The sequence below is a fragment of the Deinococcus roseus genome (assembly GCF_014646895.1).
In the GTDB taxonomy this organism is placed as follows: domain Bacteria; phylum Deinococcota; class Deinococci; order Deinococcales; family Deinococcaceae; genus Deinococcus_C; species Deinococcus_C roseus.
This window is the reverse complement of record NZ_BMOD01000007.1, coordinates 1-56,076: the sequence shown is the minus strand read 5'-3', so window position 1 is coordinate 56,076 and position 56,076 is coordinate 1. Positions and strand designations below refer to the sequence as shown.

The window sequence follows — 56,076 nt, the reverse complement described above, 5'->3', positions numbered from 1 at the left end:
CTCCAATGGTCATGTACACCACGTCGTTGACGTAAAACCCGGTGGGGTCACTGATGGGGATGCGGGCTGTGGTGGAGGTCACATTGGTGGCGGCCCCCCGGGCAGCGAATTGAATCAGGTCCACTGCGCCGCCTGAGGCCACATTGGCATTGCCGCTTCCCTGGGCGGTGAGCTGCGAGACCGTCAGGGTGCTGCCGCTCTTGCTGGTGACTTTGAAGTATTTGCCGCCAACACGAATGTAGCTGTTGGCGGCAAAGTAAGAAGCATCTGCGCTGTTGACGGTCAGGACGTTGCTGCTGCCACTGTTGAAAGCTGCGGTCAGGGTGCTGAAGTTGGTCAACACCCCGTTGTTGGCAGCATTCAGGGTGGTGCTGTAGGTGGTCTGGCTTCCAGATCCAGAGGATGCATAGGGTGCACCCAGCAGTGCGCCACCCCCGGTCAGTTGAATGCTGGGATAACTGGTGAGGGCTGCTGGGATGGCGAGGTTGGTGGTGGGAGGCTTGGTCACCTGAAAGTCCTGCAACACCGTCTTGCTGTTTGAGGCCGTGGCGGTGCTGGTCCCCACGGACCTCACGGTGATGGAAGATGCTGATGCGTTGTAGTCCACCACACTGACGGCCACCGAGTTGGTTCCCAGGGTGTAGGAAGACAGTTTGGCAGTGTAAGGACATGTTCCAGCGGAACTGTTGCCTGGAGCACGGCTGCCCTGCACCCAGCAGTCAATGTCCGAGATCTGCCCGGTGTATTTGGACAGTTGAATGCGGGCCGCGAAACTGTTGATCCCCGCTTCTGCGCCCAGCAGGCTGTTGTAAGCCAGTCTTTCTGTGGCGCTCCCGGTGCGGGCCGTGACCACAGTGCTGGAAACGGTCGCCATGAGGGTACCCATGATGATCAGCGAGATCAGCAACACGATGATGAGGGTACTTCCCGAGGTTTTTTGCAGCATGGTTCACCTTCCAGAACGGTTTGCGTTGTGGTTCTTTCAGCGTATGGGCGCTGGTTTGATTGACCTGCTGAGTGTACAGCGCAAAGCTGACTTCAAAATTACATTGCGGGGATTTGATGGTTACATTTCTGGGTTCAATAAAAAGAAATTCCCCCATCTGGCAAAGTGGTTTTTTTATCTTGTAATAAAGATGTAAATATTACCAGAAGTCATGTTGCTGATCAGGTTTTGTTTTGCTCTGTGTTCAGCAAGCAAAGCAATTTCCACCACAAGAAAAACCTGTGAAGTTCATCTGCCAGACCCCAGCTGCAGTCCGCAAAGATGCAACCTGAAATTTCCCGTTCTGCAAAGGGTCGTTCTGTTTGTGCTGGCAAGGCCGGGGTTTGGACTCAGCAAAACCTTTCGTCACAATCAAGTCAGGAAACTTTTTACACTGTGTTTCAGAAACCCCCTCAGGTCTGATCATGTTGAGAGAACTTTCCCACCCCCGCGCCCCTTCAGGAGGCATCAGGTGAACCGAGAACCCCAGTTGTACCGCCAGGTCCATACGGATACGCTGCATGCCCCAATGGAAACACGCCATCCAGAAAACAAAAATGGTTTGCACCCCTGGAAGATCCTGCTGGTGGAACCAGATGCACAATTGCAGGATGTGCTGACAAACCACCTGCAAGCCCAGCAATACCAGGTTCAGGTGGTGTCCACCCTGGCTGCTGCCCGTCAGGTTCTGCGTTCCAGTCCACCAGATGTGGTCTTGCTGGACCTGGACTTTCCAGATGGGGAAGGCTTGAACCTGATCCAGGAGCTGCAGCAGAACCTGCCTGTTCTGGTGCTTTCGGCCCGCAACGCCGTGGAAAATCGGGTGAAGGTGCTGTCACAGGGTGCAGATGACTGTCTGACCAAACCGTTCTCGCTGGAAGAACTGGAAGTGCGCCTCAGGGTGCTGTTGCGCAGGCTCAAAGTTTCAGGGAAAGCCCTTTACACCTCTGGCACATCTCTGGACGTGGATTTGTTGCGCCTCAGCACCGCCAGAGGCTATGTGCAGGTGACCGATCAGGAAGCCCGTTTGCTGGAAATGCTGATGAAAAACATCTCACGGGTGGTGTCGCTGGAACGTCTGGAACACCATGTGTATGGAACACAGGTGCCCTCCTCCAACAGCCTGACCGTGCGGCTCTCTGCCATCAGGCGCAAACTCAAGCAGATTCACAGCAGCCTGCACCTGGGTGCCCTGCGTGGAGAAGGATATGTGCTGTTCTACCAGCAGTAAGCCTGGATGCACCTTCAGCTTTTTTTGCGGTTGCGGTGCTGCAGCTTCATATGGAAATGTTTCCTGCAAAGCAAATTGCAGGGCAATTTTTCAAAGCTTATTTTTCCAAAGCATGTTCTGCAAAGCAAAGGAAAGAACAGCTTTCCCAGAACAAATGCAGCTGAATCATCTGAAGCCTTACGGAAGTGTCCTTTGGGAACCCGTAACATCAGGCCATGTTCTTGCTTCTCACGGGCCTGGCCCTTTTTCTGTATGGTGTTTCCCTGGCGGGGAGCAGCCTGCAGGCTTTGCTGGGAAAAGGCATGCGCCGCATGCTGGCCCAGGTCACCCGTTCCACCTTTGGGGCGGCCCTGGTGGGCACGGCGGTCACTGCTGTGGCCCAGTCGGGCACCATGATCACCCTCATCACCGTTGATTTTGTCAATGCCGGGATCCTGCGCCTCAGGCAGGCCCTGATTGTGGCTCTGGCCGCAGGCATCGGGGGCACCCTCACGGTGCAACTGCTGTCCCTGAACCTGGAGAACATCCAGTACCCCCTGATCGGAGCCAGTTTGCTGCTGACCAGCAAACGCATCCTGGGGGGCAAACTCGGTCAGGCCCTGCTGGGTTTTGGTTTGTTGTTTCTGGGTCTGGACCTGCTGATGGATTCGCTGTCTCCCCTGAAAAACGACCCTCTGGCCCGTCAAATCATTTCCCTGCTGGCCGACCATCCCCTCACCCTCACGCTGTTTGGGGTGTTTCTGGCGGCGGTGCTCTTGCAGAGCAGCAATGCCACTGCCACCCTCGGTCTGGCTTTTCTGGGCGGCGGCCTGATCACAGAGGTGCAGAGCATCGCCCTGATTGTGGGGGCCAACATCGGCACCACTGTGTCGGCAGTGACGGCCAGCCTGAACAGCAATGTGGACGCCCGCCGGGCCGCCATCGGGCACCTGGCTTTGAAGATCCTGTTTGGGGTTGTGGTGGTGGTTTTTGCAGGTCAGGTGGCAGGCTGGATTTCTGCTTTCAGTGCCGGAGGAGAGCGCTTTGTGGCCAACGTGCACACCCTGTTCAATGTGCTGGTGCTGCTGGTGGTGGTGCCCTTCCTGACCCCCATTGTGCGGTTGCTGGAGCGTGTCATTCCCACCCCACCGGACCCCCATGCCCCCAGATACCTGGATCTGGAACAGCCCGTGCAGGATCCAGAACTGCTGTACGGACTGGCCCTGCGGGAAACCGTTCATGTGGCTGAACGGACAGAGGGGCTGTACGAGATGGCCATCCAGCGGCTGCATGGCAAAGACGTGCAGGAACAGGTGGAAGCGGGCGAGCAGCACGTGGACCGTCTGGTCAACACCGTGGTGATCACGCTGGGTCGCCTGAGTGGCAAAGTGGAGGAGTCCCGCCTGTCTGCACTCTTGCTGGCGGTCAATGAACTGGAAGCCATTGCAGACCTCTGCAAGCGTCTGGTGCGGCAACCCCGCAAACTGGAGCGGCGCGGTCACCGTTTTTCCAGCGAAGGCGAGCGGGAACTGCTGGACAGTGCAGCGCAATTGCGGGAGCACATGGTGCGCTGTGTGACCTCGCTCAGCGAACGGCGCAACCTGGTGCAGGACGGGGAGGCCTTCGAGAAAAAACTGATTGCCCAGCGGATCAGTCACCTGCACCGCCTCTCCGAAAAAAGCGACTCCCGCGAATCCAGCAGCATCCACCTGGACATCATGACCGTGCTTGAGCAGATCCACAGCGGATTTAACCGGGTGGCGAGGCTGTCAGAGGAAATCTGAGGGACTGCAGCATGATTGGGTTTTCAGGGGTTTTGCACCTCCAGCCTGCAAACCCCTGAAAACCTCCAGAAACCGACCATGCTGCAACCATGCCGCTTTTCCTAATCTGGGATTACACAAGGAGATCCCATGAAAAACCCTCTGAAAAATTCTGTTGCAATCACCCTTTCTGCCCTTCTGATGGGCATTTCAGGCCCCGCTTTTGCACAGCAATCTGTCATGGTCAGCGGCGTGGTGCTGGGCACCAACGGCAAGCCCATCCCGAAGGCAAAAGTGATCATCCGCCCGGCCCTCACCAGTGGACAGGTGGATGTGCGCACCAATGCAAACGGCAAATACGAGGCTTTTGTGCTGCCCAGACTGCCTTACCATGCCTACGCCACCGCAGAATTCAAGTACCTGAACAGAACCTACTGCCTGAGGGTCGCCCCCGAGAAAAGCCAGGGTTATGAGACCTTCACGCCCAGCAAAAACCAGGTGTTGAACTTCAAACTGAAACTCTCTGGCGAGATCGAAGACCTGGAAAATGGCTTCTGGGGAGGGGAGATCCGGCTGTTCAGGCGCGATGTGGAGCAGGGTGACACCGCCGAACTGACCTTCACCCCCCAGGGTCCCCTGGTTGATGGCAGCACCGGAAAAGTGGTGAAAAGAACGGAAAACGAGTACCTGATGGTCTACGACATCCCCATTGGGCAGTACAAAGTCAGCGGGGTCCTGCACAAAGCCAATGGCAGCACGGTTCCCCTGCTGCTCAGCCCCAACGACGACCAGTACAAAAACGAAGCCCTTTTTGAATTCAAACCCTCGGGGTGCAGTGTGGTCACCCACGGCATCGAACGCGGCTTTTTGTACTACAAACCCGTCACTGCTCCCTGATCAGGTGTTCTCAGCGTAATTCAGCAGCTTCTCGACACTCTCGATGGTGCCCACCACCACCAGGGTGTCGTGCTCCGCGACCCGGTCATCGGCCTTGGGGGTGATGCGCACCTGACTGCCTTTCTTGAGGGCAATCACCTGCACCCCGAAACGGTTGGTCAAATTCAAATCCCGCAAGCTTCCCTCGATGCGCTGGGTGGCATGCACCTCCACAATGGCGTAATCGTTGCCCAGGTCGATGTCATCGAAGCTGTGGGGCCGCACCAGCTTGCGGGCCAGCCGCACCCCCATGTCGTGCTCGGGGCGCACCACCATGTCTGCCCCCACTTTTTCCAGCACCCTTCGGGTCATGTCATCGATGGCCTTGCAGACCACGTATCTGGCCCCTGCGCTTTTGGCGGCCACCGTGGTCAGGATGTTGGCTTTGACATCTGCCCCGATGGCCACAACCACCACATCAAAATCCTGAATGCCAATGGCGGCCAGTGCCCGTTCATCGGTGGCATCCACCATGGCCACGTGGGTGACCTGGTTCATGATGCGCTGCACGTTCTCTTCCTGCTCGTCGATGGCGACCACTTCATGGCCAAGCTGGTACAGGGTGGTGGCCACTGCTGTTCCGAAGCGGCCCAGACCGATCACCAGATATTGCTGTCTTTTCATGTTGCTCCTTTCAGCCAATCTGCCCTTCAACCGATCTGGATGTTGCGGTCTGCCGGGTAATGCACCAGTGCCCCTTTGACAGAGCGGGTGCTCAGGGCAATGGCGAAGGTCAGCGGCCCAATTCTGCCGATGTACATCAGGACAATCAGGATGATTTTTCCGGCATCTGAGAATTGCCCGGTGGCGTTCATGCTGAGGCCCACGGTGCAAAAGGCACTGAAGGTCTCGAAAATGATTTGCAGCAGGCTGAGTTTTCCGCTCGCCAGGTTTTGCTGTTCGGTGAGGGTCAGCAGAAACAGCGCAAACACGATGATGCTCAGCGACATCACCGCCACCACGCCCGCCCGCATCACGGTGTCCATCTCGATGCGCCGTTTGAATGCCACCATCTCGCCCCGTCCACGCAGCATGCTCCACATGCTGGTGATCAGCACAAAGAAGGTGGTGGTTTTGATGCCGCCTCCGGTGGAGCCTGGATTGCCCCCCACGAACATCAGCATGATGGTGATCAGCAGGGTTCCGTGGTGCATCAGGCCGTAATCGACGGTGTTGAAGCCCACCGACCTCGGGGACACCGAATGAAAAAATCCAGCCACCAGTCGGTCGGTCCAGGGCAGTTTGCCCAGGGTGCCCGGATTGTTCCATTCCAGGGCCGTGATGGTCACAAACCCCAGCAGCAGCAGGAAAGCGGGGGTCCACAGGGAAATCCAGGCGTTCAGGTCCAGGCGGTGCTGCCTGGGTTTCTGCAGGTGCAGCAGCCAAGAAGCCATCACCAGAAACCCCATGCTGCCCAGAATCACCAGCACCGAGACCACCAGGTTCAGGTAGGCGTCTCCTGCAAAACGCATCAGGCTGTCCGGGTAAAGGGAAAAACCAGCATTGTTGAAGGCACTCACTGCATGAAACGCAGCGAAGTACAGCCCCCGCAGAGGGCCTTCGATGGGCAGGAAATGCAGGTACAGCAGCAGGGTTCCGGCCAGTTCAATCACCACCACGAAGCGGAAAATCTGCAACAGGATTTGCTTGACCTCTCCAGAATTCACCCCACCCAGCTGGGTCGCCAGGGTCAGGCGTTCCTGCACCCCGATGCGCCGCCCGGCAAAAACCGCGAAGGCCGTCCCGAAGGTCAGGATGCCCAGTCCGCCCATCTGGATCAGCACCATGATCACCAGTTCGCCCCACACACTGAAGGTGCTGGCGGTGTCCAGCACGTTCAGCCCGGTGATGCACAGGGCACTGGTGGCCGTGAAGAGTGCGTGCAGCACCCCAACCTCTTTGTCGGGTGCTGCACTGAAAGGCAAAGACAGCAGCACCGTGCCCACCACCAGACCGATCAGGAAGGTCAGGGCAATCATCTGGAAAGGGTTGAGGGAACGGCTGAATTTGACCATGGGGGTGTGCTGTTGAGGATCAAAGCTGAAGTGAAAAGCTGTCCCATCTTACCCCGAGCTGCCCCCCTGAGGACTGTGGGGGTTGCCGGAATGTCTGGTTCTCTTCTGTGCTGCCCCTGAGGCGGGTGCGAAAACGTCAAAAACACTGAAAAGCTTTGCAGGGACATCACAGAAATTCCCTTGCTGGCCGTGAGAAATCTGACAGACCCTCTGGATTACCCTGAAGACAAAGGTTTGCAAAGGAGATCCCCATGCCCAGTGCCCCCCTTCCCATCGGAATCTTGCTGGACGCCTGTGATGCTTACCAGCAGCCCATCATCACGGGACTGCAGCGCACACTGGAGCAACATGGCCTCTCCAGTGTGGTGTTTGTGGGACGCGAATTGCGCTCTCCCCACCGGGGCCACCAGCAGGCCAACCGGGTGTACCAGCTGGCCCACCAGCAGATGCTGCGTGGTCTGGTGGTGTTCACGGCTTCGCTGGGAAATGCCCTCTCAGACCAGGAATTTCTGGATTTTCTGCAGCCTTATGCCGGGCTTCCTGCGGTCACCATTGGCCGCAAACTTCCCGGTTGGCCTGCCGTGATGCCAGACAACCTGTCGGGCATGCGGGCTTTGATGCAGCACCTGCTGCAGGTCCGGGGGTGCCAGCGTTTTCTGCTGGTGCGGGGCATCGAGCACAATGCAGACTCCCAGGAAAGGGAAGGGGAGTTTCGTCAGGCTTTGCAGCAAGCCGGGATTGCTTTTGATGAAGACCATGTGCTGACCGGAGGTTTTTACGGACCCAGAGCCAGAGAACTCGCCCTGCAGTTCTTTCAGCACCCCCAGAACCGGGACATTGACGCAGTGGTGTGTCTGAACGATGAAATGGCGCTGGGCGTGATGGCCGCCCTGAAAACCCTGCACCTGCGGGTGCCAGAAGATGTGCTGGTCACCGGCTTCGATGACATTCAGGAGGGCCGACTGCACCTCCCTCCCCTCACCACGGTCAGCCAGGGTCTGGAAGCCCAGGGAGAGGCCGCCGCCCACCTGATGGCTGAACTGCTGGGAGGTGCCCCTGCCCCTGAAATGCGCAAGGTGCCTTCACAGCTGCTGTTGCGGCAATCCACAGGCCTGTTGAACACCTCCAGCAATCCCCATGTCCTGCAGTTGCTCCCAGAGGCTGCAGGGTTGCACCAGCTGTTTCTGGACACCCTTGAAAAACAGGGAGATTTGCAGCAGGTGCTGGTCCGCTGGAATGCCCTGATGTTCCAGCGCATGTCGCAGGGACTTTCGCTGGAGGTGCTGGACGATGTGCTGTGCCACTGGAGCACCCAGCCCCTGGATGGCTGGGACGTTGCCCAGCTGCAGCAGCACCGTGCGCTGCTCTCAGAAATGCACAGCCAGCTGTTTCAGGCCCAGAGAATTGCCATGATGCACCAGCATGCCAGCGAAACCGCCCACCACCGCTTTGCCACCCAGAACAGCCTGGTGTTTCACAGCCGCATTGATTTGCCTGACCTGATGCAGGCTTTCCTGTGGTATGTGCGGCAACTGGAAGTGCAGCATTTTTACCTCACGGTTTTTCAGGACGATCCCCCCGGCACAGCAATGCTGATGCTGGACCTGGACCACCCGGATGCTGCTCCAATGGCTTTTTCGGGCCAGCACCTGTTGCCAATGCAGGTGGTGCACGGGCTGCGCAGCGGACAGTGGTGGGTGTATCCGCTGTCCACGGCAGGAGAATGGTATGGCTGCATGGTGTTTCAGGCCCCCAGAGGGTGGCAGGTGCACCATGAAACCTTCCGCAGTGTGCTCACCGAGAGCTACCACCAGTTCTGGCAGCGCGAACAGCTGCAGGCCCACGCCAGCCAGCTGGAATGGCAGGTACAACTGCGCACCCATGAACTGCAAGCAGAAATCCTGGTGCGTCAGGCCACCGAGCAGCAACTGCAGGAAGCCAACAGGGAACTGGAACGGCTGGCTTTGCTGGACGGCCTCACCGGGCTGTACAACCGCATGGCCCTGGAGCGCAAACTCCACGAGGAATTTCTGGACCACCGCAGGCGCGAACGCCCCCTGGGGGTGATTCTGTGCGATGTGGATTTCTTCAAGAAGTACAACGACCTGTACGGCCATCCCCAGGGTGACGAATGCCTCAGGCGGGTGGCCCGCATTTTGCAGGGTGCAGCCAGAAGGCCCCGTGACATGGCTGCCCGTTACGGAGGCGAGGAATTCCTGCTGCTCCTGCCAGAAACCGATCTGGCCGGGTGCCTGAGGGTGGCAGAAGACATCCGTTTGCGGTTGCAGGCTTTGCACTTGCCCCATGCGGCCTCTGAAGTGGCCGAGCAGGTCACCCTCAGCCTGGGGGTGGTGAGTGTGCTTCCGGAAACAGGCATGCGGGTCCAGGATCTGGTCCAGCAGGCCGATCAGGCCCTCTACCATTCCAAACAGCAGGGCCGCAACCGTGCCACTGCCTTTCACCTGTCCATTTAGAGCCTTTGACAGAAGAACAAGAGGGTTTGATCTCTGAAGGGTGTTTTTTGAAATGTTAAGGCAAGGATTCAACCGAATCCTTCCATTTCACGGATCAACGCAGCAGGAGGTCAGGAAGGTTCCCAGCGGTTTTCCAGGGGATTTTCAGCAGCCAGGAAAGCCATCAACACAGGGATGGCCTGTCTCAGACGTCCCTGGTAAGGCAAGTGGAACCATGAAAAGCCTTTCTTAAAGATGTGATGCCTCAATCCTCTTCGCCTCTATGCGTGATCCAGATCAGTCAATCCAGACAGGAATTTTTCAAAAAGACAAAGCTTATTGCAAAAATCCCTGGATTCCAGAGCCTCCTCTTGTAGAAAAGGTTTTCATGATGTAACGTAATTGCACAGCCAAAACCCATCTCTTCCCGACGCTTTCCCACCCTGGTCTGTTTGATCCTGCACATGTCCGAAATTCTTTCCTGCTGTTGTTGATGCGCAGGAAAAGCCCTTTCATGCCCAAAACCAAGGAGTTTCCATGAAAAAGTCCCTGATCCTGTCTTCACTCGTGTTCCTCGTGGCTTGCAGCAACACCCCAAACCCCCACAACATCCACAAACAGGAGGACAGTGGCACCCCACTGGACGGTCAAACCTGGACGGGAAGCAGTTTCTACGACAATTTTTCCTTCTGGGGATACAACAGCAACCTCTGGCAGGCCGTGGACAACTTTAATGGCAGTCCCTTCGGATGCACCTTCAGCACTGCCAATGCTGCTCCAGACAATGGTGCCCAGGCCAGTGGCAAGCTCAACCTGATGCTCAACACCTCGGGAACCCGCTGTGCAGAGCTGCACACCAGAGAAAGACTGGCAGCGCCCGGATCCACCATCGGGGGCACTTTCAACCTGGACAATGTTTCCGGGACGCTGGCCAGCATCTTCACCTTCAAGCGCTGGGACACCGGAGGCGGAGCCTGGCAGGAAATCGACATCGAGTACATCCCCAACTGGCCCGGAGCCACCACCACCAGCAAAGCCCGGTATCACGTGGCGGTGATTTATCAGGCCACCTCGACCTCTGACAAATACATGTACGAGGGCTTCATTGACGTGGGCACCGGGTTCACCAACCCCAACGACTACACCACCGCGCTGTTCAACTGGGATGTGGGGTCGGTGCAGTGGAAATATGGAGATGCAGTGATCTTCACCATGAACAAAGGCACCCCACCCGCCGAATCCTTCAATTACGCTGAAAACGGTTACACCGTGCACGTCTACCAGAACAACACCTATGGCAGCGCGCTCAATGTGGATCCCGCGCATTTCCCCAGTGACCCCACCTACATCTTCATGAATTACTGGCGCGGAGACAACGCCTCTGGCATCCAGTCTTTCATGGGCCCTTACACCAACACCCTGGATTCCACAGCAAGGTACGGCGGTCTGTTCTACACCCGCTGGTGAAGGGCTGATCAAGCGAAGTGCTTTCCCTCCCTGTCGAACCAGACAGGGTTTTTTGCTGGAGTCTCCAGTGCTGCATCCCACCTGCAAAGCCCACAACAAAGCACAGATCCCTCAACTTTCAGGGCAACCCTGCACCGAAAGCTGAGTTGCAGCACACTGATGGGCAAGGAGAAGCAAAGCCCATGAAAACCCTGAAACGCATGACATCCATCCAATCCATCCAATCCCTGCTGTCTGGTCTGCTGCTGCTGGGCGCAGTCAGTTGCAGCACCACCCCCACCATTCAGCAAGGCCCTGAGGCCTTCCAGGACACGGCAGCCACCCCTTCCACCGAAGTGCAGGCGCAGGCCATCAGCGACCGCAACACCATCGTGAGCCGTGCCCAGAACTGGGTGAACCTCGCCATTCCCTACAACCAGGGGGCGTATTACCAGGGGTACCGGCAGGACTGCTCGGGACTGGTGAGCATGGCCTGGGACATCGGCACCTCTGCCGTCACCAGCACCCTCAAGAATTACGCCGTCACCATCCTGCGCGACCAGTTGCAACCTGGAGACGCCATCAACAACCAGGGCATCGGCAACGCTGGACATGTGGTGCTGTTCAAAAGCTGGCTGAATGCCCAGCGCACCCGCTTTGTGGCCCTGGAAGAAAACGGCGGCTGGGGCAAAGCCGTGCAGACCAACCTCACCCTGGTGCGCAAAGGGGCAGGCTGGACCATTCAGGAATATGAAAATGTGGCTCCCGGTCCCTACGTGTTTCAGCGCTCGAAAGCCACCAGCAGCCCAACCTGCGTCAACCAGGACCGGGGAGCAGGCTGGGTGCTGAGTCCCGGACAGAACCTCAGCGTGTGCAATGGCAAGGCCACCCTGTCCTTGCAGTGGGATGGCAACCTGGTGCTGTACGCTGCGGGCAATGTGCCCATCTGGAGCACCAACACTGCAGGCCAGTCGGTGCGCAACCTGGTGATGCAATCGGACGGCAACCTGGTGCTGTACGCGAACTCGGGGCAGGCCCTCTGGCACACCAGCACTGGCGGCAGACCCGGAGCATTCTTCTCCCTGCAGACCGATGCCAACATGGTGATCTACCACAACGGTGTGGCGGTCTGGAACTCGGGCACCTACATTCCCTGAACCCCAGCACAAACCCATCCACCCACACGGACATCCGGGGAGGCGCAATCCAGGCGCTTCCCCGGCGTTTTGCGCTATGCAGGGCTTCTGCCCGTTCAAACCATGTCTACATGCTGCTGGCAGACACGATCCATCACGATGTTGTCGGTGCCCGCTTTTTTTGTTACATTGGGGTCACCCAGGTGAAGGACCCACAACGACCCCACAGAGCATTCCGGGGTCAGGCCATCAATTCGCACCGCCGCAGGCCATTTGAAAGGATGAGTTCGATGATTTTGCACAAATGGAAGCGCTCCCAAATGAAGGTGATTCTGCCAGCCTGAAGCTCCTGACATGTGCGGGAGCAGCTGGAATCCCGCTGTGAACAGAACCGGGAAGGCGGCGTCCAGCACAAAGGGCCTGCCCGATCCAGGTCAATCCAGATGTCAGCCCAACCCTGAATCAAAATGCTGACTGCACAGCTGTCTGTTGTGCAGCCGGTCCACTGTGCTGAGAGGTTCTTCCATCGAACCCTTCAGGCCTCACGTCATGCCCATGACCTTGCGAATGGAGCCCAACATGAAGACAATCCTGCAAAACACCCTGAAGACAACCCTGCAAAACACCCTGAAGACAACCCTGCAAAACACCCTGAAGAAAACCCTGGTGCTGTCCCTGCCCCTGTTGCTGGGCAGCGCCCCTGCCCAGTCCAGTGACCTGCAAGACCGCCTCTCCCCGCTGGTGGACCGCTTCCATGACACGCTGGGTTTCATGGGCACCATCATCATCAACGAAAAAGGCAAAACGGTGTTTGAAAAGTCGGTGGGCATGGCAGACCTGGAGCATGCCATCCCCAACACCGCAGACACCGTGCACCGGGTGGCCTCTGTCACCAAGAGCTTCACGGCTGTGGCGGTGCTCAAATTGCAAGAAGAAGGCAAACTGAAGGTCACCGACCCCGTCAGCAAGTACCTCCCGGATTACCCCAACGGAGACAACATCACCCTGCACCAGCTGCTGACCCACACCTCCGGCATCTTCAATTACACCGAACGGGCAGACCTGACCACCCTGATCCACGAACGACCCACGCTGGAACAACTCACCCAGAAATTCGCCAGTGAACCCGTGGATTTCGCCCCCGGAGGACCCTACCATTACAGCAACTCCGGGTACATCCTGCTGGGAAGGGTGATCGAGGTGGCCTCTGGCATGCGTTACCAGGATTACCTGCAACAGAAGGTGCTTGCTCCTCTGGGCTTCCAGAAATCCAACTTCTTCCCGGATGATGCGCAGGTTCCCAACCGCGCAGAAGGCTACACCCAGGCAGGGGACACTTTCCAGAAAGCAGATCTGTTCAATTTCGAGGTGGTTCATGCCGCAGGAGGGTTCTCTGCCACCGCCAGAGAACTGGTTCAGTGGCTTCCTGGCCTTGCAGAGGGCAAAGTCCTGAGCAAAGCATCCCTCCAGACCATGTTCACCCCCCATGTGTATGCACCAGGAGGGTCTTATGGTTACGGGCTGGTGGTTTCCAGGATCATGGGCAAAGAATACCTGAACCACGCTGGTTCCCTGCCAGGAGGCAGCTCTTACATTGCCTATTTTCCCCAGGAGCAGATCAGTGTGGTGATGCTCTCCAACGTCACCGGGCAGGACTCACAGGCCCTGTTCAACCGGTTGTTTCTGGCCTACAACCGCCCCCAGTAAACCAGCATCTCAAACCAGCATCTCAGGAGAAAGCTGTCCTTTTCTGCAGAAAAGGACAGCTTTTCAGGTTTTCGTGCAACAGCATGAACCAGCGTTCAGCACTGGTAAAGACGACTGGCGTCTGCTCAGCCTCACCCATGCTCAGGCCAAAGCCTTGCAGCAGGACATGCAACTGCTGCTGGAGAAGTACAGGTACCAGGAAAGCGGAGACAAAGCCAATTGCATTTTGCGCCTGGCGCTCGCTCCACATCGGGAAGGCTGAGGGACCAAAACACCGGGACAGAAACACCTCACAGAACACAAAGAAGATAACAATTTCACAATTTTTGATCTGCTGTGACATCCAGCTGCATCTTTCTGCTTTGGAAGCCAAACTGCCCGGAACATCCTGTTCTTGTGGTGGTCATCCGGTTGTGGTCAGAGGATGAAGGTCTGAACTGCAAAACTTCACCCCAGGGCTGCAGCTTTTCATTACACTTGAGGCATGCTGGAGGTTGAAGTCATCGATGGACACATTTCCATTTTCATCAACCATAAGATCCTTTTTTCACAAGCAAATCAAAATCCCCTCAACCCCACAAAAGCAAACCCATCCCCACCTTTTCCACCCTCTCCCCAATTCTGCACGCCTCAGGCTTTTTCGCACGCTTCAGCCCAGGCATCAGCACCCATCAAAATCCCTGGCGGAACACCAGGGGCCTGCTTTTCGGGCGAATCTGCAGGTGCTCAGGGGGTTGTTTGCTGGCCCCGGGGTGCTTTCCCGGTGGATTGGCGCACTCTGAGTTCGGTGCGGAGTTCCAGCCTGGGTCCAGGGATGTCCGTGCCCGAGAGCAGATTGACCAGCATTCTGGTGGCTGCGCTGCCCATTTCTGAGAGGGGCTGGTGCACGGTGGTGAGTCCGGGGTGCAGGTGGGCGGACATGGGGATGTCGTCGAAGCCGGCCACGCTGAGGTCTTCGGGGATGCGCAGGCCCCTTCCGCGGATGGCGTCCATGGCCCCGAAGGCCATCAGGTCGTTGGCGGCAAAAATGGCGGTGGGGGGCTGCAGAAGGGAGAGCAGGTGCTGGGTCTGGGTGAACCCTTCCGGTTGCAGGAAGTTGCCGGGTCGGATCAGGGTTTCATCGATGGGGAGGCCATGCAACTGCAGGCTTTCACGGTAGCCCCGCAGGCGTTCCAGGGAGGCACGGGTGTCTGGTCGTCCAGAGATGAAGCCGATGCGGGTGTGCCCGAGGGACAGCAGGTGGTCCATCATCAGGCGGGCTCCGCGGTAGTTGTCGGCGTCGATGGAGGGCACGTCTGGCACTTCGTGGCGGTGGTCCACGATCACCAGTTTGAGGTTGATTCTGGAGAGGGCGTCCAGTTGCTGGTCGGAGAGGTCGGGGAGCACCACGATCAGGCCGTCCACCAGTCCGCGGGTGATCAGGGTGACGTGGGTGAAGTTGGCCTGGGGGTGGTGGGAGTTGGTGTAGCACACCAGTTCGTATCCGGCCTGGATGGCGGCTTCTCCTGCGCCTCTGGCGAGTTCGGAGATGTACTGGGTGGAGAAGTCGGGGACCAGCATGCCCAGCACCCGGGTGCGGCTGCCTGCCAGGGCGCGGGCGTTGAGGTTGGGCACGTATCCGACGTTCTGCACGGTTTCCAGCACTTTGCGGCGGGTGGCTTCGGAGACCCCGCTTTTGCCGCTCAGCACCCGGGACACCGTCATGGCCGACACGCCGGTGAGTTGTGCGATGTCTTCCAGGGTCAGGGTGGGTTTGCTCATGGGGCCTCTGGTGTTGGGGCAAATGTCAGCGTCAGGGCTGCAGTGCCTCACTATAGCATGCCTTCAGGTGGGGTTCAGGTGGTGTTTTTTACAGGCGGTTTTTTCTGGGGAAGTCCGTCTGGGGCCGGTAGAGCCGGATGCCGTAAGGTTTGAGGAGCAGCATTTGCACGCCTTCTGCACCTTCCACCAGGGTTTTCTGTTGCAGGGTGAAGTATCCGGGGCCGCCTTGCTGCGCGTACACCGCGATGCCTTCCACCTGTTCTTCCACGCGCAGATCGGAGAACCGAAAGGGGGTGCCGGGTTGCCAGGGGAGGCCGCTGAGTTCTGTGGCGGCCTGGTTGGAGCCCAGAATCAGCCCCTGGGCTCCAACGATCACCATGCCTTCCTGGGCGGCTTCCAGCATCAACAGCCGGTGGTGCCAGGATTGCTGGGTGTGGGTTTGCAGGCGCTGTTCGAGGGCGAGGGTGGTGCGCTGTGAGAAGCGCTGCATCACCTGCACGTCCCAGGCGCTGAAGGTTCTGGGCTGGTCATCAAGCACACACAGGGTGCCGAGGCGCTGTCCTGAGGGGTCCAGCAGGGGAACCCCTGCGTAAGCACGCAGGCGGGGACCTTGCCTCACCATGGCGTGTTTCTGGAACAGGCTGTGCTGGCTGAGGTCTTCGATGAGCAGGGGCTTTGCCTCATGGAAGGTGGATGTGCAGAACGCCTCGGAACGTGGAATTTCGGGGGCTTCAAAATGCAGGCTGGCCTTGAACCATTGCCGGTCCTGATCGGTGAACCCCAGCAGCACCAGGGGGATGTTGAGGATCACCCCGAGGTCTTCAACAATGCTGTCAAAAGCCTCCTCGGCCGGGGTGTCCAGGATGCCGTAACGGTACAGGTGTTCCAGGCGGGTGGCTTCTGCGGTTTGTGAATCCTTGGCATTCATGGGGGCTCCTTCAGCTGTGATTTCAGCTTATCGGCTGGTGCCTTTCATGACTCCCCGGTGCTTTGTAAGCATTTGTTAACAAATCTTCCTGTAAATTCAGCAGAAACAATGGTCTGCACGGGATTTTTGCTTTTTTGGAAGGGGTGGTTGCAATGCACAAATGTCCCTCCCTGAAGCGTGTAGAATGCGAGCCAGACCATCCAGATTGGACCGCCCTGCCCAGGCCTGCTTTGCAGGTGGAATTTCAGGAGGAATTTTCATGTCCAGCAACATTCCAGAAACCCTGCCTTACCTTGCTCTGGGTCCCGATCAGGTGGGTTTGCACCCCCAGGGACACCGCGCTCCTGCCCGGCTCAGGCTGGGCACCGTGACCTTGCAGGTGGCGGACCTGCAGGCTTCGGTGGCTTTTTACCAGCAGGTGATTGGTTTTGAGGTGAAGTCCCTGCAGGAAGGTGTGGCGAGGATGGGGGTTCCAGGGGAACCGGAGGTGCTGCTTGAGCTGCGGGAGAAAAAAGGGGTGCGGCCTGCAGTGCACCGGGGCAGGCTGGGCCTGTACCACTTTGCCGTTTTGCTGCCCACCCAGGCCGATCTGGGGCGTTTCATCCGGCACGCACAGGGGCTGGGGGTGCATGTGGGCATGTCCGACCACCATTACAGCGAGGCCACCTACCTGAAAGATCCGGATGGCATCAGCATCGAGGTGTACCGCGACCGTCCCCAGCAGGACTGGGTGGTGAGTGTGGAAGGGGAAATCCTGGGTGGAGGAGACCCGCTGGATGTGCAAAAACTGCAGGAGGCTGCCAGGGATGTGCCTTACCAGGGGCTCCCGGCGGGCAGCACCATGGGTCACCTGCATTTTTATGTGGAGGACCTGCAGGACGCTGCGCGTTTCTACCACCAGGGCCTGGGGCTGGATCAGGTGGGGTGGCGGCATCCCACGGCATTGTTTCTGTCCAGGGACGGTTACCACCACCACATTGGCCTCAACACCTGGGCCAAGGGGTCTCCGGTGTCTTCTGAGGAAGATGCCCGTTTGTTGACCTGGGAATTGCTGCTTCCCACAGACCGGGATCTGGAGCCCATGAAGAGCAGTTTGCAGGAGGCTGGTTTTGGCGTGCGGGACGTTGGGGGCGCAGATGGTTTTCAGGCTTCGGATCCCTGGGGCATCACCGTGTGGGTGCGGAGTGTTGAGCCTGAAGTCCTGAGCCTCTGAACCACCGTACCTGCCCTTTTGCGGTTCCCCATCCTTTCAGAAATGGGGAATTTTGAGGTTTCCATGCCTCAAAATTGACTGTACACGTATTCACTTTGTTTTCGAATTCACAACACCTGAAATTCTCCTGTGGAATCCTGAAAAAACTGCATTTCTGGCATGAAAATTCTGTCAGATGTGAATTGTGGTGCTTTGCAAAGCCAGCCCTGGTGCCGCTGGTGTTCTTTCGGGGATGTCTGGGTTGGAGTCTGAAAGAACCTGAGGGAAAGACTTGCAACCATAGATTTGACAAAAATCATTTGTAGAACAGATAAATTTCACTTGCTTGACATTGTACACGATTACAGCTAGAGTGAAGGTGTTCCTGCTCTTTCTGACAACTTCTTTTCTGCGCAAGTGGACGGCAGACTTACCTCGGTCGTGCATTTCCTGCTGCAGCCCACTTCACCCATGCCTGATCCGGGTGTGGTGCAGAAACCTTCCCTGTCATGCATGGGCCTTGCCCGCATGTTTTTGATCTTGCCTGGCAGACCAGAAAGGGCAGTAGCCCCTGCCATTCCCACACCCAATTAAAGGAGTGAAACTGTGAAATCCCACAGACCTGCCAGCACCCTGCTGCTGGTGACTGCCCTGCTGTCCCTCGCAGCCTGCAACAGCCAGCCCACCAGCACCAGCATCCTGAGACAAGGCACCGCATACACCACCCTGCAGGCGGAAAGTTACTCCAGCCAGACCGGCACCGCCCTGGAAACCACCACCGACACCGGAGGCGGCCAGAACGTGGGGTACATCGGAAACGGTGACGTGCTGGTCTACAACAGCATTGATTTCGGCACCGCCAACACCCCCATGATTGATGTGCGGCTGGCTTCTGGTGCAGCAGCAGGGGTGACGGGCAAAATGGAATTCCGCCTGGACAGCACCGGAGGCCTCAAAATCGGCGAGGTGGTGTTCAACCCCACCGGAGGCTGGCAAACCTGGGGCACCTACAGCGCCCGTGCCAGCAGTGTGAGCGGCGTGCACAACCTGTACGTGGTGTTCACCAGCAGCAGTGGCGTGGACATTGGCAACCTCAACTGGTTCAGTTTCACCCGCAGCACCCCCACACTGGCCACCTCCGACACCCCGGATTTCGGAGCGAATGTCAAAATCTTTGGTCCCACCGACGCAGCTTCCACCATTCAGAGCAAACTGGATGAGATCTTCAACGCCCAGAAGTCCAACCAGTTCGGGGAGCGCCGGGACGCGGTGTTCTTCAAGCCCGGAACCTACAGCAACTACATCAACCTGGGGTACTACACCTCCATTTACGGTCTGGGCCTCAACCCTGCAGACGTCAACATCAACAGTTACGTCACCGTGGACACCTTCGATGGTTCGGGCAACGGCACCCAGAACTTCTGGCGGTCCATCGAGAACTTCACCACCACCACCCCCAACGGCATTGCGCAACGCTGGGCCGTGTCCCAGGCCGCTCCTGTCCGGCGTGTGCACTTCAAGAACGGCCTGGACCTGTTTCCCTCCATGCCACCCGGTTACGTCAGTGGCGGTTACATCGCAGACAGCAAGGTGGACGGCCAGATCAACTCGGGGGGGCAGCAGCAGTGGTACACCCGCGACAGCAACATCGGCAGCTGGATTGGCTCCAACTGGAACATGGTGTTCTCCGGGGTGACTGGCGCACCCCCCAACAGTTTCCCCAGCCCCATGCACACCACCCTGGCCACCACCCCCGTCACCCGTGAGAAGCCTTACCTGTACGTGGATGGCTCCGGGAAATACCGGGTGTTTGTGCCCGCTTTGCGCCTGAACAGCAGCGGAGCAAGCTGGCCCAACACCCCCGGTTACTCCATCCCCCTGAAAGAATTCTATGTGGCCAAACCCGGCGTGACGACCGCCACCCTCAACCAGGCGCTCAGTGAAGGCCGCCACCTGCTCTTCACCCCTGGCGTGTACCACCTTTCACAGGCCCTGAACGTCACCCGCCCCAACACCATCGTGATGGGCATCGGTTACGCCACACTGATCCCAGACGGCGGGGTGAATGCCATCAATGTGGCCGATGTGGACGGCGTGAAACTGACCGGCATCATGATCGATGCGGGCACCGTGAACAGCAACGCCCTGGTCAGCACCGGAAGCTGGGGCACCCACACCCGCCACGCCGGGAACCCCATCTCCATCCAGGACGTGTACACCCGCATTGCCGGGGCCACCGCAGGGAAAGCCAAAGACAGCTTCTATGTGAACACCGATGACACCATCATCGACCACATCTGGGCCTGGCGCGCAGACCACGGCAACCCGGGCACGGTGGGCTGGACGGTGAACACTGCAGACACCGGACTGGTGGTTTCTGGAGACAACGTGATTGCCACCGGACTCTTTGTGGAGCACTACCAGAAGTACGAAGTCTACTGGGCCGGCCAGAACGGCAAAACCATCTTCTTCCAGAACGAACTCCCTTACGATCCACCCAGCCAGAGCGCCTGGAGAACCGATGGCCTGGGGTACGCTGCTTACAAGGTGGCAGATGGCGTGACCACCCACGAAGCCTGGGGTCTGGGCAGTTATGCCTTCTTCAATGTGTTCCCATCCATGCACGTGGACCGCTCTTTTGAAGTCCCCAATGTCAGCGGCGTGAAGATGCACAACCTGCTCACCGTCTCCATCGGGAACACTGGCACCATCGACCGGGTGATCAACAGCACAGGCGCACCCACCCCCACCAACACCACCCCCAGCACAGTCACCAATTTCAATTGATTTGCGATTGAAAAGCAGGGTGTTGCAATCCAAAAGCCCCAGGACGACCTGGGGCTTTTTTTGAATTCTGGTGATTCAGGTCTGCACGGGTGTGCTGCTGGAGGGGTTTTGCCGGATCTCCCGGACCTTCACAGGGGGCTGGAAGGTTTTGAGCCTGAGGGCATTGGTGAGCACGAACACGCTGGACAGGCCCATGGCGGCTGCGGCCAGCACCGGAGAGAGGGACCAGCCCAGGGTGCTTTGCAACACCCCGGCGGCCACCGGAATCAGGATGATGTTGTAGGCAAAAGCCCAGAACAGGTTGAATTTGATGTTCTGCAGGGTGGACTTGCTTAAGGCCAGGGCATTGGGCACCCCCCGCAAATCGCCCGCCATCAGGATCACATCTGCCGTCTCGATGGCCACATCGGTTCCGGTGCCAATGGCCAGACCCACATCGGCCTGGGCGAGGGCTGGAGCGTCATTGATGCCATCTCCCACGAAGATGACTTTGCCCTGCTGCTGCAGGCTTTGCACGGCATCTGCTTTGCCAGAAGGCAGCACCTCTGAGAGCACCTGATCGATGCCCAGCTGACGGCCAATGGCCTGGGCGGTGTTTTTGTTGTCTCCGGTGACCATGGCCACCTTCAGGCCCATGCTGTGGAGCGCCTTGATGGCTTCAGGTGTGCTGGATTTGATGGGGTCCGACACCGCGATGATCGCGGCCAGTTTGCCATCAATGGCAGCATACAGCGGGGTTTTGCCTTCAGATCCCAGGGCGCGAGCCTGCCCTGCAAAAGCGGAAACCTCCAGTCCGAGGTTCACCATGTGGCGGTCTGCGCCCACCTGCACTGTGCGACCAGACACAGAAGCTTCCAGACCAAATCCGGGCACTGCCGTGAAGGAGGAGGATTTGAGCAGGGCCACCCCCCGCTGTTCTGCGCCTCTCACAATGGCTGCTGCCACGGGGTGTTCGCTGTTTTTCTCGGCACTGGCGACCAGGGAAAGCACATCTCTCTCCTCAAACCCGGCCTGCACCACAAAATCGGTGAGGGTGGGTTTCCCCATCGTCAGGGTTCCGGTTTTGTCCAGCGCCACCAGCCCTGCTTTGTGCAGCATTTCCAGGGCTTCGCCGTTCTTGAACAGCACCCCGAGTTCTGCTGCCTTGCCGGTGCCCACCATCACCGAGGTGGGGGTGGCGAGGCCCATGGCGCACGGGCAGGCGATGATCAGCACGGCAACGGTGTGCACCAGGGCCTGGGAAAGGGCGTTTTCTCCACCGAAAATCAGCCACCCCAGAAAGGTGAGCAGGGCAATTGCCAGCACGATGGGCACAAAAACAGCCACCACTTTGTCAACCAGACCCTGGATGGGGGGTTTGCTGCCCTGCGCCCGTTCAACGAGTTTGATGATCTGGGCGAGGGCGGTGTCCCTGCCAATGCGGGTGGCTTTGAACATCAGAACCCCATGCTGGTTGAGGGTTCCCCCGGTGACTTTGCTGCCTGCGGTTTTCTCTGCGGGGATGGGTTCACCGGTGAGCATGCTCTCGTCCACGAAGCTGCTGCCTTCTTGCACCTCGCCATCCACAGGGATTTTCTCTCCGGGGCGGACCACAATGGTTTCTGAGAGGCGCACCTCCTCCACAGGGACTTCCAGTTCCTGCCCGCCACGGATGACCCGTGCGCTTCTGGCCTGCAAGGACAGCAGTTTCTTCATGGCCTCGCTGGATTTGCCTTTGGCAATGGCCTCAAAATACTTCCCGAGCAAGACCAGGGTGATCACCACACCCGAAGCCTCGTAATACACATGGGCGGTGCCTGAGGGAAAAATGCCTTTCCAGAAGGTGGCAATCACGCTGTACAGGTAAGCCGCACTGGTGCCGATCATCACCAGGGTGTTCATGTCGGGACTGCGGTGCTGCAGGGCTTTGAGGCCCCCCCGGTAAAAACGCATTCCAGGGCCAAACTGCACCGGGGTGGCCAGCAACAGCATCAGCACATTCATGCCTGAAACGCTGCCCCGGTGCCCCAGGGTGTCCATCAGCCACATTTCAAACGGCGGGTACAGCATGGGAACCATGGCCAGCAGAAAAAGCGGAACGGAGAACACTGCAGACAGCGTCAAACTGGAACGCAGTTTTTTGACTTCCAGTTCACGGGCAGCTTTCTCTGCATCTTCCTGCTGCACATGCTGCTGGGTTTCGATGACCCCGTAACCGGCATCCCGCACCACCTGTTTCAGTTCGGCCGCAGAAAGCGCGGTGGGCAGGTACTGGATGGTGGCCCGCTCGCTGGCGAGGTTCACACTGGCCGAGAGCACTCCGGGTTGTTTTCTGAGGGCCCGTTCCACCCGGCTCACGCAGTTGGCACAGGTCATGCCGGAGATGGGGAGTTCGAGGTCACCGACCACCGCTTCATACCCCACTTCCCGGATCCGGTCGATGAGGGTCTGCGGTTGAATCTGGTTTTCGTCGAAGGTGATGGTGGCCCGTTCGCTGGCGAGGTTGACGGTGGCTTCCTGCACCCCCTCGACTTTTTTGAGGCCGCGTTCCACCCGGTTCACGCAGGCAGCGCAGGTCATGCCCTGCACGCCAAGTTCGATGGTTGTGCCCATGTTGCCTCCTGTATCCCCCCTGGGGGGTATGAGGCCACTATATCCCCTCTGGGGGGATCGGTCAAGGGGCAACAGGGGAGTCTGTAGAAATGCAGGAAAAACACCGCTCTGAAAGTGACATTTATCCCATTTTATCCTGCTTTTGGCGGTTTCTGAGGTGATGTTCCTCTTGCAAGTTCCTGGCCAGGGGGTTATACTTGTCCTGTATCCCCCCAGGGGGGAAGAAGGAGAAAAAGATGACCGTCGAACTGAACATCAGCGGAATGAGCTGCGGCCACTGCGAAAAAGCCGTGAAAAAAGCCCTGCAAAACGTGACCGGCGTGGAAAAAGCCGAAGTCAACCTCGCCCAGGGCACCGCCACTGTGGAAGGCACCCCCGACCTGCAAAGCCTGATTGCCGCAGTCACCGAAGAAGGTTACGGGGCCTCGGTCAGAGCATGAGCCCCAGGGTGGAGAGGCAGAACCACGACCCCAGCTGCCACACCGACACCAACCTGTGCATGCCCGAAGACATCAGAAAGCGGGCCAACCGCCGCCTGGCCATTGCCAGAGGCCACGTGGAAAGCATCCAGCGCATGCTGGAAGACCCCAACGTGTACTGCATGGACGTGCTCAGGCAAATCAAAGCGGTGCAAGGGGCGCTTCAGGGGGTGGCTGGTGTGGTGCTCAAAGGCCACCTGGAAGCCCACGTTGCCACCGCCAGCGAACGGGGAGATGCTGCCGAACTGGTGGAGGAACTGCTCGAAGCCCTGAAGCTCACCCAGTGAACCTGACCTCTGGCAGATTCACATTCCGGCCCCTGAACTTCAGGGGCTTTTCTGTTGCGGGAAAGGCAGGCAAGTTTTGTCTACGATAAGCGGCCTTATCGTAGATTTTTCAGGGGCCGCAAAGCCCTGCGAGCTGTGATCGGTTTTAAGCCCTTGTGGCTTCTCCGTGTCCACTTGCCCTCAGGTGTTTTTGCAGGCCCCTTGACAGCCATTTTAAACACACATGATTCTCTCATTTTTACTCTGGGAGTTCTGCAACTGACCCACAAACCCACCTGATCCAGCAGGGACACGGCATCTGCGAAGGGATGGCTTGATGACAGAGGCAATTTCGTCAATGGCAGATAGGGAGTATTGTTCTGCGATGGTGCAAACCTGTGATGATCTATCGATGGATTGTTAGCGAAACCATTGCCAGGAACACCAGACAGCCCTCCTGAAACTTCTGTCAGGCGCAACTGGGTACAATGAACCTGACCCATGAATGCCCGACGCACCCTGGCGTACCTGCTGCGCAACGAGCACAAAACCAACACCTACAAGTTTGCCCTGGTGCGGGCCCTCAACGACCTGGCCCTGGGGTACTGCGCTCTGAAGGTGCCAGAACCCCACGTGGCAGTTCCTTTGCGCCGCATTGCCGAACACTGGCTGTCTTACTACTGGGCGTTCTGTGCCCCTGGCAAACCCGTGCTGCAGGGACCTGTGCCTGTCCGGGATGGGGTGCCACGGCAAGACATTTCTTTTCGGCATTCCCTCAGTGAACTGAGGGCAACAGTGGAAAGTGCAGGGCTGCTGGGATCGGACGCAGCAGGCGGACACCTCGTGCACCAGATGGTGCAAATCAAATCCCAGACCCTGCTGCCCGGTCTCCCCTCCCTGTACCAGCAGGTGCTGAAAGACATCATGGTGGCCGTGAAAAAACCCGTGGAATTTGCAGGGGTCGGGGAATCACACTCGCTCTTTCTGAAACCAGGCAGGCTCAGGGAGTTGCAGCACATCACCCCGCTGCCAGAAAGCCACCCGCTGGACGTGTGCGTGCCGGTTCCTGCTGAAATCTGGCAGGAGCTTCAGGAGAACTCCCTGCTGATCGAATCCCTCACCCTGCAGGAATGGGCACGTTTTGTGGGGGATGTGCGACAGGAGCCCTGCAGCCGCGGCGAAGCCTTCGAGTTGCTGACCCTTGCCCCCAGTGAACGCACCAGCCTGTCTTACGAACGCAACCAGTTGCGCATCCTGATGTTAGAAGGCCTGCTCACCGAATGCCCCTGGTCCAGAAAACCCCTCAGGCCGCATGATTTTGATGTGGACCACCTGATTCCCATCTCCATTTTGCCCATCAACGAATGGTGGAATTTGCTGCCCGCCGACCCTGCCTTCAACCGACACGTCAAGCAGGCCCGCATGGTGGATCCACAAGACCAGCAGGTGGTGGCGGCCCGTCTGCAACACCTTTTTCAGGTCTATCATGCTGTAGACAACCTGCACCGTCAGGTGGAAAGGGACGCCCTGAAGCGCTTTGGACTGCCCCTCTGGGACACCGAAAAGCTGGCCGGGGAAGTCACCCACATGAGTTTGCAGGTTGCAGAATACCGGCAGGCACGGCGTTTTCGGGTGCTGACCTGAAAGCTCAGAGGTCCTTTGTGGTCTGATTTGCCGGAAGGTGATTTGCGCTGGGAAAGGATTGTTTTGCAAGGTTGGAATAATTTTGTGAATTTTTTATCTTTTATAGTCATTTTTTATAGCCATGTGGATTTGATCCAGAAACCCTCGCAAATAAAGCAAAATTCCCCCCGGGCATTGTTGGCCCAGAGGGAAGCGGCATCAGCTTGACAGTCTCAACGCACAAACACGAAACGCCAGCCTTGCGCGGGATGGTTGTTGACCGACCAGGTTCTCACGTCCGTCCCGGGAGCGGTCCCGGCCCCTGCATTGTCCAGGGCGAGGTTGGTTTGCTGGCCCACCAGACGGAAGAACCCTGCCCCCAGGTTATCCAGCCGCCAGTTCTGGGAGAAGAGGGTGTTGCAACTCCACAGCCGGGCATCTGCTCCGGGGGTGCTGGAGCCGTTTTCGATGTCCAGGCACAAATCCTTTGCACCCACCATGCTGCGCAGGCGGTACAAACCAGAAGTCACACTTTCCACTTTCCATTCCTGGGGAGCAAACCCGTTGCAGGTCCATTGCCGCACGTTGGTGTCGGGGGTGGTGCCGCCGTTTTCCACATCCAGACACAGGCGGTTCACCTCGTTGAGGAGTTTGTAGGTGCTGCCCACCTGCACGTTCACGGTCAGGGCATTTTCGCGGGGCCAGCCGTCTGCCGTCCAGTCCAGTTTGCGCAGGGCCATTCTTGGGGCTCCTCCAGCGCTGGCATCGTAAAAATGGTGGATGAAGTAATCGGTGGTGCCTTCCTGGTACACGTCTCCCCCACCCTGCCCGATCTGGTTGCCCTGGTCTGCCAGCAGCAGGGTGCCGCCCCCCTGATCCAGATGCACCCCGTTTCTGTCCAGGTAAGGTCCAGTGATGGATGTGGAGCGTCCCAGAGCGGTTTTGTAGGTGCTGTTCAGTCCATCGCAGCACCTGTCCCAGGACACCAGCAGGTAATAGTAACTGCCACGCTTAAAGATGGAGCTGGCCTCCACGGGGTTGTTGGTCACCCCTGGACGGCTGGCAAGGGTGTACACACTGCCGGTCAGGGAGGTCATGGTTGCCATCTTCTGGATTTTGATACCAGAGAAGAAGGATCCCCAGCTGAGGTACCAGCCAGCACTGCTGTCCCAGTGCACGTTGGCATCGATGGCGTTGAAAGCAGTGGTGGTGCTGCTGGACTGTACAATGGCCCCCAGGTCGGTCCAGGAGTTGGTGGCACAGGGGTTGCTGCTGGAAGCCACCCCGATGGCAGAGTTGTTGGTGCCAAACTGGCTGGCAGAGTAGTACAGGTAGTATTTCTGGTCGCTGCCATTGTAGACCACTTCTGGAGCCCAGATGTTCTTGACCTGAAACTGGTTTTTGGTCCACTGGGGCACCGGAATTTCCCCGAGGGTGCTCCAGCTTCCGGTGATGCCAGCGCTGGATTTGTGCACCAGGATGCCTCCGGGGTTGCTGGTGGTGCGTTCAACCCCTGTTGAGAAAGAGCAGTAAGTGCTGCCCACTTTGATCAGGGCAGGATCGTGGGAACCCAGGTCGCCGGTCAGGGTGAGCAGGGTCTGGGGAGTAACGTCTAGACTCTGGGAGGGCAAGCTGCTGCAAGACACCAGGGCAGCAGTGAGGGCCAGCAATGGGGTGTGCTGTCTCATGGCAATCCTTTCTGAGCACAGGGCATGGACAGTCCTGAGGACCGTGGGGTGGAGCCATCTGCAGTGGAGGCCACAACAGACAGCTTCTGAAAGACGACAGCCGTCCAGAGAACCCAATGAATTTTGTGATCGTTAACAGCTTAGCATGGATTGTTCAACCGGTCAAATCTGGCTTTTTATCGAATAAATCCGAATGGGAGTTTGTGCAAGCAGCGAACAATCTTGCTGCAAAAATGTGAGCGCTAACCATTTCTGGCGGATCAGCAGTCCATTTTGCAAACCCCCTGTGCTCAGACCTGCTGACCTTTCAGCAGCCTGCATGGCTCCAGAACCCCATGGGCTTTCCAGGTTGGCTTCCAGGATTGCAAGCAGCAGGACTTCAGGACTACACTTGCCTTAACCCCTGCGAGGTGTAAAAACATGAACCAGATTGCACCGTGGACCCCCCCGGCTTTCATGCTGGGGGGAGGACTCATGATTCCTTTGTGGGCGCTGTTCATCAGCCTGCATGGCCCGACCTCTGACAATGAGGAAGGTCGTTTTCTGGGTCTGGACCCCCTGTTCTGGGGCAGCATGACCAGTCTTCCCAGCCTGTTGCTGGTGCTGGGTTGGGCAGGTTGTTTCAAATGGTGGTATGGAAGTGCAGGCCGGATGGGAAAAACGGGGTATGTGTTCACCCTGGTGGCCTTGCTGGTTCCCACCCTGGTGGACCTGATCACCCTGATGCTGGGACCTCCTCTGCTTTTGCCCCTGGAAGCGGTGGGCCTGATGTTGCTGGCAGTGGGACAGCATACCCCTCTCCTGCCCAGGTTGATCCGGCAGACCTTGCTGGGACTGGGCATCTTGCTGCTGCTGGCTTTTCTGGTTGCACTGGTTCCCATTGAACTCTCGGATCGGGTCCAGGGGTACCGGATTTATGGGCTGATGAACAGTGTGCTGGGTGGGGTAGGCTGGATGCTGCTGGGTTCCGGTTTGCGCACGCAGCTCAAAGAACGCCCCTGATCTGAAGGCGATGCGGATTTACAGCGTTTCCATCGATGCTATCTTTCAGGTAACTACAGAACTTCTGGGTGCCTGCTTTCCATTGGAGAGTGATTTTGCTAGACTCCAGTCAGCAAAGGAGCTTTCATGTCCCAGAACCGCAAAATGCCCATCCAGCTGCAAAAGCGCACCATCCTGATCACCGGAGGGACCAGTGGCATTGGCCTGGAACTGGCCCGCCAGCTTTGCAAAAACAACACCGTGCTGGTGACAGGCCGCGATCCCCAGAAACTGCAGGCGGTGCGTCAGGCCCTTCCAGCTGTGCACACCTTCCAGAGTGATGTTTCCGATGCAAAACAGATCCAGCAGTTGCACCATCAGGTGCTGCACAATTTCCCGCAGCTGGACACCCTGATCAACAACGCCGGGATCATGCGCAACCTGGATTTGCAACTCTCGCATGACCTGACCGACCTCACCCGTGAAATCGAAATCAACCTGAGTGGCCCCCTGCGCATGGTGCAACAGTTCCTGCCCCACCTGCAAAAACAACCCCGGTCCCTGATCGTCAATGTCTCCTCGGGGTTGGCTTTTGTGCCGCTCTCCATCTCTCCGGTGTATTCTGCAGCCAAAGCCGCCCTGCACGCCTACACCCGGGCTTTGCGCCTGCAACTGGAAAACAGCACGGTTGCAGTGGTGGAACTGGCCCCTCCTGGCGTGGAAACCCCGCTTTTCCGGGCTGAATTTGCAGAAGAATTGCAAGGCCAGAAAGGCATGGAGGTGCAGGTGCTGGTGCGACAGGCACTGAAAGGCATGGAGCAGGGCAAACAGGAAATCCGTCCGGGCCTCAGCAACGTGCTGCACCTCATGGGAAGGCTTGCCCCTGGGGTCATGGCCCGGCAAATGGCCAGGGGCATGAAGGCACAGAAAGCAGTGCGGGTGCAGCAGTAAAGAGCAAAAGTTTCAGGCAGGTCTGGGGACCGGGGGCATCTCCCCGTATTGCACCTGGTACTGGTCCCAGCAACTCTGGGCGTCCTGCCTGCGGTTGGCGTCCAGCAAGAGGTCAATCAGCGCTTCGTAGGCATCGAACTGGTAGGGGTCCATGGTCAGGATGCGGTGGTAGATCTCCTGGGCGTCTGCAAGCTGGTCCAGGGCCTGCAGCAAATCTGCCATGCGGAACATCACCCGGATGGCCTGCTCTTTGAGGTAGCTGCGTTCCAGGATGCACCAGTCTGCGTAGGCTTCATCTGCCATGAAGTCCCCCCGGTACAGTTGCAGGGCAATGCGGTACTGCTGGATGGCCTGCTGGCTTTCCAGCTGGTCGCCTCTGTGCACCAGGGCTTCAAAGCGCTGCACATCCAGTGGGGCTTCGCGTTCCAGGGCCAGACGGTAGGTGTTGCCGTCGCGCAGGACGTAAACGGGCTTTGCAGGATCGGGTTCGATGGCCTTGCGCAGGGCATTCAGGACCACATGCAGCCTGGGGAGGGCTTTTGCAGGGTCTTCCTCGGACCACAGCATTTCCAGCAGTTCTTCCGAGGTGACGGGCCTGCCCCAGCGGGCCACCAGGATCTTCAAGAGCAAATACGCCTGACGGCGACCAAAATCGGTGGGGGCCATCAGCTGCCCTTCTTTCTTGACCCGGAAAGCCCCCAGCGCTTCAATTTCCAGCCAGGGCACCTGGTCTTCCCTCTGGTGTTCTGCCGCTTTTGGAGAGAGCGCCTGCCATGCAAAGCGGTTGAACCACATCAGGGGGGCCACCGCCTGGGTGGGGAGCGCCCAGCCTCCTGAGAAATGCATGGTCTGCACCCCGGAAATTTCGTTGCCAGACCACAGGGGCATGCACACCGTGCGCACCTTCTGCTCCTGAAAACCGCAGGCCATGCTGGGAATGGAGTTGATCAGGATGCGGCCTTTCACAGCCGGGCATTCGCAGATGTGGCTGCAGGCCGCGACCTGCTCAGGGTGGGATTCGATGCGCTGGCCGTTCAGCAGGTGAATCACCCCGCACTGCCCGCCTGAGATTTTCAGGCCCTGTTCCAGCAGGGTGTTCATGCCTTTTGATGAGGTGCCGCCCTGCATGGAATCGGTGATCTGCTGGAAAGCGTCCTCGCTGAGGGAAGTCAACACCGAGTACAGACTGGAAGCCAGCAGGGGAGCCACCTGGGCCAGAATGCGCTCGGCTTCCTGCTGGTGCAAGGTGCTGCGGCTGGCCAGATCGATCACCCCGATCACCTTGTGGGGCAGAACCAGAGGCTGGGCGATGTAACCCTGGTACCCCAGTTTTTTGACATCGTCGCGCAGGTAACGGCGGTCCTGTTGCAGGTCACTGGTGGCAAGGGGGGCACGGCTTTCTGCAGCAATGCCGGGGTAGCCCATCCCGAAACGGAACACCAGTTTTTCCAGAAATGCAGCACGGTGCTTGCCGTCGTAGGAGGTGAGCATCAGGTGGGTTTGCTGGGGGTTGGACAGGAACAGCTCTGCCGAATCGGACCAGGTCTGCACCCGCAGTTCCGACAAAAACACCTTCAGGATCTGAAAGAAATGTTCGGGGGTCTGCAGCAGGCGGCTGGTGGCCCAGCTCAAAGATTGCAGCACCGATTGTACGGCAGGCGTGTTCATTGCCTTCATTATATTCTCTGCCACGGGGACAGAATTCTTTCTGGGTTTGTTAAAAATGGGTCACAAAGACCAGAAAAAACCGACCAGCAACGGCCTTCTGGTGGTTTGAAGGTCCATGCTGGTCAGAAAGCATTTGCTGTGGGTCTTTTACGGTTGGCTGGAGCGCATGGGCTGCATGTGGATTTTTTTGAGGATCACCCGTTCTGGGGTGAAGTTCACTGCTCCATTGACCCTTTCCCAGTGCTTCCATTCCCCATTTGACTTCTCAAGAATTTCCCACTGGGCGGCCTTCACTTCATAGGTTTTGTGGAGGGCATCCACCTGAACTTTCTGGATCGGAAAGTCCAGAAACACCAGGAGGCTTCTGTAACGGTTGCCACTGGTGGTCAGCAGTTCCTGCAGCGGAACATCAAGGGTCTTGAAGGAGGCGGTGTTGAGCTGGTCGCGCAGATTTTCAAGCGCCTGCAGGTCTGCCACATGGGAGGGAATTTTGATTTTCAGCGGCTGCACTGTCGGGTACAGCGTCAGACTGAGGTCTGTTTTGCGCCTGAACCAGCCCTGATCTTCCACCCACACCCCAAAATCCATGTGTTTGATGTTCAGGGTGTCTGCAATGCGCTGGGCCACGGCCTGCAGGTCTGCGGGTGGATCCTCACGGGTGCTCACATGGCTTTCAAACTTTGACATGGGCCCCACAAACACCGGTGAGACATCCACCACAGAGGTGATGAGCGAGACAGAAAGGGCAAAAGCCAGCATCAGGTAATAGCGGCGGTGGGCGTGCATTCCAGATTCAAATTTCATCAAAACCTCCGATTGGCAGGACAGGGATGTGGTCAGCACGTCCAGGTGGGACTGCCACAAAAAGAGGACCGCCTGCCTGCGGTTGTGTTTCAAAAGGTGCTGGTGGTGTTCCTCGATGGTGGCGCAGAGTTCTTCCAGGTGGTGGTTGCCAGCCGGGTACCAGCGCATCAAATGCCGAATCAGCGGATATTTCATAACAGGATGTGTTTTCTGGCCAGCGTGAGGGTTTTTTCGAGCTGCCTGAGGTGCTCTTTGAGCACCTTTGTGCCTGCATCGGTGAGCTGGTAGGCCCTGCGCCGTTCATCGGGTTCAGGATCTGCGGGGTCCAGCGGGGCAGGTTCAATCAGGCCCATCTGCAACAGTTTGCGGATGTTGTTGTAGAGGGTGGCTGGTCCGATGTTGACCAGCTGATCGGTGTGCTCCTGGATGTCTTTCATGATGCGGTAGCCGTGCTTCTTGCCAGGAAGGAGGGCCAGCAAAATCTGAAACTGGGCTTCTACAAGGGGCTGGGTCATGCTGGTCCTTTCCTGTGACGCGGATGAATGTATCTAAGATGAATATATCTGAATTGAAGTGTTTTGGCAAGATGGCTTTCAAGATGGGACGGTTTGATGCTGCAAGCCTGTGGATCTGCCTTGCAATCTGAAATGGGCCTTTTCTCTGCACGTAACTGCATTTTTTACGGATTGTCCTTGCCGCCGCGGGACAAAATTCACCCCCCCAAAAGCTGTAAGTGGGCTGTAAGTGGGGGCTGGCATCATGCATGCATGAGCGCACCTTCCAGAAGCAGATCCCACGAAAAGCCCACCTATGTGGTGGTGATGTGGCTGACCGAAGCCGGGATCTGGCAGGGCCGCATCAAAGCCCTGCCAGACGGCAGGGAAAAAGTGATCCCGGACATGCGCGATTTGCTGCAAGTCGCCGAAGCCCTCAAGGAGGAAAGCCATGCAAAACACGGTTAACAAAAGGGAAACAGGGGTCGTCCAGGTTCCCATGATGGATGTCACGCTCGACAGAAAAGGCGTGGTGGCTGGAATGGTGTTCTCGCTGGTGCTGTGCGTGCTGATATTTCTGGGCTCCAACCGCCTGAAAAGCTTCGATGGTGCGCTTGCTGGCTACTGCTTCTCCACGCTGTTCGCGCTGTTTGGGGTCGTGTACCGCTACGCCGTGTGGCTGCAGCGCCCAGCCACCCGCCTGTACTGGGAGCGTGGCTGGCAACTGTTCTGGCAAAAAGGCAGCCGCATCAAAAACACCCTGATGTTCTTCGTGCTGGCCTGGGAGAAACTGCTGGAACAGCGCTTCATCCGCCAGCGTTCCACACAGCGCTGGGCCGCACACCAGTTCATCTTCTGGGGGTGCCTGCTGGCCATTGCCGTGACCTTCCCCCTGACTTTTGGCTGGCTCCACTTCGCATCCCTGCCCGAAAGACCTGACCACTACTTCATGGTGCTGTTCGGTCTGGACCTGACCTTTACGGCTTTTGAGGCCAGAAGCTTTGTGGGCTGGATTTACTTCCACATGCTGGACATCGCTGCTGTGCTGTGCATGGCTGGAATTGCCCTCTCAGTGGGCCGCCGCATGAAAGACCAGGCGGAACTCACCACCCAGCGTTTCGACAACGACATGATGCCCCTGATTTTGCTGTTCGCGGTGTGCATCACTGGAATCATGCTGACCCTGTCCAACATGTTCATGGAAGGCAAGTTCTACTACTGGATCACCACCACCCACGCCATGACCGTGATGCTGTGGCTGCTGTACCTGCCTTTCGGCAAGTTCTTCCACATCTTTCAGCGCATCGCCAACGTGGGCGTGTGGTTCTACAAGGCCGCAGGCGCAGAAAGCGAACAGGGCAAATGTGCCCGCTGCGGCGAAGAGTACATCTCCCTGATGCACCAGCAGGACATCAAAACCATCCTTCCCGAACTGGGATTCAACTATGAGCACCAGCAGGCTGAAAACTGGCAGAACCTGTGTCCCTCCTGCCGCCGCAAGATGGTCACCGCCAACCAGTTCCGTGTGCTGGGCAAGGAGTTCATGTAATGGCCAAAGTTCCCCTCACCCAGCAAGAAATGCTTGACACTTACGGCCCCACCCTGCACTACACCCCTGCTGGCGGTTTCAGGACCGTGGAGGACTACGACCGTCTGGTGTCCACCCACTGCTGCTTCTGCGGTCAGCAATGCGGCATCAACCTGAAAGTCAAGGACAACGCCGTGGTGGGCTTTGAACCCAGAACCGAATTCCCCTTCAACAAGGGCAAACTTTGCCCCAAAGGGGTCAAGCGTTACCTGCAAGGTTCCCACCCCGACCGCCTGCTTTACCCCATGAAGCGCACTGCAAAAGGCTATGAGCGCATTTCCTGGGAGCAGGCCCTGGAAGAAACCGTGCAGAAAATCAAGGACATCCAGGAGAAACACGGCAAAGACAGCTTTGCGATGCTCTCGGGCGTGAGCCTCACCACCGAAAAGAGCTACCTGGTCGGGAAATTTGCCCGTCTGGCCCTGCAAACCGCCAACCTGGATTACAACGGCAGGCTGTGCATGGTCAGCGCTGGAGCAGGCAACAAGAAGGCTTACGGGATTGACCGGGCCTCCAACAGCTGGGAAGACATCGTGAAAGCCAGAGTGATCTTCGTGATCGGCAGCAACATCGCCGAGTGCTTCCCCATCACCACCGATTACGTGTGGCGGGCCAGGGACCAGGGTGCAAAACTGATTTACGCCGACCCCCGCATGGTCCCCATGGCCAGAACTGCAGACCTGTACCTGCCCCTCAGACCGGGAACGGACAGCGCACTCCTGATGGCAATGCTGCACGTGATCATCAGGGACGGCCTCACCGACGAGAAATTCATTGCCGAACACACCACAGGCTTTGAAGCCACAAAAGAAGCCGTCAAAGACGCCACCCCTGAATGGGCTGCCAAAATCACGGGCGTTCCTGCAAAGCAGATCGAGAAAGCCGCCCGCTGGTACGGGGAAGCCGAAACCGGAATGATCCTGCACGCCAGAGGTTTAGAGCACCACACCAAAGGCGTGGAGAACGTGGTGTCCTGCGCCAACCTCGCGCTGGCCACCGGAAAAATTGGCCGGGAAGGGTGCGGTCACAGCACCATCACCGGTCAGGGCAACGGTCAGGGGGGCCGGGAACACGGCCACAAATGCGACCAGCTTCCTGGCAACCGCGACATCACCAATCCAGAACACCGCAAGTACATCGCAGAAGTGTGGGGCGTGGAGGAACGTGAGATCCCCGGCAAGGGCCTCTCTGCCCAGGAAATCCTCAACGAAATCCATGCAGGCAAGATCAAGGGCCTCTTAAGCATCTGCTTCAATCCGCTGGTGAGTTTGCCCGATGCCAACTTCAACCGCGAAGCGCTGGACAAACTCGAGCACTACACCGTGATTGATTTTTTCCTCTCCGAGACCGCCCAGCACGCAGACATCGTGCTTCCCGGCAGCCTGCAGGAAGAAGATGAGGGCACCACCACCTCCGGCGAGGGCCGCGTGATCAAGATCAACCAGGCCATCACCCCTCCTGGAGAAGCACGCAAGGACTGGGAAATCCTGCTGGACATTGCAAAACGCCTGGGACGCGGCAAATACTTCCCCTACCAGAACACCCGCGAGATTTTTGAGGAATTGCGTCTGGCTTCCAGAGGGGGCACCGCCGATTACTCCGGCATCACCTGGGAACGGGTGGAGAAAGAAATGGGCGTGTTCTGGCCCGCCCCCCAGACCACCGAAAAAGGCCGCAAAGCCCTGCGCCCCGAAGACCTGGATGCCAACCACCCCGGCACCCCCAGGCTGTTTGAAGGCGGCAAATTCTACCACCCGGACGGCAAAGGCCACTTCAATGCCGTGGCATGGCGCGAATCTGCAGAAGTGGTGGACGCCCAGTACCCCATCTGGCTGACCACCGGACGTGTGGTCAGCCAGTACCTTTCCGGCACCCAGACCCGGCGCATTGGCCCGCTGGTGGACCAGTACCCCAACCCCAGAATGGAAATCCACCCCAGGCTGGCCCAGAAACTGAACATCAAAGACGGCGAATGGGTCACGGTCAAAACCCGCCGGGGTCAGATCACCATCAAGGCCCTGGTGGTGAACACCATCCGACCCGACACGGTGTTCGTGCCCTACCACTGGGGAGGCAAACAGAGCATCAACATGCTCACCCAGCGTGCCCTGGACCCCGTCTCCAAAATCCCCGAATTCAAAGTCAGCGCCTGCGTGGTCGCAAAAGCCACCCCCGAAGAAATTCGGGAAGGCGAAGAAGCCGAACGTCTGGCCAGCAAAACCGAAAAACTCCCCCTGAACTACGGTCTGGGCGAGCGCAGAAAGGAATTCTCCAGATGAGCGAGATGCGCTTCTTCATTGACCCCATCCGCTGCATCGGCTGCAAGAGTTGCATGCAGGCCTGCAGTGAATGCGCCACCCACAAAGGCAAACCCATGATCCACCTGGAGTACATGGAGCGCGGGAACTCCACCCAGACGGTCCCAATGGTGTGCATGCACTGTGAGAACCCCACCTGCGCTGCTGTGTGCCCTGCAGATGCCATCAAACGCACCGAGGACCTGGTGGTGCAGAGCAGCCTGAAGGAGCGCTGCATCGGCTGCAAGAACTGCGTGGTGTCCTGCCCGTTCGGGGTGCCCCGCTACTACCCGGAAATGGACCAGATGATGAAGTGCGACATGTGCTATGACCGCACTTCCGTTGGACTCAAACCGATGTGTGCCACCGTGTGCCCTTCCGAAGCGCTGTTTTACGGAACCCTGGAGGAATTCCAGTCCAGACGCAAAGGCACCCCCATCAACACCTTTGAATTTGGCGAACAGGAAATCAAAACCCGCGTGTTCCTGGTGGCCCCCGATGGTTACGTCAACCTCTCCATGGATGTGATGCACCACCTGGACGGACGTTTCGACGACGGCGCTTACGACCACCTCGATCCTTTTGCTCACCTGGAAGCCATGCCCATGTCAGGAGGTTTGCTGTGACCCACAAAAAACGTGATCCCCACTGGAAAAAAGACTTCTCGGTGGACTGGGACCAGACCAGTTACGTCACCCGCCGCGAATTCACCCGCTTCCTGGGCCTGTCCAGCGGCGCTCTGGCTGTGGGGAGCACCCTGCTGGCCGTGGGTGGCAGTTTAAAAAAGCCCGTCACCAGCCACCCCGAACAGGAACTTGCCGCCGTGGACAGCATCAAACCCAGAGGCTTCCTGGCCTTCCGTTACCCTGCAAAGGACGACCACGCCCTGCTGCTGCGGCATGAAGACGGCAGTTTCAGCGCCTTCAGTCAAAAGTGCCCCCACCTGGGCTGCCATGTGTTCTATGCAGAGCACTCTGGAAAACTGGAATGCCCCTGCCATGAAGGCTTCTTCGATGCAAAGTCTGGCGATGTGCTGGCCGGACCTCCCCAGCGTGGCCTGGACCGCATCCAGCTTGAAATCCGTGACGGCAAAATCTACGCCGTGGGTGTGGGTGAAGCATGAACCACCAGAACCAGCAAAAAACCGTGGTTGTAGACCTGATCCTGCTGTTCGTGCTGGTCCTGTGGACCATCCAGCTTTTTCTGCTCATCACCGGACTGGACGCCTACCTGGGCGGAGACCACGGCATCCTGTGGCCCATTGCAGCAAGTTCGCTGGGGCTGGGTGGCCTGAATTTGAAACTGGTGTCGATGATTCGGAATTGAGAGGTGCCGAGGGCCGAGAGCGCAGGGCCGAGGGCAATTTCACAGCTTTGGCCATGGCTTTGTGAACTCCACTCTGGGCATTCCTCCCTTGATTGATCTTTTTGGCTCTCGGCTCTCGGCTCTTGGCCCTCGGCTTCATTCCCCTGCGCCCTCGGCAAAACAAGGAGAAACCCATGCAAAGCATCCCCCTCCCCAAAACCGCCTCCAGAAGCGACGCCAGCAAGGTGCTGTGGCTGTCCACTGTGGGCTTCACCCTGATGTTTGCCGTGTGGCTGATGTTCGGGGTGCTGGGCATTCCCATCCGCAAGGAACTGGGGCTCAGTGATTTGCAGATGAGCTGGCTCACCAGTGTGGCCGTGCTGAACGGGGCCATCTGGCGGCTGTATTTTGGCATTCTGGCAGACCGCATCGGGGGCAAGAAGGTGTTCACCTGGCTGCTGCTGTTCACTGCGGTGCCGACTTTTCTGGTGGCCTACACCCACAGTTATGGCCTTCTGCTCCTGCTGGCGTTTCTGGTGGGAATGGCCGGGAACGCCTTCTCTGTGGGGATTGCCTGGAATTCCGCCTGGAACAGCAAGGAGCACCAGGGGTTTGCCCTGGGGGTCTTTGGGGCAGGCAATGTGGGGGCCAGTGTCACCAAACTGGTGGCCCCGACCCTGATTGCTGTGTTGCCCGCTGCGGGCTTTCTGGGTGGGGTTTTTCCGGGTGGCTGGCGGTTCATTCCGGTCATGTACGCAGGACTTCTGGTCCTGATGGCGCTGTGGATGTGGTTTTTTGCGCCTGTCAGGGACCTCACCCCCGGTCTGGGCCGTCCCATGGCAGAGATCCTGAAACCCCTGCGGGAAATCCGGGTGTGGCGCTTCAGCCTTTACTACGTGGTGGTTTTCGGGGCGTATGTGGCCCTGAGTGCCTGGTTGCCCAAATACTACGTGGATGTGTACGGTCTGGACCTCAAGCATGCTGCGCTGCTGACCACCCTGTTCATCTTTCCGGCCAGTTTGCTGCGTCCGCTGGGGGGTTACCTCTCGGACAGATTTGGTGCCCGCAATGTCATGAAGCTGATGTTCCTGCTGATTTTCGTGCCCTCGGTGCTGCTGGGTCTGCCGGGTCTGCATCTGGCCGTGCCTGCCTTCACTGCCTTGCTGTTCGTGATGGCCGTCGGGATGGGCATTGGCAAGGCCGCCGTGTACAAGTACATCCCGCAGTATTACCCCTCTGATGTGGGCGCGGTGGGCGGTCTGGTGGGCGTGTTCGGTGCGCTGGGCGGCTTTGTGCTCCCTCCCCTGTTCGCTGTGGCCCAGAGTCTGATCGGTGTTCCAGAAGCCACCTTCATGGTGATGGGGGTGCTGACCCTCGGTGCTGCACTGTGGCTGGCTTTTGTGCTGAAAGAGTTGCACGCCCTTCCCTGAGCTTTCCCCTCCCCACCCCTCCCCTGGTTTCAAAACCCCTTGTGAAAGGATTCCCAACATGCTGAACAACACCCGCACCCCCAAAGCAAACCCCACCTGGCTGCAAGAATGGACCCCGGAAAAAGAAACGTTCTGGGCAAGGATCGGCAAAGACCGGGCCTGGAAAACCCTCTCTGTGACGACCTTCAACCTGGTGCTGGCCTTCGCCACCTGGTTCATGGTTTCTGCGCTGGTGACCCGCTTGCAGGGGATTGGCTTCAACCTCTCCACCACGCAACTGTTCTGGCTGACCGCCATGCCCGGACTGGCCGCAGGCACTTTGCGCATTGCCCACACCTTCTTTGTGCCGCTGTTCGGGTCCAGACACACCATCACCTTTTCCACGCTGAGCCTGCTGGTTCCTGCAATTGGCTGGGGATTGGCCCTGCAAAATCCTGAAACCCCTTACTGGGTGCTGATGCTGCTGGCCTTCTCTGCCGGACTGGGTGGGGGCAACTTCTCCAGCTTCATGCCCTCCACCTCGCTGTTCTTCCCCAAAAAGCTGCAGGGCACGGCGCTGGGCATTCAGGCCGGGATTGGCAACTTCGGGGTGTCGCTGGCCCAGTTCGTGACCCCCTGGATCATCGGGTTTGGGGCTTTTGCCTCGCTGACCGGAGGCCCCCAGACCTTTCATGACAAGACCAGAACCTCTGAAATCTTCCTGCAGAATGCCCCCCTCATTTACGTGCCCCTGATCCTGATTGGTGCAGTGTGGGCCTGGTTCTCTCTGAAAAGCATTCCGGTCAAGGCCAACCCTGCACAGCTGCTCTCAATCTTCAAAGAGAAACACACCTGGATCATGACCAGCATCTACCTGATGACCTTCGGGGCTTTCTCGGGGCTGTCCAGCGCTTTCCCCCTGCTGATCAAAACCCTGTACGGCGGCTTTGAACACGCTCCGGTGCCCCTGCAATACGCTTTCTACGGTCCCCTGATTGGCAGTGCCGTGCGGGTGATCTTCGGGATGATTGCCGACAGAACCGGAGGAGCCATCCTGACCACCATTTCGGGCCTGGGCATGCTGGCCAGTGCGATTTTCACCAGCTTCTACGTGACCCCCAAGAGCATTGAAGAATTCCCCTTCTTTGTGGCAGGCATGCTGTCTCTGTTCTTCTTCTCGGGCATTGGCAATGCAGCCACCTTCCGGCAGATGCCCATCATTTTTCCTGCCACCCAGGCTGCTGGCGTGATTGGCTGGACCGCTGCCATTGCCGCTTACGGGCCTTTCATCGTGTCCATGCTGATCAGCACCATCATTGCTGCCACCGGAAACACCGTGCTGTTCTTCTACGTGATGGCGGCTTTCTTCCTGTTCAATGTGGGCCTCAACTGGCATTTCTACAACCGCAAAGGCGCAGAGCGTCCTTCCTGAGCCCTGCACAGGTTTTCTTTCTGGAGGATGGACCATGGAAAAGATTGAAAAAACAGGTGTGATTGCCCAGAATGCAGGCTGCAAAATCGTTCGCAAAGTGCTCAGAAAGGGTCAGGAAATGCCCAGACATGACCACCCCGGCGAGCAGGTGCTGATCAGCATGACCTCTGGAACGCTGCTGTGCAACTTTGACGATGGGGTGGCGTTGCTCGCGGAAGGCGATGTGGTGCAATTTGAAGGGGAACGCTTTGTCACCCTGCAGGCCCAGGAGGAAAACACCACTTTTCTGGTGATGCTGCTGAAACGCTGAAAATCACCCGTTTTTCCATGCTAAAATCAACACAAACCATCAGGAAGTGACCTCCATTCTGGGAGGTTGCTTCTTTTAAGGATGTGCCCCATGCCTGAATTTTCCCTGGAAGACCTGCACAACATTCCCCCCCGTGACCAGCGTGACCCAGAACTGGAAAAGCTGGTGCGGGAACTGATCGGACGGGTGGCCGACAAGTGGACCATGCTGATCCTGGAAACCCTGGAAGAACACGGCAGGCTGCGCTTCACCCGTCTGGGAGAACTGGTCGGAGACATCAGCCAGAAGATGCTCACCAAAACCGTGCGCCAGATGGAAGCCGATGGTCTGGTGGTGCGCACCGTTTATCCGGTGATTCCCCCACGGGTGGAATACGGACTCACCGAGATGGGCCTCAGCCTGTCCGAAGCCTTCTGCAGCGTGTGGTACTGGGCGGCCATCAACCAGAAGAAAGTCATGCAGGCCAGAGCAGATTTTGAGAAGCGCAAAGAGGAACTGGAACTCTGATCAAAACAACGACCCCAGACGCTGAACCCCCTCCTCGATCACACCGGGGCTGGCAGCAGCGTAACTCAGGCGCAGATGCGACCCTCCCGCTTCTGCTGGAAAATACCCTCTGCCTGCACTGATCTGCACCCCCACACGGGAGGCCTGTTCCACAAAAGCCACATCGTCCAGATGTTCTGGAAGCTGTACCCATAGGTTGTAGCCGCCTCAGGGAATCAGGGGAATTCTGATCTGGGGACAGTGGTGTTGCAGCGCAGAAACCAGGGAGTCCCGCCTGAGGCGCAGGGCTTCCTGCAGGTTTTTGAGGTGTCCCTTCAACCGCCGGATGGGCCTGGGCTGCGCTGGGCATGCTGTGCTTCAGCTTCACGCTGCCTGCCACCCGCCTGGCCATTCCCGAATTTGGCGGGTACACCGTAACCCATTTTCTGGGCGATGTCGGTGCTGGGGGTGGTGGCCGTGCTGATTTTTGCCGTGACCACCGGAGCAGGACAGTTGCACAGCGGGGACATCTTCATGCTGCTGGCCGTGCTGCTGGCCGCCATGGGTTACGCAGAAGGCGGCAGATTGGCCCGAGAACTGGACGGCTGGCGGGTGGTGAGCTGGGCACTGGTGCTCTCTTTGCCCTTCTCTCTGGTTGCCGTGCTGGTGTTGCCGGGACCCAGCCACATGCCCTCTTTCACGGCATGGGCGGCTTTTGGATATGTGTCGGTGGTGAGCATGTTTCTGGCCTTTTTTGCCTGGTACCGGGGGCTGGCCCTGGGTGGGGTGGCACGTGCAGGACAGGTGCAACTGGTTCAGCCCGTGCTGTGGTCTGCCCTGCTGGAAGAAACCCTGGATTTCCGCACCGTGGCAGCGGCCTTGCTGGTGGTGGGATGCGCCGCCCTCAGCCGGTTGACCCGCTGAAGGTCACTGTTCCCGCCATTCTCTGCGCAGCAAGGCAAACCGGTCCTCATCCAGCCAGTTTTCCCCATCCGAGTAACTTTCCAGGTGGTGCCCCTCATGGCGAAACCCCAGCCGCAGCAAGACCTTCTGGGAGGGGACGTTGCGGGGATCCGTGCTGGCGGTGATCCTGTGAAAAAACAGCACATGAAAAGCGTAATCCAGTACCGCCTTTAATCCTTCGGTGGCGTAACCTTTGCCCCAGACACGGGAATCCAGCGTGAAACCCACCTCTGCCTGCAAAGGCTCGAACACATGGAAGCCGAGGTCTCCCAGCAAAGCACCGGTTTCTTTTTCCTGCAAGGCAAATTGAAACCACCCTGGCTGACCAGGATTCCGGTCTTGCATGTTCTGGATGAGCTTCAGGGCCTGGGCTTCGTCGTAATTGTCGCCCCAGCCCTGATACAGGGAAACTTCGGGACGGGAACGGTAAACAGACAGGGCTGCAGCATCTTCTGGCTGCAAACGGCGCACCTTCAGGCGGGGGGTTTCCAGATTTTCAAAAATGGGGATTTCTGGCATAAGACCTCTGGGGAAATCATACCTGCCAGATGGCGTGTGCTGAATCTGCCAACTGGAGGATGTGCAGGAGAGGATGCAGGCCTAACATGAAAACATGACCGTCCAAATCATGTTCGATGAATGGCTGCCTGATGAAAAAATTTTACAAGACGCCCCCCTCTTGAAACCCAGAGGGCAACCATGACCCGTTTGCTGCTGATGATCCGTGCGCTGTGCATGGGAGTGAAATACCAGCCTTTAGAGGTGTTGATGGATCAGCAGATGGTGTTCACCAGTCTGGACCACCTGCAGTCCGATGCAGATGTGGCTTTTCAACACCTTGGGCTGCCTGCCTGCACACTGTACCGTCGTGAAGATCGCATTTACCAGGGGCAGATTCACAAATACGGCCTGCTGGATCTGGTTTTTGAGGTGATTGAACCCATTGAAATTCCCAGTCCAGAAAACCCCCTGCAGTTCCTGAAAAGCATGGGCATTTTGATGGTCAGCAAAGAAAATCCAGAAGAAAAACCCGAAGGAGATGAATTCGGGGTGCTGCAAGCCATGTACGATGACCTGCAAGAAGAACACCAGTACCTGAAAGTGATGCTGCATGAAGTGAATCCAGTTCCACCTGTTGGAATGGAGCGGGCCAAACAGTGGATCTTCGGGAACAAAAGTCCCGAAGGCACCTTTCCCAGAACGTTTGAAGTCACAGATGCCTGCCTGACCAACCTGAATGGCATCTGGTTCAGCAGGCATTTTTATTTGTGAGGCGCAACATGCACGATGAAGCATTGCAAAAAGGCCAGTGGGTGTGGGTGTTCAATGGGGTTGGGGGCGGTTTCCCCTCAGGGATCTTCAGCACCCGAGAAAAAGCCCAAAAGTGGATTGAGCAGCACCAGCTTTCCGGGACCCTGACCGCTCATCCGCTGGACCAGAGTGCTTACGACTGGGCTGTGTCCAGGGGCAGTTTCAAACCCAGAAAACCAGAGCATTTCTCTGGACATTTCATGGGGCAGTTTTCCAGCGCCTCCCAGCCCCATGAGCACTTTGAAAATGGCTTTCTGGGAGGGGAACCCATGCGCCTGAACCTTCAAGAATTGAAAACCATCGGACAGGTGCTGAAAGCAGCGGCTCATGGCCCATTCTTCAGTGCCTCAGGTGCTCCAGAAGATCAACCTGAGGCCAGTCTGGTGCACACCCTGATGGGGGTTGAGCTTGCAGACCTGCAAAGGGTGGCAGCGCAGTGGCCCGATGTGGATCTGACAGATGAGACCGTGCATCAGGCAGTCTGGGGTGCTCTGGGGAACATCATCGGTTACCCCCATGGTTGCAAGAGGCAATGGCCCAGATGGATCGAATGCAGTGCAGAGCAAGTGGATGGGGTGGCAGACAGGTTTCGGGAACTTTATCCCTGATCACTGCCCCTGCTGGCAGGCCTGAGATGAGATCAATTCCGGGCGGTACTCGAAGTGCATGGTGTCGAAATGGTACCAGCGCCCACCCCACACAAAACCCTGTCTTTCAAACGCGAACACCAGACCTTCAGGCAACTGGTTGTGGTAAGGGATGTTTTTCTGGCCTTCCTGGTGTCCTTTCCATTTCCAGTAATCGGCGTATCTGGTGTTCAGATCGATGGAAATTCCAAAACTGTGCATGCTGAGGTGTTTTGTTCCGGCCACAGTGCGCCAGTAAAAAGTGCCTGCATTGGGCTGCAGGTATTTCAGCCACTCCGGGTGCTTCTGAAGGTGCTGTTCCACCTGTTCCAGTGCGGCTTTTGCTCCGTGGGCAGGATGAAACAGCACCGTGCTTCCGAACCAGTTCACTTTCTGCAACTGCTTTTGCACTTTGCTGGCAGTCTCTCCGTAAAGGGCTTTAAAGAGGGTTTCGCTTCTGGCCCGCCCGGGGTCCTGCAAATAGGCAGGGGCAGTGATGGGCTGGCAGGCCGGGTACGGCAAGGCCATCTGGTCCAGCACATCGGCATCGTCCAGCAGGGTTGGGTATGTCTGGATGGTTTTGCGGGTGCGCAGTTGCAACACCTGCCCATCTTGAAAGTACAGTTTCTGCTGGTCGTGTTTCAGCAGGGCGTCCGGGTAAGCCTGCACCAGTCTATCCACAGTTGCAGGGCTGGCCTGCTGGTACTGCTGCACAAATGGATTGCTGCTGAGCGTGCTGGAGGCCTGCAAGAACAGCATCCCACACAGAGAGACGGTCCTCAGGAGGTGCAATGGTTGACCCATGGGGATTTGCCAGGAACGCCGGTGCGGGTGAACCACAACAGGGCGTCTCCACTGGAGGTGTGCTGTGCGTCCAGCAGGAGGGGGCCAAAGGTGTGCTGCTGGGAGACATCGTTCAGGATCAGCCAGCTGGCAATCCATTCCTGAATCACTGCTTTGCGTTCAGGCAGCAGGTTGTAACAGTTCAGGGCGATGTGGGCGGCCAGTTTGCTGATGGTGATGGCCTGCGCTTCGGTCAGGTTGCGGTCACTGAAGTACATGCGGATTTCGTTGATTTTGCGGTTGTCGTAATGGGATTTGAAATCCACCTGGAAGGTGCGGTTCACAAAAGTGAAGCCCGCCCAGTCTGCATGCACGGCCAGCAGGGGCACCTTGCCGGATTTGAGCACCTGTCCAAACGGAAAAGCTGTGGCCTGTCCCTGCGGCAGCATCAGGGCAGCACCCACCAGAAAAAACGGCAAAAATCGAGATTGAAAGGTTTTCATGTGGCCCATCATCGCCATTCTGGGGTGCGTTTGGTGTGATGGAACCGTCACATGAAGGGCTTCTCAAGGGTTCTGGGTCAGGATGTGGGTTTGCTGGAGGTGGGATGAGAAGAGGGTCAGATTTGCGGGACATCATGAGGTCTTTCCCAATGCATCCTAGACTGCAATGTTTCAGTTCACTGAACGAGAACACACGTATTTTCAGGGGTTTTCATGCCACCATGGCGCATGCCAGAAACCAGAAATCCCAGCATCGTTACAAAACTTACTTTAAAATGAGAGCCAGTGCCGAAAAATGGAAATGTCCTCCAAGGGATACTTTCTTCACCCCCTGGTTCCAGAAGCCCAGGGGGATTTGTGTGAACACCCGTTTGACCCCTTCCGCCCAGTCCTTTTCACTTTCAGCACTGCAACATGGCCCGAACCTGGCACCACTTCCACATCCTTCCGAAACCCAACAGCCAGCCCCTCTGGACCACAGACACCCCGAAACAACGTCTGCAGCAAATCACTGGACTTGCGGAGGAAGTGCAAAACCATGAAGCTGGATTTGCTGTGCGCCTCAATGCCGAACGGGACGTGGCACGGCTGTTCCTGCAACTGGTGAAACCCCACCTGCCCATCCATTCTGGGCCTGGATGGGCTGGGCGGGAACCGCTTGTTCTCCACAAACAGGCCTCCAGGCACACCTTTGTGATCCAAGAGGTCAGGAATTGAAAGCAACCACGCAAAAACCCCAGAAGTTTCCCTCCGGGGCAAGTCATCTGAGGCTGGAATTGCTGCATTGATTCGTGTTCTTCTGTCAAATGCTCTAGACCCGGAGGCCCTGTCCAAGGGCAAAGTAGAGGTCTGAGAACTTCAGGTCCTGTTTCAGGTCCCGCAGCTTCGTGTCCCCATCAATCACCACCAGTTCAACGCCTGCGATGGCTGCAAAATCCTCCAGGTGCTCACTGGTCAGCACATAAGAATACACCGTGTGGTGCGCTCCCCCTGCATGAATCCAGGCTGCACAGGCGGTCTTGAAATCCGGTTTGCATTCCCACACTGCACGCGCCACAGGAAGGTTGGGCAACTCAGGGTGCTCCACTGCCGTCACCTCGTTGACGATCAAACGGAAACGGCTTCCCAGGTCCACCAGAGACACATTGATGGCCTCGCCCTTCTGGGAGTTGAACACCAGACGCACCGGGTCTTCCTTCCCTCCGATGCCTAAGGGGTGAATTTCCACTTTCGGTTTGTTTTCTGCAATCGTCGGGCAGACTTCCAGCATGTGCGACCCCAGCACCTGGTGTTTTCCGGGTTCCAGGTGGTAGGTGTAATCCTCCATGAAAGAGGTTGAGACGTTGCCAGACATGGTTTTCAGGGCACGCAAAAGCACAGCTGTTTTCCAGTCCCCTTCGCCAGCAAACCCGTACCCTCTGGCCATCAGCCTCTGGACCGCCATTCCGGGGAGTTGCTTCAGACCATGCAGGTCTTCAAAAGTGGTGGTGAACCCCTTGAAGCCTCCATCAACGAGGAATTTCTCGATGCCCAGTTCCAGACGGGCAGAGTACCTCAGGGATTCATGGCGTTCCCCACCTTTTTGCAGTTCTGGGGCCACATCGTATAGGTTGTCGTATTCCGCAACCAGAGCATCAATGTCACTGTCTGAAACAGCATCGACCACGGCCACCAGATCGCCCACCCCGTAGGTGTTCACCGAGAACCCGAAGCGCATCTCTGCAGCCACCTTGTCCCCTTCGGTCACGGCCACGAAGCGCATGTTGTCCCCAAACCGGCAGAATTTTGCGCCTTGCAAATCAAACCAGCCGTGTGCTGCACTGGCCCACACGCCCAGACGTTCCTGCACTTCCGGGTCGCTGTAATGCCCCACCACCACTTTGCGGTCCAGACGCATGCGGGTGTGCAAGAAACCTGCTTCGCGGTCCCCATGGGCGGCCTGGTTGAGGTTCATGAAATCCATGTCGATGCTGTCCCAGGGAAGATCCCGATTGAACTGGGTGTGCAGGTGGCAGAACGGTTTTTGCAACTGACTGAGGCCCCCAATCCACATTTTGCTGGGGGAGAAGGTGTGCATCCACAGGATGATTCCGGCGCAGTCTGGTGTTGAATTGGCTTGCAGACACAAAGCCCGGATCTCATCTGGGGTGGTCAGCACCCCTTTAAATTCGATTTGCAGGGAGATTTTGCCAGAGGCATTCAAAGCAGAAACCAGTTCTGCTGAATTGGCATCCACTTGCTTGAGGGTTTCAGGGCCGTAGAGGTGCTGGGAGCCCGTGACGAACCAGAGTCTGGGGGAGGCGGTGTTTGGCATGATGATTCCTTATTTCTGTCCGTACACGTGCGTGTACCGGTCGTAGAGTTTGTCGATGTCTGCATGATCAAGCTTCTCTGGTGTCCCCAGCTGGTACGCCAGATGCACCGTTTTTGCCACGTCTTCACACATCACGGCGGCTTTCAGGGCTTTCTGGATGGATTCTCCGATGGTGAAGACCCCGTGGTTTTTGAGGATGACCGCAGGGGAACGGTGCCCGGAGAGGGTTTTCACCACTTCCTTCCCGATTTCTTCCCCGCCAATCAGGGCAAAGCCACCGCAGGGGATCGGTCCTCCAAATTCATCGGCCATGGCGGTGAGGATGCAGGGAATTTCCCGGTTGTTGGCTGCCCAAGCTGTGGCATACGCACTGTGGGTGTGGATGATGCTGCGCACATGGGGCAGGTGGCGGTAGATGTAAGCATGGGTGGCGGTGTCCGAAGAGGGTTTGTACTTCCCTTCGATGACTTTGCCGTCCAGATCCAGCACCACCATGCTTTCAGGGGTGAGTTCTTCAAAGAGCAGACCCGAGGGTTTGATGACCATCAGACCTTCCCTCTCGTCCAGAACGCTGATGTTCCCACTGGTCCAGGTGACGAGTCCCTGGGCAGGGAGTTGCAGGTGTGCTTTGCACAGTTCTTCACGCAGGTGTGGCAGCAGCATGTTTCACCTCTTCGGGTTCTGTCTGAGCGATTTTCTTGAGGCGTTTCATCACGTTGTTGAGCCCTCTGCCAAAATGGTCGTGCAGCTGGATGTATTCCTGATACAGCTCCTGATACACTTTCACATTCCCGGGAATGGGGGTGTAAACGTTCTTCTGCAGTTTCCCCATGGTTTTGGCTGCTGCCCGGATGTCAGGGTAGATTCCTGCAGCCACGGCAGCATGAATTGCACTTCCCAGCGCTGGACCCTGCTCCGAAGCCACGATGCTCAGGGGAAGTCCCGTGACATCGCTGTAAATCTGCATCAGCATTTTGTTTTTCTTCAGCCCTCCGGCAATGATCAGTTCGGTCACGGGCACCCCATGTGCACGGAAGTTCTCGATGATCGCTCTGGTTCCGTAAGCTGTGGCTTCAATCAGGGCCCGGTAGATGTCCGGGGCACGGGTGTGCAAGGTGAGTCCAAGGATCAGACCGCTCAAATTGGCATCGACGAGGTTGCTGCGGTTGCCGTTCAACCAGTCCAGCGCAATCAATCCGTGTTCCCCAGGGCGTTGCAGGCTGGCTTCCCTCTCCATAATATGGTGAACGCTCACATTTTCGGCAGCAGCTTGCTGGACGTAGGATTCTGGCACCGCATGTTTCACGAACCAGCCGAAGATGTCTCCGACCCCGGATTGGCCCGCTTCATAGCCGTAAAGTCCGGGGATGATGCCACCTTCCACCACCCCACACATGCCTGGAACTTCTCTGAGTTTTTCTCCAAGCAGCATGTGACAGGTGGAAGTTCCCATGATGGCCACCATCTGGCCTGCCTCGGTCACTGTTGCCGCAGGAACCGCCACGTGGGCATCCACATTCGCAACGGCAACGGCAATTCCTGCTTTCAGACCCGTGAGTTCAGCGGCTCTGGCAGAAAGGGTTCCTGCTTTGCCCCCCAGTGGAGACAGCTCAGTCAACATCTTCTCTTCGACCACATCGGCAAAATCCGCGTTCAGGGCAGCAAAGTAATCTCTGGAAGGGAACTGCCCATCCTGATACATGGCTTTGTAACCCGCAGTGCAGGTGTTGCGACTCTCTGCTCCAGTGAGTTGCCAGACCACCCAGTCTGCCGCTTCGATCAGTCGATCTGCCGCCTGGTACACTTCCGGGGCTTCTTCCAGGATCTGCAGGGCTTTGGCGAAGAACCATTCGCTGCTGATCTTGAATCCATATCTGGGCAGCCACTTCTCCCCCATTCTGGCCGCCACTGCGTTGATGCGGTCTGCGTGGCTCTGGGCAGCATGGTGCTTCCAGAGCTTCACGAAAGCGTGCTTTTCGGCTTTGAGCTCAGGCAGGAAACAGAGCGGGGTGCCGTCACGGGTGGTGGGGAGCATGGTGCAGGCGGTGAAATCAATGCCAATGCCCACAATGTGTTCTGGGTTCACACCGCTGAGCTGGACCGCCTGTGGAACAGCCTTTCTGAGGACTTCGAGGTAGTCATCGGGGTGCTGTAAGGCCCAGTCTGGGGGCAAAACCTCGCCGGTGGGGAGATGGTGATCGATCACACCGTGCGGGTAAGAGGTGACAGCAGAGGCAAGTTCCAGTCCATCTGAGACACGAACCACCACAGCACGGCCCGATTCGGTGCCGTAATCCACCCCGAGGGTGTAGAGCTCAGGCGGGTTGCTCATGGTGCACAATTCCTGTTTCTGGCTGGGAAATGGAGCGGCTTGGAGAAGGTCATGATGGGGTTTTCCTTTCTGCTGGAGGGTGCTGGTGAAATCCGAAGGGTTTCGGGGAGGAGGGTTGAGACGCACAAGAACACCATGCTTCCCAATGCTCTGGAAAAGCGGGAATCGATCGTGTTTGTGAACGATCACATTCTAATTTATTTTTTGAGGTCCTGTCAAGCCAAAAACCAAACATGCTCGCACATTCAGCCGCACCGTTCTGGTTGCACATTCCTCTGTCAGGAATTGGCTTTCCAGGGGCATTCTGGATGGATTCTGCTGCACAGCTGCATGTCAGAAACCTGTGATCGTTCACCAATCTGGGGATTTGCTGCGTTGATCAGTGAACCCTGGGGATTCAAAAGAATCCCTACGGTTCAAACAACACGAACCTGCGAAACAACCTCTTATTCTGCAAGATGCTCTAAAATCTCCTGCTGCGTGCCTTGCTGAGCCAGCAAAACAATCCCAAAAGCCAGATCCATATTTTGGTTTCGCAGGCCAGACACGCCCAGACCCAGCATTCAGGCAGATTTCCAGTTCAGGTTCAGTTTGATGCGGGTGCCAGAACTTTGCAGCAGCACCACCACCAGCAGGAAAAGGCCACGGATCACGGTTTGCCAGTAAGAGTTGATGTTGATGTGCCCCAGGCCGTTCTCGAAGTTCAGCACCGTGAAAATCATGCCCAGCAGCACCACACCCACCAGGGTGTTGATCACGCTGCCGCGCCCTCCGGTGAGCAGGGTTCCGCCCACCACCACAGCAGCAATGGCGGTGAGTTCCCAGCCCATGCCCTCGTTGGGCTGTCCGGCACTGAACTGGGTGGCCAGAATCACCCCGGCCAGACCGGCCAGTGCGCTGGACAGCGAGTACACCAGCAGTTTGACTTTCTCTACGGGAATGCCCATCAGGCGGGCGGCTTCTTCATTGCCTCCGATGGTCAGGGCAAAACGTCCGTAAGGGGCTTTGATCAAGAACACGGTTCCCAGCGCAAAAGCCACAAACAGCATCCAGGCCGGAATGGGGAAACCCAGGAAATCTCCCTGACCCAGGTTTCCCACGCCACTTTCGCTGCTTAAGAGCACGGTCTGCTGACCCGAAGCGATCAAAGCGAGGCCTCTGGCAATCAGGAACATCCCCAGTGTGACCACGAAAGGCATCACCTTGAAGCGGGTGATCACCAGGCCATTTAAGAACCCCAGCACCGCACACAGCAAGACCGGAACCAGCACAGCAGGCAGCAGACCATACGGGCTCATCAGGGCGGCAATCACACTGGCAAAAGCCGCCATGCTTCCCACCGAGAGGTCAATGCCTCCGGTGATGATCACAAAGAACATCCCCAGGGCAATCAGCCCGAACATGGCGTTGTACCTGAGAAAGCTTTCGATGTTGTATTCGCTTAAAAATCCGGTGTAACGCAGGCTGGCAAAAACAAACAGCACAATGAGCGCAAGCAGCCCACCATTTTGCTTCAGCAGGTTTTGCATCTCAGTTCCTCCGCTCTTTCTGCAGGGCCACTGCGCCCACAATGATCAGGCCCTTGACCACCAGGGCCACCGCGTCAGGCACCCCCTGGGCCAGCAGGGTGTAACGGATCAGCTGAATGATCAGGGCACCAATCAATGTTCCCACGATGGTGGCTTTTCCGCCTTCCAGCAGGGTCCCACCCACCGCAACAGCGGCAATGGCGTCCAGTTCCATGTTCTCTCCGACCTGGTTGGCATCGCTGGAGGAATTCACCGCGATCACAATCAGGCCAGCAAGTCCCGCCAGCAGGCCACTGATCGCATAAACCCACATTTTCACCTGCTGGACGGGGATTCCGGCGAGTTCTGAAGCTTTCTCGTTGCCCCCCACCGCAACCACCTGCCGTCCAAAAACCGTGGATTTCAGCAGGTACACCGCCAGAGCCACCACCAGCACCATCAGGTACACCTGGATGGGAATGCCCAGCCATTTGCCCTGTCCCAGCTCAGCAAATCCGGGGTTGGTGAAGGTCTGCAGTTTGCCATCGCTCATCACCTGGGCGATGCCGCGTCCGGCAATGAACAGAATCAACGTGGCAATGATGGGCTGCATCTGGAAACGGGTGATCAGAAACCCATTGAACATCCCGAACACGCCTGCCAGCAGAATCGGCAGGGTCATGGCCAGCACATTGCCCAGCACCGTGCCCTCAAAAGCATGGTTCAGGAAGATCAGGGGAGCCAGCGCACCCGAAATGGCCATCAGGGAGCCCACGGAGAGGTCAATCCCTCCGGTGGCAATCACCAGGGTCATGCCCACCCCCACAATCACAATGGTCGCCACCTGCGTCAGGTTGATGTTCAGGGTCTGCAAGGACAGAAAATGCGGCGTGAAAATCGCATTGAACACAAACAAAACCAGCAGGGTGAGGACTCCGCCGTACTGCTGCAGGATCTGGCGCACATCCAGCGGTTTTCGGGGTGGGGTGTTTTTGGGTTTGAGCATTTTGCTTTCAAGCATGCTGGGAGGCTCCTTCCGTGCCAGCCATGGCGTGCATGATCTGGTGTTCGGTGATGGTGCCAGCAAGTTCACCGGCGGTTTTGCCTTCCCTGAGCACCACCACCCGGTGGCAGCCTTCGGTGAGTTCTTCAAGCTCTGAAGAGATCATCAGCACCCCCAGGCCGTTTTCAGAGAGTTCACTGATGAGTTGCTGGATTTCGGCTTTGGCCCCCACATCAATGCCACGGGTGGGTTCATCCAGAATCAAGAGGTCGGGGTTCATGCACAGCCATCTCGCCAGCAGCACTTTCTGCTGGTTGCCCCCGGACAGTTCCCGGATGGGCTGCTCCGGACTGGAGCACTTGATCCCCAGCCGCTGGATGAAACGCTCCACGATTTCTTCCTGCTGCCGCACATCAATGCGTCCAAATTTGGCAATTCTGGGCATCAGGGCAAGGGTGAGGTTTTCCCGCACCGAAAGGTGGGGAACGATGCCTTCTTTCTTGCGGTCCTCAGAACAAAACCCCATCCCCAGCGCAATGGCTTTGCGGGGAGAGGTCAGTCGGGTGGTCTGGTTCTTCCAGCCCACCTCACCAGCATTCAGGGGTTCAGCGCCAAACAGGGCCTGGGCGGTTTCGGTGCGTCCTGAGCCCAGCAGTCCGGCCAGACCCACAATTTCCCCTTTCCGGACAGTCAGATCCACCCCTTTGAGCCTGAGGCCCTGCTTCAAACCTCGCGCGTTCAACAGGGGCTGGGTGGCTGCAGCATGCTGCTTGTGAAAACCGGTGCGGCCACTGCACTGCACATCTCCCACCTCCCGGCCCAGCATTTTGGAGACCAGTTCAAATTTGCTGATCTTTTTGATGGGGCCAGTGTGAACGATTTTGCCGTCCCGCATCACCGTGATCTGGTCACAGATGGCAAACAGTTCATCCAGGTAATGCGAAACAAAAATCACCGAGACATTTTCACTCTTCAGTTTGTTGATGACCGCAAAAAGGGTTTCGACTTCCTGTTCATCCAGGGAACTGGTGGGTTCGTCCATCACCACCAGCCTGGCCTGCTGGGAAACGGCACGGGCAATGGCCACCATCTGCTGGGTGGCAATGGGAAAGCTGCCCAGTTCCTGCCGCACGTCCAGCTGGATCCCCATGCCCTGCAGGATTTTCTGGGCCTGCAGGTGCATGGCTTTCCAGTCGATCATGCCGTATTTGCGGGGTTCACGGCCCAGCAGGATGTTTTCGCTGACCGAGCGTTGCGGAACCAGGTTGACCTCCTGGTAGATGGTGCCGATGCCGCCTTTCTGGGCATCCAGGGGGGTCTTGAAATCCACTTCGCGTCCATCGAACCAGATTTTTCCGCTGTCCTTGCGGTACGCTCCGGTGAGGATCTTTAAAAGCGTGGATTTGCCTGCTCCATTCTGGCCAATCAGGGCGTGCACTTCTCCGGGCCTGACCTGCAAAGAGGCATTGGTGAGTGCACGTGTGCCCGTGAAGGATTTGCAAATGTCTTCCATGGACAGGAGCAGTTGCTCCCGTGTTGCCATCTGGGTTGTCTTCTCCTGGGTTGCCATCATGGTCACCCCTTTCCGGGAAAGGTCTCACCTGCTGGATGCACAGGTGAGACGGGGGTTCAGCTGGATTTGAGCTGGATTTGAGCTGGGTCTACCTGGGCTCAGTATGCGTCTGGCAGGTACTTCCTGGCATTGTTCTTGTCAAAGAACTTGTCCGGGTTGATCACCTTGAGGGGAATTTTCTTGCCTGCTGCGAAGTCTTTGAGGGTCTGGAAGGCTTTCACACCAAAGCGGGGGTTGCATTCCACGGTGGCACCGAGTTTCCCAGCGATGATGGCGTTCAGGGCGTCTTTTTCACCGTCGATGCTGACAATGATCACGTCTTTGCCGGGCTTTTTCCCTGCGGCTTCCAGTGCGGTGATGGCACCGAGGGCCATTTCGTCGTTGTGGGCGAACACGGCGGTCACTTCAGGGTGGGCCTGCAGCAGGGTTTCCATCACTTTGCGGCCTTCATCACGGGTGAAGTTGCCCGTCTGGGCGGCAATCACCTGCATGCCAGGGTAACTCTTGATGTACTCGTGGAAACCCTGTTTGCGGTCGTTGGCGGGTGAGGATCCGGTGGTGCCTTCGAGTTCGATGATTTTGGCGTTTTTCTTGGTGGCCTTGACCAGCCATTCTGCCGCACGTTTGCCTTCTTGCACAAAGTCTGAGCCGATGAAGGTGATGTAGTCGTTGCCTGCTTTGGCGATGCTCTCGTCCACGTTGCGGTCAATGATGATCACGGGAATTCCGGCTTTTTTGGCTTCCAGCACCACCGGAGCCAGGGGTTTTTCTTCGCGGGGGGAGATGAAGATGGCGTCCACGCGCTGGGCGATCAGGTTGCGCACATCGGCCACCTGTTTGGCAGCACTGCCTCCAGCGTTGGTTTCCACAATGGTCCAGCCAAGGCGTTTGGCTTCGTCCTGCATGCTTTTGCTGAAGGCCAGACGCCAGGGGTTGTCCGATTCGGTCTGGGAAAAGCCAATGCGGTAGCTGGATTTGACCGCAAGTTTGGGGAGTTCCTGGGCCTGAGCAGCTCCCAGAACAGTCGTGATCGCTAACATGGAAAGACCCACAACGGCAGACTTCAACTTCATGTGTTGTACCTCTGGTTTGGAATTATCGACAGCGTGATGCCCAGCTGCTGAACCACAAAAGCAGCCAGCGATCAGGAAGCGAGCGAATCAAGTGAGCGCTCTCAAATTGAATTGGGGACCATCGATGCGGTCAGTTTGGCATAAACCCTCAGTGTTGTCAATAGAAAAGCCTGTGAACAAAATATCGATTCCAGAAAAATCATTTCTGAGACAGAAAAAAGCAATTCTTTCAACAAAATGTGAAGGTTAACATCAATGCAAAGCCTTCCAGGGAAAGCCACCTCCAACAAAAGGCTTTTTTCGTGCAGAACAGCAAACTCCCCCCCAAGTCTTTTTCGACACCCAGTCAGCGTGCTCCGTGATTTTTCCCTGATCAGCCTTCCAGGGGTTGGGAGACAGTCTCTTCAGAGCATCCAGATTCGCATGCTCTGAGACATGAAAAAATTTTCAAAACGTTTCAGGCATCTCAAAATCAGGCGTGGGTTCTGCAGCAGAGACAGAAAAATCTTGTGATCGATCACTCAAATTTGACTTTGATCTGGAAAGAAGGGGCAGCCCTGAAGGTCATCCTGCGGTCCCCAACACTTCCACAAAACCCGAAACACAAGGCAAAACAGCCTGGATTTCAGGCTGTCTCTCCCCGGATGTTCTGCAACACCTGGCTCCAGAAATGTTGTGGATCTGCGCAGGCAGTGGCGTCCACATGTTGCAAAGCACGCACCAGCGTTTGCAGCATGGCTGCCTGTTCAGCAGGTTCCTGCTCCAGATGACCCTGCTGAAACACATCCACAGCCTGGCAAAATGCAGAAAAATCCTGGTTGGCATACCAGACCTTTCCCGCTGGATCAGCAATTTCAACGGCTCCCGTGTGTTTGTGCAGCAGCACCCTCCCCTGCTTTCCTCTGGCGATCTGCACCCGATCTCCGTGGTCCTGCAGACCCTCCAGCAGGAAAAACCAGTCTTTGTGGCTTCCAATGCAGGTGATGTCTTCCAGCCAGGACAGGGTTCTCAGAACAGTCTCTGTCACGCCCAGCTTTTGCAGGTCTTGCAGGTCCATTTTGCTTCTCTTTTCTCCGGCCTCGCTGTTGCCCCGGGAGACCTCTGACAGTGGGCTGATGGCCCAGCCCAGCAGGGGTTTGATGTGCAAGGTACTGGGGTCCTGGGTGATGCCCAGACAGCCTGCCAGAAGCTGCAACTCCCGTTCCGTTTGATCTGCTTTCAGGGTGAACCGCACCCTGGAAATGCCGTCTGGTGCACTGTCAGGAGAAAGGCCTTCTGCGGTCCCAAAACCCGTGAAAGGACCCATCAGCAGGCTGAGCAGTGAACACAAAGTCCTCACAATAGAGGAATGACCTTACAGCAGGACCTCCCGACCCTCCACCTGAGAGACCAACG

General features: G+C 57.5%; 52 protein-coding genes (1 of these 52 only partly in view). 29 read left to right on the top strand and 23 right to left on the bottom strand.

The window, feature by feature from the left end; translation table 11 throughout:
- Nucleotides 1-946 carry the 5' portion of a hypothetical protein gene (locus tag IEY52_RS11165; protein WP_189002772.1) on the bottom strand. It extends 722 nt beyond the left edge of the window, so only the first 946 of its 1,668 coding nucleotides appear in the window; the start codon lies at nt 944-946; its stop codon lies off the left edge, out of view.
- A 511-nt stretch (nt 947-1,457) separates the two neighbouring features.
- Here IEY52_RS11165 and IEY52_RS11160 point away from each other — a divergent pair.
- The 3 genes from IEY52_RS11160 to IEY52_RS11150 all read left to right on the top strand — a co-directional run bounded on the left by IEY52_RS11160 (nt 1,458) and on the right by IEY52_RS11150 (nt 4,855).
- Nucleotides 1,458-2,216 (top strand): response regulator transcription factor, encoded by a 759-nt coding sequence (locus tag IEY52_RS11160; RefSeq protein WP_189002771.1) that lies wholly within the window; start codon nt 1,458-1,460, stop codon nt 2,214-2,216.
- Between the two features lie 215 nt (nt 2,217-2,431).
- Nucleotides 2,432-3,979 carry a Na/Pi cotransporter family protein gene (locus IEY52_RS11155; protein ID WP_189002770.1) on the top strand — a complete coding sequence of 516 codons (1,548 nt, stop codon included), beginning with the start codon at nt 2,432-2,434 and terminating at the stop codon, nt 3,977-3,979.
- A 129-nt stretch (nt 3,980-4,108) separates the two neighbouring features.
- On the top strand, nt 4,109-4,855 hold the full coding sequence (locus tag IEY52_RS11150; RefSeq protein WP_189002769.1) for a carboxypeptidase-like regulatory domain-containing protein: 747 nt from the start codon (nt 4,109-4,111) through the stop codon (nt 4,853-4,855).
- Here IEY52_RS11150 and IEY52_RS11145 read toward each other — a convergent pair whose 3' ends face one another.
- Nucleotides 4,856-5,518 carry a potassium channel family protein gene (locus IEY52_RS11145; RefSeq protein WP_189002768.1) on the bottom strand — a complete coding sequence of 221 codons (663 nt, stop codon included), beginning with the start codon at nt 5,516-5,518 and terminating at the stop codon, nt 4,856-4,858.
- A gap of 26 nt (nt 5,519-5,544) precedes the next feature.
- The gene (locus IEY52_RS11140) at nt 5,545-6,909 is read right to left on the bottom strand and encodes a TrkH family potassium uptake protein (RefSeq protein WP_189002767.1); all 1,365 of its coding nucleotides are present in this window, start codon (nt 6,907-6,909) and stop codon (nt 5,545-5,547) included.
- A gap of 251 nt (nt 6,910-7,160) precedes the next feature.
- On the opposite strand from IEY52_RS11140, the gene IEY52_RS11135 reads away from it, so the two are divergent.
- The 5 genes from IEY52_RS11135 to IEY52_RS11115 all read left to right on the top strand — a co-directional run bounded on the left by IEY52_RS11135 (nt 7,161) and on the right by IEY52_RS11115 (nt 13,913).
- A complete protein-coding gene (locus tag IEY52_RS11135; protein WP_189002766.1) occupies nt 7,161-9,383 on the top strand; it encodes a diguanylate cyclase domain-containing protein in 2,223 nt (740 codons plus the stop codon).
- 516 nt (nt 9,384-9,899) lie between these two features.
- Nucleotides 9,900-10,829 carry a LamG domain-containing protein gene (locus IEY52_RS11130; protein WP_189002765.1) on the top strand — a complete coding sequence of 310 codons (930 nt, stop codon included), beginning with the start codon at nt 9,900-9,902 and terminating at the stop codon, nt 10,827-10,829.
- Nucleotides 10,830-11,011: 182 nt separating this feature from the next.
- Nucleotides 11,012-11,965: a hypothetical protein gene (locus IEY52_RS11125; RefSeq protein ID WP_189002764.1), complete on the top strand. Its 954-nt coding sequence runs from the start codon at nt 11,012-11,014 to the stop codon at nt 11,963-11,965.
- 558 nt (nt 11,966-12,523) lie between these two features.
- Nucleotides 12,524-13,651 (top strand): serine hydrolase domain-containing protein, encoded by a 1,128-nt coding sequence (locus IEY52_RS11120; RefSeq protein WP_189002763.1) that lies wholly within the window; start codon nt 12,524-12,526, stop codon nt 13,649-13,651.
- 73 nt (nt 13,652-13,724) lie between these two features.
- Nucleotides 13,725-13,913 carry a hypothetical protein gene (locus IEY52_RS11115; protein WP_189002762.1) on the top strand — a complete coding sequence of 63 codons (189 nt, stop codon included), beginning with the start codon at nt 13,725-13,727 and terminating at the stop codon, nt 13,911-13,913.
- Between the two features lie 464 nt (nt 13,914-14,377).
- On the opposite strand, the gene IEY52_RS11110 is transcribed toward IEY52_RS11115, so the two are convergent.
- Both IEY52_RS11110 and IEY52_RS11105 read right to left on the bottom strand, forming a co-directional pair.
- Entirely contained in the window at nt 14,378-15,412 is a 1,035-nt protein-coding gene (locus tag IEY52_RS11110) for a LacI family DNA-binding transcriptional regulator (protein ID WP_189002761.1), read from the bottom strand.
- An 88-nt stretch (nt 15,413-15,500) separates the two neighbouring features.
- On the bottom strand, nt 15,501-16,340 hold the full coding sequence (locus tag IEY52_RS11105) for a GAF domain-containing protein (RefSeq protein WP_189002760.1): 840 nt from the start codon (nt 16,338-16,340) through the stop codon (nt 15,501-15,503).
- Between the two features lie 259 nt (nt 16,341-16,599).
- On the opposite strand from IEY52_RS11105, the gene IEY52_RS11100 reads away from it, so the two are divergent.
- On the top strand, nt 16,600-17,553 hold the full coding sequence (locus IEY52_RS11100; RefSeq protein WP_189002759.1) for a VOC family protein: 954 nt from the start codon (nt 16,600-16,602) through the stop codon (nt 17,551-17,553).
- A gap of 585 nt (nt 17,554-18,138) precedes the next feature.
- Nucleotides 18,139-20,319, top strand: coding sequence for a pectate lyase-like domain-containing protein (locus IEY52_RS11095; protein WP_229684739.1), 2,181 nt, complete (start codon nt 18,139-18,141; stop codon nt 20,317-20,319).
- A gap of 75 nt (nt 20,320-20,394) precedes the next feature.
- Here the strand turns inward: IEY52_RS11095 and IEY52_RS11090 are convergent, their stop codons facing one another.
- Complete coding sequence (locus IEY52_RS11090) at nt 20,395-22,911, bottom strand: heavy metal translocating P-type ATPase (RefSeq protein WP_189002758.1); 2,517 nt, start codon at nt 22,909-22,911, stop codon at nt 20,395-20,397.
- Nucleotides 22,912-23,147: 236 nt separating this feature from the next.
- Between IEY52_RS11090 and IEY52_RS11085 the strand changes: the two genes are divergently transcribed.
- The 3 genes from IEY52_RS11085 to IEY52_RS11075 all read left to right on the top strand — a co-directional run bounded on the left by IEY52_RS11085 (nt 23,148) and on the right by IEY52_RS11075 (nt 25,300).
- Nucleotides 23,148-23,351, top strand: a complete 204-nt coding sequence (locus IEY52_RS11085) for a CopZ family metallochaperone (RefSeq protein WP_189002757.1) — start codon at nt 23,148-23,150, stop codon at nt 23,349-23,351.
- 59 nt (nt 23,352-23,410) lie between these two features.
- Nucleotides 23,411-23,677, top strand: coding sequence for a metal-sensitive transcriptional regulator (locus tag IEY52_RS11080; RefSeq protein WP_189002901.1), 267 nt, complete (start codon nt 23,411-23,413; stop codon nt 23,675-23,677).
- A 480-nt stretch (nt 23,678-24,157) separates the two neighbouring features.
- On the top strand, nt 24,158-25,300 hold the full coding sequence (locus IEY52_RS11075) for a DUF8808 domain-containing protein (protein ID WP_189002756.1): 1,143 nt from the start codon (nt 24,158-24,160) through the stop codon (nt 25,298-25,300).
- Between the two features lie 212 nt (nt 25,301-25,512).
- Here the strand turns inward: IEY52_RS11075 and IEY52_RS11070 are convergent, their stop codons facing one another.
- Nucleotides 25,513-26,967: a family 43 glycosylhydrolase gene (locus IEY52_RS11070; RefSeq protein ID WP_189002755.1), complete on the bottom strand. Its 1,455-nt coding sequence runs from the start codon at nt 26,965-26,967 to the stop codon at nt 25,513-25,515.
- 420 nt (nt 26,968-27,387) lie between these two features.
- Here IEY52_RS11070 and IEY52_RS11065 point away from each other — a divergent pair, with 420 nt between their 5' ends.
- Both IEY52_RS11065 and IEY52_RS11060 read left to right on the top strand, forming a co-directional pair.
- Nucleotides 27,388-27,969 carry a hypothetical protein gene (locus IEY52_RS11065; RefSeq protein ID WP_189002754.1) on the top strand — a complete coding sequence of 194 codons (582 nt, stop codon included), beginning with the start codon at nt 27,388-27,390 and terminating at the stop codon, nt 27,967-27,969.
- 126 nt (nt 27,970-28,095) lie between these two features.
- On the top strand, nt 28,096-28,899 hold the full coding sequence (locus IEY52_RS11060) for an SDR family oxidoreductase (RefSeq protein ID WP_229684737.1): 804 nt from the start codon (nt 28,096-28,098) through the stop codon (nt 28,897-28,899).
- 12 nt (nt 28,900-28,911) lie between these two features.
- Here IEY52_RS11060 and IEY52_RS11055 read toward each other — a convergent pair whose 3' ends face one another.
- From IEY52_RS11055 to IEY52_RS11045, 3 genes are all read right to left on the bottom strand, one after another.
- Entirely contained in the window at nt 28,912-30,567 is a 1,656-nt protein-coding gene (locus IEY52_RS11055) for an AfsR/SARP family transcriptional regulator (protein WP_189002753.1), read from the bottom strand.
- Between the two features lie 147 nt (nt 30,568-30,714).
- Nucleotides 30,715-31,566 carry a hypothetical protein gene (locus IEY52_RS11050; protein WP_189002752.1) on the bottom strand — a complete coding sequence of 284 codons (852 nt, stop codon included), beginning with the start codon at nt 31,564-31,566 and terminating at the stop codon, nt 30,715-30,717.
- Nucleotides 31,563-31,886 carry a PadR family transcriptional regulator gene (locus IEY52_RS11045; protein WP_189002751.1) on the bottom strand — a complete coding sequence of 108 codons (324 nt, stop codon included), beginning with the start codon at nt 31,884-31,886 and terminating at the stop codon, nt 31,563-31,565. Before IEY52_RS11045 ends, IEY52_RS11050 begins: the two co-directional genes overlap by 4 nt.
- A gap of 252 nt (nt 31,887-32,138) precedes the next feature.
- Here IEY52_RS11045 and IEY52_RS11040 point away from each other — a divergent pair, with 252 nt between their 5' ends.
- The 10 genes from IEY52_RS11040 to IEY52_RS10995 all read left to right on the top strand — a co-directional run bounded on the left by IEY52_RS11040 (nt 32,139) and on the right by IEY52_RS10995 (nt 40,713).
- Nucleotides 32,139-32,333, top strand: a complete 195-nt coding sequence (locus IEY52_RS11040) for a hypothetical protein (protein ID WP_189002750.1) — start codon at nt 32,139-32,141, stop codon at nt 32,331-32,333.
- On the top strand, nt 32,317-33,414 hold the full coding sequence (locus IEY52_RS11035; RefSeq protein WP_189002749.1) for an MFS transporter: 1,098 nt from the start codon (nt 32,317-32,319) through the stop codon (nt 33,412-33,414). The genes IEY52_RS11040 and IEY52_RS11035 overlap by 17 nt, the downstream gene beginning before the upstream one ends.
- Nucleotides 33,414-35,732 (top strand): molybdopterin oxidoreductase family protein, encoded by a 2,319-nt coding sequence (locus IEY52_RS11030; protein ID WP_189002748.1) that lies wholly within the window; start codon nt 33,414-33,416, stop codon nt 35,730-35,732. The genes IEY52_RS11035 and IEY52_RS11030 overlap by 1 nt, the downstream gene beginning before the upstream one ends.
- Nucleotides 35,729-36,376, top strand: a complete 648-nt coding sequence (locus IEY52_RS11025) for a 4Fe-4S dicluster domain-containing protein (protein WP_189002747.1) — start codon at nt 35,729-35,731, stop codon at nt 36,374-36,376. The genes IEY52_RS11030 and IEY52_RS11025 overlap by 4 nt, the downstream gene beginning before the upstream one ends.
- Nucleotides 36,373-36,873 (top strand): Rieske (2Fe-2S) protein, encoded by a 501-nt coding sequence (locus tag IEY52_RS11020; RefSeq protein WP_189002746.1) that lies wholly within the window; start codon nt 36,373-36,375, stop codon nt 36,871-36,873. The genes IEY52_RS11025 and IEY52_RS11020 overlap by 4 nt, the downstream gene beginning before the upstream one ends.
- A complete protein-coding gene (locus tag IEY52_RS11015; RefSeq protein WP_189002745.1) occupies nt 36,870-37,076 on the top strand; it encodes a DUF6755 family protein in 207 nt (68 codons plus the stop codon). The genes IEY52_RS11020 and IEY52_RS11015 overlap by 4 nt, the downstream gene beginning before the upstream one ends.
- A gap of 173 nt (nt 37,077-37,249) precedes the next feature.
- Entirely contained in the window at nt 37,250-38,485 is a 1,236-nt protein-coding gene (locus IEY52_RS11010) for an MFS transporter (protein ID WP_189002744.1), read from the top strand.
- Nucleotides 38,486-38,543: 58 nt separating this feature from the next.
- Nucleotides 38,544-39,896 carry an MFS transporter gene (locus IEY52_RS11005; RefSeq protein WP_189002743.1) on the top strand — a complete coding sequence of 451 codons (1,353 nt, stop codon included), beginning with the start codon at nt 38,544-38,546 and terminating at the stop codon, nt 39,894-39,896.
- A gap of 34 nt (nt 39,897-39,930) precedes the next feature.
- Complete coding sequence (locus tag IEY52_RS11000; RefSeq protein WP_189002742.1) at nt 39,931-40,206, top strand: cupin domain-containing protein; 276 nt, start codon at nt 39,931-39,933, stop codon at nt 40,204-40,206.
- 90 nt (nt 40,207-40,296) lie between these two features.
- On the top strand, nt 40,297-40,713 hold the full coding sequence (locus IEY52_RS10995; protein WP_189002741.1) for a winged helix-turn-helix transcriptional regulator: 417 nt from the start codon (nt 40,297-40,299) through the stop codon (nt 40,711-40,713).
- Here the strand turns inward: IEY52_RS10995 and IEY52_RS10990 are convergent, their stop codons facing one another.
- Nucleotides 40,714-40,866: a hypothetical protein gene (locus tag IEY52_RS10990; RefSeq protein WP_189002740.1), complete on the bottom strand. Its 153-nt coding sequence runs from the start codon at nt 40,864-40,866 to the stop codon at nt 40,714-40,716.
- 161 nt (nt 40,867-41,027) lie between these two features.
- Nucleotides 41,028-41,192, bottom strand: coding sequence for a hypothetical protein (locus IEY52_RS10985; protein ID WP_189002739.1), 165 nt, complete (start codon nt 41,190-41,192; stop codon nt 41,028-41,030).
- Between IEY52_RS10985 and IEY52_RS10980 the strand changes: the two genes are divergently transcribed.
- Nucleotides 41,170-41,616, top strand: a complete 447-nt coding sequence (locus IEY52_RS10980; protein ID WP_189002738.1) for an EamA family transporter — start codon at nt 41,170-41,172, stop codon at nt 41,614-41,616. The genes IEY52_RS10985 and IEY52_RS10980 overlap by 23 nt on opposite strands.
- 3 nt (nt 41,617-41,619) lie before the next feature.
- Here IEY52_RS10980 and IEY52_RS10975 read toward each other — a convergent pair whose 3' ends face one another.
- Entirely contained in the window at nt 41,620-42,174 is a 555-nt protein-coding gene (locus IEY52_RS10975; protein ID WP_189002737.1) for a GNAT family N-acetyltransferase, read from the bottom strand.
- Nucleotides 42,175-42,354: 180 nt separating this feature from the next.
- Here IEY52_RS10975 and IEY52_RS10970 point away from each other — a divergent pair, with 180 nt between their 5' ends.
- Both IEY52_RS10970 and IEY52_RS10965 read left to right on the top strand, forming a co-directional pair.
- Complete coding sequence (locus tag IEY52_RS10970) at nt 42,355-42,927, top strand: hypothetical protein (protein WP_189002736.1); 573 nt, start codon at nt 42,355-42,357, stop codon at nt 42,925-42,927.
- 8 nt (nt 42,928-42,935) lie between these two features.
- A complete protein-coding gene (locus IEY52_RS10965; protein WP_189002735.1) occupies nt 42,936-43,574 on the top strand; it encodes a DUF7710 domain-containing protein in 639 nt (212 codons plus the stop codon).
- On the opposite strand, the gene IEY52_RS10960 is transcribed toward IEY52_RS10965, so the two are convergent.
- Complete coding sequence (locus IEY52_RS10960; protein ID WP_189002734.1) at nt 43,575-44,351, bottom strand: M15 family metallopeptidase; 777 nt, start codon at nt 44,349-44,351, stop codon at nt 43,575-43,577. It lies immediately after the preceding gene.
- Nucleotides 44,352-44,371: 20 nt separating this feature from the next.
- The gene (locus IEY52_RS10955) at nt 44,372-44,878 is read right to left on the bottom strand and encodes a hypothetical protein (protein WP_189002733.1); all 507 of its coding nucleotides are present in this window, start codon (nt 44,876-44,878) and stop codon (nt 44,372-44,374) included.
- Nucleotides 44,879-45,292: 414 nt separating this feature from the next.
- Here IEY52_RS10955 and IEY52_RS10950 point away from each other — a divergent pair, with 414 nt between their 5' ends.
- Nucleotides 45,293-45,595 (top strand): hypothetical protein, encoded by a 303-nt coding sequence (locus IEY52_RS10950; RefSeq protein ID WP_189002732.1) that lies wholly within the window; start codon nt 45,293-45,295, stop codon nt 45,593-45,595.
- 94 nt (nt 45,596-45,689) lie between these two features.
- On the opposite strand, the gene araA is transcribed toward IEY52_RS10950, so the two are convergent.
- From araA to IEY52_RS10910, 8 genes are all read right to left on the bottom strand, one after another.
- A complete protein-coding gene (gene araA / locus IEY52_RS10945) occupies nt 45,690-47,192 on the bottom strand; it encodes an L-arabinose isomerase (protein WP_189002731.1) in 1,503 nt (500 codons plus the stop codon).
- Nucleotides 47,193-47,201: 9 nt separating this feature from the next.
- Entirely contained in the window at nt 47,202-47,855 is a 654-nt protein-coding gene (locus IEY52_RS10940) for an L-ribulose-5-phosphate 4-epimerase (protein ID WP_189002730.1), read from the bottom strand.
- A complete protein-coding gene (gene araB, locus IEY52_RS10935; RefSeq protein ID WP_189002729.1) occupies nt 47,833-49,524 on the bottom strand; it encodes a ribulokinase in 1,692 nt (563 codons plus the stop codon). The genes IEY52_RS10940 and araB overlap by 23 nt, the downstream gene beginning before the upstream one ends.
- Nucleotides 49,525-50,087: 563 nt before the next feature.
- A complete protein-coding gene (locus IEY52_RS10930) occupies nt 50,088-51,053 on the bottom strand; it encodes an ABC transporter permease (protein WP_189002728.1) in 966 nt (321 codons plus the stop codon).
- A 1-nt stretch (nt 51,054) separates the two neighbouring features.
- Nucleotides 51,055-52,053 carry an ABC transporter permease gene (locus IEY52_RS10925; RefSeq protein WP_229684736.1) on the bottom strand — a complete coding sequence of 333 codons (999 nt, stop codon included), beginning with the start codon at nt 52,051-52,053 and terminating at the stop codon, nt 51,055-51,057.
- Nucleotides 52,046-53,608, bottom strand: coding sequence for a sugar ABC transporter ATP-binding protein (locus IEY52_RS10920; RefSeq protein ID WP_229684735.1), 1,563 nt, complete (start codon nt 53,606-53,608; stop codon nt 52,046-52,048). The genes IEY52_RS10925 and IEY52_RS10920 overlap by 8 nt, the downstream gene beginning before the upstream one ends.
- A gap of 98 nt (nt 53,609-53,706) precedes the next feature.
- Entirely contained in the window at nt 53,707-54,648 is a 942-nt protein-coding gene (locus IEY52_RS10915) for an ABC transporter substrate-binding protein (RefSeq protein ID WP_229684734.1), read from the bottom strand.
- Nucleotides 54,649-55,306: 658 nt separating this feature from the next.
- Nucleotides 55,307-55,987: an SUKH-4 family immunity protein gene (locus IEY52_RS10910; RefSeq protein ID WP_194510047.1), complete on the bottom strand. Its 681-nt coding sequence runs from the start codon at nt 55,985-55,987 to the stop codon at nt 55,307-55,309.
- Between the last annotated feature and the right edge of the window lie 89 nt (nt 55,988-56,076).

What these genes read in the sequence shown, in the direction of transcription:
- IEY52_RS10975 (WP_189002737.1), bottom strand. Translation starts at nt 42,174, where the DNA reads ATGCCAGAAATCCCCATTTTTGAAAATCTGGAAACCCCCCGCCTGAAG.
- IEY52_RS11135 (WP_189002766.1), top strand. Translation starts at nt 7,161, where the DNA reads ATGCCCAGTGCCCCCCTTCCCATCGGAATCTTGCTGGACGCCTGTGAT.
- IEY52_RS10970 (WP_189002736.1), top strand. Translation starts at nt 42,355, where the DNA reads ATGACCCGTTTGCTGCTGATGATCCGTGCGCTGTGCATGGGAGTGAAA.
- araA (WP_189002731.1), bottom strand. Translation starts at nt 47,192, where the DNA reads ATGCCAAACACCGCCTCCCCCAGACTCTGGTTCGTCACGGGCTCCCAG.
- IEY52_RS11080 (WP_189002901.1), top strand. Translation starts at nt 23,411, where the DNA reads ATGCCCGAAGACATCAGAAAGCGGGCCAACCGCCGCCTGGCCATTGCC.
- IEY52_RS10920 (WP_229684735.1), bottom strand. Translation starts at nt 53,608, where the DNA reads ATGATGGCAACCCAGGAGAAGACAACCCAGATGGCAACACGGGAGCAA.
- IEY52_RS11070 (WP_189002755.1), bottom strand. Translation starts at nt 26,967, where the DNA reads ATGAGACAGCACACCCCATTGCTGGCCCTCACTGCTGCCCTGGTGTCT.
- IEY52_RS11005 (WP_189002743.1), top strand. Translation starts at nt 38,544, where the DNA reads ATGCTGAACAACACCCGCACCCCCAAAGCAAACCCCACCTGGCTGCAA.
- IEY52_RS11050 (WP_189002752.1), bottom strand. Translation starts at nt 31,566, where the DNA reads ATGAAATATCCGCTGATTCGGCATTTGATGCGCTGGTACCCGGCTGGC.
- araB (WP_189002729.1), bottom strand. Translation starts at nt 49,524, where the DNA reads ATGAGCAACCCGCCTGAGCTCTACACCCTCGGGGTGGATTACGGCACC.
- IEY52_RS10960 (WP_189002734.1), bottom strand. Translation starts at nt 44,351, where the DNA reads ATGCTGTTCTTGCAGGCCTCCAGCACGCTCAGCAGCAATCCATTTGTG.
- IEY52_RS11000 (WP_189002742.1), top strand. Translation starts at nt 39,931, where the DNA reads ATGGAAAAGATTGAAAAAACAGGTGTGATTGCCCAGAATGCAGGCTGC.
- IEY52_RS11100 (WP_189002759.1), top strand. Translation starts at nt 16,600, where the DNA reads ATGTCCAGCAACATTCCAGAAACCCTGCCTTACCTTGCTCTGGGTCCC.
- IEY52_RS11075 (WP_189002756.1), top strand. Translation starts at nt 24,158, where the DNA reads ATGAATGCCCGACGCACCCTGGCGTACCTGCTGCGCAACGAGCACAAA.
- IEY52_RS11120 (WP_189002763.1), top strand. Translation starts at nt 12,524, where the DNA reads ATGAAGACAATCCTGCAAAACACCCTGAAGACAACCCTGCAAAACACC.
- IEY52_RS11125 (WP_189002764.1), top strand. Translation starts at nt 11,012, where the DNA reads ATGAAAACCCTGAAACGCATGACATCCATCCAATCCATCCAATCCCTG.
- IEY52_RS11150 (WP_189002769.1), top strand. Translation starts at nt 4,109, where the DNA reads ATGAAAAACCCTCTGAAAAATTCTGTTGCAATCACCCTTTCTGCCCTT.
- IEY52_RS10995 (WP_189002741.1), top strand. Translation starts at nt 40,297, where the DNA reads ATGCCTGAATTTTCCCTGGAAGACCTGCACAACATTCCCCCCCGTGAC.
- IEY52_RS10955 (WP_189002733.1), bottom strand. Translation starts at nt 44,878, where the DNA reads ATGAAAACCTTTCAATCTCGATTTTTGCCGTTTTTTCTGGTGGGTGCT.
- IEY52_RS11155 (WP_189002770.1), top strand. Translation starts at nt 2,432, where the DNA reads ATGTTCTTGCTTCTCACGGGCCTGGCCCTTTTTCTGTATGGTGTTTCC.
- IEY52_RS11030 (WP_189002748.1), top strand. Translation starts at nt 33,414, where the DNA reads ATGGCCAAAGTTCCCCTCACCCAGCAAGAAATGCTTGACACTTACGGC.
- IEY52_RS11040 (WP_189002750.1), top strand. Translation starts at nt 32,139, where the DNA reads ATGAGCGCACCTTCCAGAAGCAGATCCCACGAAAAGCCCACCTATGTG.
- IEY52_RS10940 (WP_189002730.1), bottom strand. Translation starts at nt 47,855, where the DNA reads ATGCTGCTGCCACACCTGCGTGAAGAACTGTGCAAAGCACACCTGCAA.
- IEY52_RS11060 (WP_229684737.1), top strand. Translation starts at nt 28,096, where the DNA reads ATGTCCCAGAACCGCAAAATGCCCATCCAGCTGCAAAAGCGCACCATC.
- IEY52_RS11090 (WP_189002758.1), bottom strand. Translation starts at nt 22,911, where the DNA reads ATGGGCACAACCATCGAACTTGGCGTGCAGGGCATGACCTGCGCTGCC.
- IEY52_RS11025 (WP_189002747.1), top strand. Translation starts at nt 35,729, where the DNA reads ATGAGCGAGATGCGCTTCTTCATTGACCCCATCCGCTGCATCGGCTGC.
- IEY52_RS11130 (WP_189002765.1), top strand. Translation starts at nt 9,900, where the DNA reads ATGAAAAAGTCCCTGATCCTGTCTTCACTCGTGTTCCTCGTGGCTTGC.
- IEY52_RS10910 (WP_194510047.1), bottom strand. Translation starts at nt 55,987, where the DNA reads ATGGGTCCTTTCACGGGTTTTGGGACCGCAGAAGGCCTTTCTCCTGAC.
- IEY52_RS11010 (WP_189002744.1), top strand. Translation starts at nt 37,250, where the DNA reads ATGCAAAGCATCCCCCTCCCCAAAACCGCCTCCAGAAGCGACGCCAGC.
- IEY52_RS11140 (WP_189002767.1), bottom strand. Translation starts at nt 6,909, where the DNA reads ATGGTCAAATTCAGCCGTTCCCTCAACCCTTTCCAGATGATTGCCCTG.
- IEY52_RS11105 (WP_189002760.1), bottom strand. Translation starts at nt 16,340, where the DNA reads ATGAATGCCAAGGATTCACAAACCGCAGAAGCCACCCGCCTGGAACAC.
- IEY52_RS10915 (WP_229684734.1), bottom strand. Translation starts at nt 54,648, where the DNA reads ATGTTAGCGATCACGACTGTTCTGGGAGCTGCTCAGGCCCAGGAACTC.
- IEY52_RS11055 (WP_189002753.1), bottom strand. Translation starts at nt 30,567, where the DNA reads ATGAACACGCCTGCCGTACAATCGGTGCTGCAATCTTTGAGCTGGGCC.
- IEY52_RS11110 (WP_189002761.1), bottom strand. Translation starts at nt 15,412, where the DNA reads ATGAGCAAACCCACCCTGACCCTGGAAGACATCGCACAACTCACCGGC.
- IEY52_RS11085 (WP_189002757.1), top strand. Translation starts at nt 23,148, where the DNA reads ATGACCGTCGAACTGAACATCAGCGGAATGAGCTGCGGCCACTGCGAA.
- IEY52_RS11045 (WP_189002751.1), bottom strand. Translation starts at nt 31,886, where the DNA reads ATGACCCAGCCCCTTGTAGAAGCCCAGTTTCAGATTTTGCTGGCCCTC.
- IEY52_RS11145 (WP_189002768.1), bottom strand. Translation starts at nt 5,518, where the DNA reads ATGAAAAGACAGCAATATCTGGTGATCGGTCTGGGCCGCTTCGGAACA.
- IEY52_RS10950 (WP_189002732.1), top strand. Translation starts at nt 45,293, where the DNA reads ATGGCCCGAACCTGGCACCACTTCCACATCCTTCCGAAACCCAACAGC.
- IEY52_RS11065 (WP_189002754.1), top strand. Translation starts at nt 27,388, where the DNA reads ATGAACCAGATTGCACCGTGGACCCCCCCGGCTTTCATGCTGGGGGGA.
- IEY52_RS10965 (WP_189002735.1), top strand. Translation starts at nt 42,936, where the DNA reads ATGCACGATGAAGCATTGCAAAAAGGCCAGTGGGTGTGGGTGTTCAAT.
- IEY52_RS10925 (WP_229684736.1), bottom strand. Translation starts at nt 52,053, where the DNA reads ATGCTTGAAAGCAAAATGCTCAAACCCAAAAACACCCCACCCCGAAAA.
- IEY52_RS10930 (WP_189002728.1), bottom strand. Translation starts at nt 51,053, where the DNA reads ATGCAAAACCTGCTGAAGCAAAATGGTGGGCTGCTTGCGCTCATTGTG.
- IEY52_RS11015 (WP_189002745.1), top strand. Translation starts at nt 36,870, where the DNA reads ATGAACCACCAGAACCAGCAAAAAACCGTGGTTGTAGACCTGATCCTG.
- IEY52_RS11035 (WP_189002749.1), top strand. Translation starts at nt 32,317, where the DNA reads ATGCAAAACACGGTTAACAAAAGGGAAACAGGGGTCGTCCAGGTTCCC.